Source organism: Aliinostoc maniaoense (genome assembly GCF_058172895.1).
The window spans coordinates 1,038,089-1,095,759 of sequence record NZ_CP187952.1; the positions used below are offsets into that span (position 1 = coordinate 1,038,089).

General features: G+C 40.2%; 50 protein-coding genes (2 of these 50 running past the window's edge). 29 read left to right on the plus strand and 21 right to left on the minus strand.

The annotated features are described in order from the left end of the window. Together ACPZ3T_RS04660 and ACPZ3T_RS04665 are read left to right on the plus strand one after the other, a co-directional pair. On the plus strand, positions 1 to 384 hold the 3' portion of the coding sequence (locus ACPZ3T_RS04660) for a DUF302 domain-containing protein (RefSeq protein ID WP_490273863.1). 129 nt of this gene lie to the left of the window's left edge; the window shows 384 of its 513 coding nt (coding positions 130-513); the start codon falls outside the window, past its left edge; its stop codon occupies positions 382 to 384. A 40-nt stretch (positions 385 to 424) separates the two neighbouring features. Next, positions 425 to 1,234, plus strand: coding sequence for a hypothetical protein (locus tag ACPZ3T_RS04665; protein ID WP_490273865.1), 810 nt, complete (start codon positions 425 to 427; stop codon positions 1,232 to 1,234). A gap of 216 nt (positions 1,235 to 1,450) precedes the next feature. Here the strand turns inward: ACPZ3T_RS04665 and ACPZ3T_RS04670 are convergent, their stop codons facing one another. Continuing rightward, positions 1,451 to 1,579 carry a hypothetical protein gene (locus tag ACPZ3T_RS04670; RefSeq protein ID WP_490273867.1) on the minus strand — a complete coding sequence of 43 codons (129 nt, stop codon included), beginning with the start codon at positions 1,577 to 1,579 and terminating at the stop codon, positions 1,451 to 1,453. An 872-nt stretch (positions 1,580 to 2,451) separates the two neighbouring features. Further along, a complete protein-coding gene (gene psbA / locus ACPZ3T_RS04675) occupies positions 2,452 to 3,534 on the minus strand; it encodes a photosystem II q(b) protein (protein ID WP_490271632.1) in 1,083 nt (360 codons plus the stop codon). A 261-nt stretch (positions 3,535 to 3,795) separates the two neighbouring features. Between psbA and msrA the strand changes: the two genes are divergently transcribed. Beyond that, positions 3,796 to 4,254 carry a peptide-methionine (S)-S-oxide reductase MsrA gene (msrA, locus tag ACPZ3T_RS04680; RefSeq protein WP_490273869.1) on the plus strand — a complete coding sequence of 153 codons (459 nt, stop codon included), beginning with the start codon at positions 3,796 to 3,798 and terminating at the stop codon, positions 4,252 to 4,254. A gap of 312 nt (positions 4,255 to 4,566) precedes the next feature. Here msrA and ACPZ3T_RS04685 read toward each other — a convergent pair whose 3' ends face one another. Together ACPZ3T_RS04685 and nifB are read right to left on the minus strand one after the other, a co-directional pair. After that, positions 4,567 to 4,866, minus strand: coding sequence for a 4Fe-4S binding protein (locus tag ACPZ3T_RS04685; protein WP_490273871.1), 300 nt, complete (start codon positions 4,864 to 4,866; stop codon positions 4,567 to 4,569). Between the two features lie 101 nt (positions 4,867 to 4,967). Beyond that, positions 4,968 to 6,413, minus strand: a complete 1,446-nt coding sequence (gene nifB / locus ACPZ3T_RS04690) for a nitrogenase cofactor biosynthesis protein NifB (RefSeq protein WP_490273873.1) — start codon at positions 6,411 to 6,413, stop codon at positions 4,968 to 4,970. Between the two features lie 92 nt (positions 6,414 to 6,505). Here nifB and ACPZ3T_RS04695 point away from each other — a divergent pair, with 92 nt between their 5' ends. The 13 genes from ACPZ3T_RS04695 (at position 6,506) to ACPZ3T_RS04755 (ending at position 21,867) form a co-directional block, all read left to right on the plus strand. Beyond that, complete coding sequence (locus ACPZ3T_RS04695; RefSeq protein ID WP_490273875.1) at positions 6,506 to 6,721, plus strand: hypothetical protein; 216 nt, start codon at positions 6,506 to 6,508, stop codon at positions 6,719 to 6,721. A gap of 728 nt (positions 6,722 to 7,449) precedes the next feature. Continuing rightward, the gene (locus tag ACPZ3T_RS04700; RefSeq protein ID WP_490273877.1) at positions 7,450 to 8,271 is read left to right on the plus strand and encodes a radical SAM protein; all 822 of its coding nucleotides are present in this window, start codon (positions 7,450 to 7,452) and stop codon (positions 8,269 to 8,271) included. A gap of 27 nt (positions 8,272 to 8,298) precedes the next feature. Continuing rightward, positions 8,299 to 8,922: a 4Fe-4S single cluster domain-containing protein gene (locus ACPZ3T_RS04705; RefSeq protein WP_490273879.1), complete on the plus strand. Its 624-nt coding sequence runs from the start codon at positions 8,299 to 8,301 to the stop codon at positions 8,920 to 8,922. 155 nt (positions 8,923 to 9,077) lie between these two features. Continuing rightward, positions 9,078 to 9,524, plus strand: coding sequence for an urease accessory protein UreE (ureE, locus tag ACPZ3T_RS04710; RefSeq protein WP_490273881.1), 447 nt, complete (start codon positions 9,078 to 9,080; stop codon positions 9,522 to 9,524). Continuing rightward, the gene (locus ACPZ3T_RS04715; RefSeq protein WP_490273883.1) at positions 9,499 to 10,188 is read left to right on the plus strand and encodes an urease accessory protein UreF; all 690 of its coding nucleotides are present in this window, start codon (positions 9,499 to 9,501) and stop codon (positions 10,186 to 10,188) included. Before ureE ends, ACPZ3T_RS04715 begins: the two co-directional genes overlap by 26 nt. Before the next feature lie 63 nt (positions 10,189 to 10,251). Beyond that, entirely contained in the window at positions 10,252 to 10,464 is a 213-nt protein-coding gene (locus ACPZ3T_RS04720; protein ID WP_190706822.1) for a DUF6888 family protein, read from the plus strand. Further along, positions 10,451 to 10,645: a DUF6887 family protein gene (locus ACPZ3T_RS04725; RefSeq protein ID WP_490273885.1), complete on the plus strand. Its 195-nt coding sequence runs from the start codon at positions 10,451 to 10,453 to the stop codon at positions 10,643 to 10,645. The genes ACPZ3T_RS04720 and ACPZ3T_RS04725 overlap by 14 nt, the downstream gene beginning before the upstream one ends. Before the next feature lie 173 nt (positions 10,646 to 10,818). Further along, complete coding sequence (gene ureG / locus ACPZ3T_RS04730; RefSeq protein WP_490273887.1) at positions 10,819 to 11,412, plus strand: urease accessory protein UreG; 594 nt, start codon at positions 10,819 to 10,821, stop codon at positions 11,410 to 11,412. A gap of 254 nt (positions 11,413 to 11,666) precedes the next feature. Further along, positions 11,667 to 13,187, plus strand: a complete 1,521-nt coding sequence (locus ACPZ3T_RS04735) for a restriction endonuclease-related protein (RefSeq protein WP_490273889.1) — start codon at positions 11,667 to 11,669, stop codon at positions 13,185 to 13,187. After that, entirely contained in the window at positions 13,171 to 16,596 is a 3,426-nt protein-coding gene (locus ACPZ3T_RS04740) for a pPIWI_RE_Z domain-containing protein (protein ID WP_490273891.1), read from the plus strand. Before ACPZ3T_RS04735 ends, ACPZ3T_RS04740 begins: the two co-directional genes overlap by 17 nt. Before the next feature lie 2 nt (positions 16,597 to 16,598). Then, positions 16,599 to 19,802 (plus strand): RNaseH domain-containing protein, encoded by a 3,204-nt coding sequence (locus tag ACPZ3T_RS04745; protein WP_490273893.1) that lies wholly within the window; start codon positions 16,599 to 16,601, stop codon positions 19,800 to 19,802. 169 nt (positions 19,803 to 19,971) lie between these two features. Then, positions 19,972 to 21,318: a GTP-binding protein gene (locus ACPZ3T_RS04750; protein WP_490273895.1), complete on the plus strand. Its 1,347-nt coding sequence runs from the start codon at positions 19,972 to 19,974 to the stop codon at positions 21,316 to 21,318. Between the two features lie 270 nt (positions 21,319 to 21,588). Next, a complete protein-coding gene (locus ACPZ3T_RS04755) occupies positions 21,589 to 21,867 on the plus strand; it encodes a Calvin cycle protein CP12 (protein WP_490273897.1) in 279 nt (92 codons plus the stop codon). Between the two features lie 32 nt (positions 21,868 to 21,899). On the opposite strand, the gene ACPZ3T_RS04760 is transcribed toward ACPZ3T_RS04755, so the two are convergent. Next, positions 21,900 to 22,712 carry a TlyA family RNA methyltransferase gene (locus ACPZ3T_RS04760; RefSeq protein WP_490273899.1) on the minus strand — a complete coding sequence of 271 codons (813 nt, stop codon included), beginning with the start codon at positions 22,710 to 22,712 and terminating at the stop codon, positions 21,900 to 21,902. Positions 22,713 to 22,873: 161 nt separating this feature from the next. After that, positions 22,874 to 23,596, minus strand: coding sequence for a class I SAM-dependent methyltransferase (locus ACPZ3T_RS04765; RefSeq protein ID WP_490273901.1), 723 nt, complete (start codon positions 23,594 to 23,596; stop codon positions 22,874 to 22,876). A gap of 341 nt (positions 23,597 to 23,937) precedes the next feature. Between ACPZ3T_RS04765 and ACPZ3T_RS04770 the strand changes: the two genes are divergently transcribed. Then, on the plus strand, positions 23,938 to 24,795 hold the full coding sequence (locus ACPZ3T_RS04770; protein WP_490273903.1) for a polysaccharide pyruvyl transferase family protein: 858 nt from the start codon (positions 23,938 to 23,940) through the stop codon (positions 24,793 to 24,795). Between the two features lie 200 nt (positions 24,796 to 24,995). Here the strand turns inward: ACPZ3T_RS04770 and ACPZ3T_RS04775 are convergent, their stop codons facing one another. From ACPZ3T_RS04775 to ACPZ3T_RS04825, 11 genes are all read right to left on the minus strand, one after another. Then, the gene (locus ACPZ3T_RS04775) at positions 24,996 to 25,802 is read right to left on the minus strand and encodes a hypothetical protein (RefSeq protein ID WP_490273905.1); all 807 of its coding nucleotides are present in this window, start codon (positions 25,800 to 25,802) and stop codon (positions 24,996 to 24,998) included. A gap of 54 nt (positions 25,803 to 25,856) precedes the next feature. Beyond that, positions 25,857 to 26,627 carry a hypothetical protein gene (locus ACPZ3T_RS04780; protein WP_490273907.1) on the minus strand — a complete coding sequence of 257 codons (771 nt, stop codon included), beginning with the start codon at positions 26,625 to 26,627 and terminating at the stop codon, positions 25,857 to 25,859. 730 nt (positions 26,628 to 27,357) lie between these two features. Then, the gene (locus tag ACPZ3T_RS04785; protein WP_490273909.1) at positions 27,358 to 28,284 is read right to left on the minus strand and encodes an Npun_R2821/Npun_R2822 family protein; all 927 of its coding nucleotides are present in this window, start codon (positions 28,282 to 28,284) and stop codon (positions 27,358 to 27,360) included. Between the two features lie 10 nt (positions 28,285 to 28,294). Beyond that, entirely contained in the window at positions 28,295 to 29,290 is a 996-nt protein-coding gene (locus ACPZ3T_RS04790) for an Npun_R2821/Npun_R2822 family protein (protein ID WP_490273911.1), read from the minus strand. 15 nt (positions 29,291 to 29,305) lie between these two features. Next, positions 29,306 to 30,268 (minus strand): glycosyltransferase family 10 domain-containing protein, encoded by a 963-nt coding sequence (locus ACPZ3T_RS04795; protein ID WP_490273913.1) that lies wholly within the window; start codon positions 30,266 to 30,268, stop codon positions 29,306 to 29,308. Between the two features lie 28 nt (positions 30,269 to 30,296). Further along, positions 30,297 to 32,543, minus strand: a complete 2,247-nt coding sequence (locus tag ACPZ3T_RS04800) for an ABC transporter ATP-binding protein (RefSeq protein ID WP_490273915.1) — start codon at positions 32,541 to 32,543, stop codon at positions 30,297 to 30,299. Between the two features lie 264 nt (positions 32,544 to 32,807). Beyond that, a complete protein-coding gene (locus tag ACPZ3T_RS04805; RefSeq protein WP_490273917.1) occupies positions 32,808 to 33,959 on the minus strand; it encodes a glycosyltransferase family 4 protein in 1,152 nt (383 codons plus the stop codon). A 142-nt stretch (positions 33,960 to 34,101) separates the two neighbouring features. Continuing rightward, positions 34,102 to 34,929, minus strand: coding sequence for a polysaccharide pyruvyl transferase family protein (locus tag ACPZ3T_RS04810; protein WP_490273919.1), 828 nt, complete (start codon positions 34,927 to 34,929; stop codon positions 34,102 to 34,104). 23 nt (positions 34,930 to 34,952) lie between these two features. Next, complete coding sequence (locus tag ACPZ3T_RS04815; RefSeq protein ID WP_490273921.1) at positions 34,953 to 35,897, minus strand: glycosyltransferase family 4 protein; 945 nt, start codon at positions 35,895 to 35,897, stop codon at positions 34,953 to 34,955. 164 nt (positions 35,898 to 36,061) lie between these two features. Then, positions 36,062 to 37,093 (minus strand): glycosyltransferase family 2 protein, encoded by a 1,032-nt coding sequence (locus ACPZ3T_RS04820; RefSeq protein WP_490273923.1) that lies wholly within the window; start codon positions 37,091 to 37,093, stop codon positions 36,062 to 36,064. Positions 37,094 to 37,314: 221 nt separating this feature from the next. Then, positions 37,315 to 37,545: a hypothetical protein gene (locus ACPZ3T_RS04825; RefSeq protein WP_490273925.1), complete on the minus strand. Its 231-nt coding sequence runs from the start codon at positions 37,543 to 37,545 to the stop codon at positions 37,315 to 37,317. Between the two features lie 444 nt (positions 37,546 to 37,989). Here ACPZ3T_RS04825 and gloB point away from each other — a divergent pair, with 444 nt between their 5' ends. Further along, the gene (gloB, locus tag ACPZ3T_RS04830) at positions 37,990 to 38,763 is read left to right on the plus strand and encodes a hydroxyacylglutathione hydrolase (RefSeq protein ID WP_490273927.1); all 774 of its coding nucleotides are present in this window, start codon (positions 37,990 to 37,992) and stop codon (positions 38,761 to 38,763) included. 4 nt (positions 38,764 to 38,767) lie between these two features. Here the strand turns inward: gloB and ACPZ3T_RS04835 are convergent, their stop codons facing one another. After that, complete coding sequence (locus ACPZ3T_RS04835; RefSeq protein ID WP_490273929.1) at positions 38,768 to 39,520, minus strand: SIMPL domain-containing protein; 753 nt, start codon at positions 39,518 to 39,520, stop codon at positions 38,768 to 38,770. Positions 39,521 to 39,821: 301 nt separating this feature from the next. Here ACPZ3T_RS04835 and ACPZ3T_RS04840 point away from each other — a divergent pair, with 301 nt between their 5' ends. The 6 genes from ACPZ3T_RS04840 (at position 39,822) to sds (ending at position 49,813) form a co-directional block, all read left to right on the plus strand. After that, complete coding sequence (locus ACPZ3T_RS04840) at positions 39,822 to 40,241, plus strand: EVE domain-containing protein (RefSeq protein WP_490273931.1); 420 nt, start codon at positions 39,822 to 39,824, stop codon at positions 40,239 to 40,241. Positions 40,242 to 40,292: 51 nt separating this feature from the next. Then, complete coding sequence (locus ACPZ3T_RS04845; RefSeq protein WP_490273933.1) at positions 40,293 to 41,672, plus strand: cation:proton antiporter; 1,380 nt, start codon at positions 40,293 to 40,295, stop codon at positions 41,670 to 41,672. A gap of 854 nt (positions 41,673 to 42,526) precedes the next feature. After that, positions 42,527 to 44,374, plus strand: a complete 1,848-nt coding sequence (locus ACPZ3T_RS04850) for an N-acetylmuramoyl-L-alanine amidase (protein WP_490273935.1) — start codon at positions 42,527 to 42,529, stop codon at positions 44,372 to 44,374. Positions 44,375 to 44,650: 276 nt separating this feature from the next. Continuing rightward, positions 44,651 to 46,504: an N-acetylmuramoyl-L-alanine amidase gene (locus ACPZ3T_RS04855; protein ID WP_490273937.1), complete on the plus strand. Its 1,854-nt coding sequence runs from the start codon at positions 44,651 to 44,653 to the stop codon at positions 46,502 to 46,504. Positions 46,505 to 46,606: 102 nt separating this feature from the next. Next, positions 46,607 to 47,464: a glutamate racemase gene (gene murI / locus ACPZ3T_RS04860; RefSeq protein ID WP_490273939.1), complete on the plus strand. Its 858-nt coding sequence runs from the start codon at positions 46,607 to 46,609 to the stop codon at positions 47,462 to 47,464. Positions 47,465 to 48,841: 1,377 nt separating this feature from the next. Next, positions 48,842 to 49,813, plus strand: a complete 972-nt coding sequence (gene sds / locus ACPZ3T_RS04865) for a solanesyl diphosphate synthase (protein ID WP_490273941.1) — start codon at positions 48,842 to 48,844, stop codon at positions 49,811 to 49,813. 195 nt (positions 49,814 to 50,008) lie between these two features. Here the strand turns inward: sds and ACPZ3T_RS04870 are convergent, their stop codons facing one another. Then, positions 50,009 to 50,482 carry a hypothetical protein gene (locus tag ACPZ3T_RS04870; RefSeq protein ID WP_490277119.1) on the minus strand — a complete coding sequence of 158 codons (474 nt, stop codon included), beginning with the start codon at positions 50,480 to 50,482 and terminating at the stop codon, positions 50,009 to 50,011. A gap of 208 nt (positions 50,483 to 50,690) precedes the next feature. Here ACPZ3T_RS04870 and hetZ point away from each other — a divergent pair, with 208 nt between their 5' ends. From hetZ to gmk, 5 genes are all read left to right on the plus strand, one after another. Further along, entirely contained in the window at positions 50,691 to 51,896 is a 1,206-nt protein-coding gene (hetZ, locus tag ACPZ3T_RS04875; protein ID WP_490273943.1) for a heterocyst differentiation protein HetZ, read from the plus strand. Then, positions 51,889 to 52,866 carry a PatU gene (locus ACPZ3T_RS04880; RefSeq protein ID WP_490273945.1) on the plus strand — a complete coding sequence of 326 codons (978 nt, stop codon included), beginning with the start codon at positions 51,889 to 51,891 and terminating at the stop codon, positions 52,864 to 52,866. The genes hetZ and ACPZ3T_RS04880 overlap by 8 nt, the downstream gene beginning before the upstream one ends. Positions 52,867 to 53,124: 258 nt before the next feature. Then, positions 53,125 to 55,449, plus strand: a complete 2,325-nt coding sequence (locus ACPZ3T_RS04885; RefSeq protein ID WP_490273947.1) for a transglutaminase TgpA family protein — start codon at positions 53,125 to 53,127, stop codon at positions 55,447 to 55,449. 306 nt (positions 55,450 to 55,755) lie between these two features. Then, positions 55,756 to 56,022, plus strand: a complete 267-nt coding sequence (gene remA / locus ACPZ3T_RS04890) for an extracellular matrix/biofilm regulator RemA (RefSeq protein ID WP_015137727.1) — start codon at positions 55,756 to 55,758, stop codon at positions 56,020 to 56,022. A 287-nt stretch (positions 56,023 to 56,309) separates the two neighbouring features. Next, positions 56,310 to 56,912 (plus strand): guanylate kinase, encoded by a 603-nt coding sequence (gmk, locus tag ACPZ3T_RS04895; RefSeq protein WP_490273949.1) that lies wholly within the window; start codon positions 56,310 to 56,312, stop codon positions 56,910 to 56,912. Between the two features lie 92 nt (positions 56,913 to 57,004). Here gmk and ACPZ3T_RS04900 read toward each other — a convergent pair whose 3' ends face one another. Both ACPZ3T_RS04900 and psaJ read right to left on the minus strand, forming a co-directional pair. After that, positions 57,005 to 57,517, minus strand: a complete 513-nt coding sequence (locus ACPZ3T_RS04900) for a photosystem I reaction center protein subunit XI (protein WP_490273951.1) — start codon at positions 57,515 to 57,517, stop codon at positions 57,005 to 57,007. A gap of 124 nt (positions 57,518 to 57,641) precedes the next feature. Next, positions 57,642 to 57,671: the end of a photosystem I reaction center subunit IX gene (psaJ, locus tag ACPZ3T_RS04905; RefSeq protein WP_490273952.1), read on the minus strand. 117 nt of this gene lie beyond the right edge of the window; the window shows 30 of its 147 coding nt (coding positions 118-147); its start codon lies off the right edge, out of view; the stop codon is at positions 57,642 to 57,644.

A 57,671-nucleotide genomic window follows, 5' to 3' on the forward strand; every position in this document is an offset into this window, starting at 1 on the left:
ATAGTCTTAGCTAGCCATTCGTGGGAGGAGTTCCAAGCAGCACTAGAGTCAAAAATTGGTACTAGGGGTTTAATGACCTTTACCATGATTGATCATGGTAGTCTCATGTCTTTGGCGTTTGCGGGTACAAAAGCCAAGCTCTATGTCATTGGCAACCCTCTAATTGCTAGACAAATGTTAGAAGAAAATTTAGAGGTAGGACTTTACGTTCCTCTGAGAGTGTTGGTGTACGAAGATCAAGCCGGAAAGACTCAAATCACTTACACTCAGCCTTCATGTGTGTTGGGACAATTTCAAAACCCCAAAATTTTAGCGATCGCCCAAATGTTAGATCGCAAACTTGCAGAAATAATCAGCATTGCTGAGACTTTTTCCCATAAATAAATATTAAATTATGTTGACAAAAAACTGCCAATTTTTTCTTTTGACAGCTGCCACCGTTATGTTAACTGTGGGCATTACAGAACAGTCAGCGCAATCTGCGGTGTTAGCTCTCAGTGATGATAATTCTGTTGCTGCTTTTGAGACTTCTTCCCCAGATGATCCCGCCAATAGTGGGTTAATATTTTGGACTGTTGACGATACAAATCATTTATTTCAAAATCAATTTTGGTATCGTATTGGTTCTACAGGTAAAGAAAATCCTATTAGCAATCTTAATTTGGTAGGAATTGAGCAAAATCAGCCTGATAGTAACCAACTTACAGCTATCTACGCAGGTACAGGCTTTGAAGTATCACTCAATTTAGAGTTAAATGGTGGTCAAGTAGGTAGTAAAACATCTCGCTTGTTAGAGAATCTCAAAATTACTAACACTGATGTTGCTGAGTTAGACTTTCATTTATTTAAATACACTGATTTTGATCTGAATGATAACGGACAACAAGATACAACTAATATCAGTACAAATAGAGCTACACAATTTGATCAGTTCACTTTAGCAACAAAAGTCATTACACCGTCAGCTAACTACTATCAAGTTTCTACTTTCCCTGAAATATTAAATGCTTTAACAGATGATGTTCCCACTACTTTGAATAACATTCCTGGGAAACTAACTGGTGAGAATGCTTATGCTTTTCAGTGGAATTTTACTCTTGAACCAGAAACATCTTTTTCTGTAAGTAGTTACACATCTATCACTCCAGTTCCAGAACCCACAATGACACTAGGCTGTTTGATAGGTTTTGCTGTTCTAGGATTGCGTCGGCGTTCAGGGACTCCCAAACAATAAAACATACAAACTATAACAATCATTACGAGCAGGAAGAGAAATGTTGATGTTAGCAGCCTCTTCCTTTTCTCATTTTTAGAAAAGAATTATACAAAATTTTGCTAACAAAATTTACTAAGAATGATTGCATAACTAATATAAGAAATTAATACCCAATGGCTGCATTAAAAAAATATGTGTAGATGACAACCGTGTAACAGCCATTGAGTATCATTACTAGGCGGTTTTGTTTTTGGATTTGGTTTTTTGTTCTGGAATAGCGGAGGTAGATTTTAGTTCTGCTTTACGTTTTTCCCATTCAAGAACTGTGCGAATTACAACTTGTGACCAAGATTCGTAAATCATAAGTATCATTGTTAGTTAATTTGAGAATAGCGAAAGTTAAAATCTTTTTTGTTCATTGCAAGCTATTCGTGTGAAATAATAATTATTTGAGAGCTAAGTCCTGAACTAAAGTACAATAATTAGCTTGTCAGGGTGTCAAGAATGTGAGATAGGAACAAGTAACGATGTTCCACCTAAAAGAAAGCGATCGCCTATGGTTTGGTTTTTTCTCTAAAAATTTTCTGGGGGTGCGTCATTGAGATTGAAAAAATTGTGTGACAAAGTTGAGATATCCTTGTCGTCCACCTCTATTGGCTTGTGAACTTAGTACAGATATAGGATTCCTACTTGATTTTTGAACAGAGACGCAGATACGTAGGGAAGGTAAATTGCAGTGTGGATTTTCCTCCTGCAATATTGCCGTTGTGTTAACAGCGAGAGTACAACACCTAGTACCAAGGCTATCGGTGCGTTACGGCTTACGCCTAACACACCCTACATATACTTAAATTTTTTCAGAAATCAAATCTGATTCCTATAGTTCAAGGCTACTTAAAAGCCTACGCTCACCGCAAGCGGGAGCGTAGGTAGTTTACAAGTTATATATAGTTATTCTGTACTACTCATCACATATATAAACTTAGTACTTTTCCCAATTTAGATGCGTTCGCCCAGATAAAAACACTGCTATCGACTACGTACTGATGTGGGAATGTAGGTACTTTCATTCAGCAAAGTTTCTGCTAAAAGAGAATTTCTAACTGAAAAAGAACCCGGTGCTGTAGGCAACTGGTTTTGGGGTTCTGTGGAGTAAAATTAGCTCAAAATTGACTGTAAATACCAAAAAACACCCCCCGAAAGGAGAGTGCTTTTGATTTTATGACTGTTACTTATTAACCGTTGATAGCAGGTGCGCTGATAGCAACAGGAGCAACTTCACCAGCAGCTAAGTCTAAGGGGAAGTTGTGAGCGTTACGCTCGTGCATTACTTCCATACCCAAGTTAGCGCGGTTGATGACATCAGCCCAAGTACCGATAACGCGACCTTGAGAATCAATGATGGATTGGTTGAAGTTGAAACCGTTCAAGTTGAACGCCATTGTGCTGACACCCAAAGCGGTGAACCAAATACCGATTACAGGCCATGCAGCGAGGAAGAAGTGCAAGGAACGGCTGTTGTTGAAGGAAGCGTATTGGAAGATTAAGCGACCGAAGTAACCGTGTGCTGCAACAATGTTGTAGGTTTCTTCTTCTTGTCCGAACTTGTAACCGTAGTTTTGAGATTCGTTTTCGGTGGTTTCACGCACCAAGGAAGAAGTTACCAATGAACCGTGCATTGCGGAGAACAAGCTACCACCGAATACACCAGCTACACCTAACATATGGAAGGGGTGCATCAGGATGTTGTGTTCTGCTTGGAACACGATCATGAAGTTGAATGTACCGGAGATACCCAAGGGCATACCATCAGAGAATGAACCTTGTCCGATGGGGTATACCAAGAATACTGCGGTTGCTGCTGCTACAGGTGCAGAGAATGCTAGACAAATCCAAGGACGCATTCCTAAGCGGTAGGACAATTCCCACTCACGACCGAGGTAGCAGAATACGCCGATGAGGAAGTGGAAAATTACCAATTGGTAAGGGCCACCGTTATACAACCACTCATCTAAGGAAGCTGCTTCCCAGATGGGGTAGAAGTGTAAACCGATCGCGTTAGAGGAAGGAACAACTGCACCGGAGATGATGTTGTTGCCGTAGATTAATGAACCTGCAACGGGTTCGCGGATACCATCGATGTCTACTGGAGGTGCTGCGATGAAGGCGATGATGAAGCAGGTGGTTGCAGCTAGCAGGGTGGGGATCATCAATACACCGAACCAACCTACATATAGGCGGTTGTTGGTGCTGGTAATCCAGTTGCAGAACTGCTCCCATACGTTCGCGCTTTGACGCTGTTGTAAGGTTGTAGTCATGTTTCTATGATTGCGGTTGATTTTATGTATGTATCAGGCGTTTTTGTTTTTGCCTGTGAATATAATTTACAATGCTTTACAAAAATTAATCAAGGGCTAATAATTTTTGAAAACCAATATCAATTATTAGTTTTACTTATGAGAGTTTGTGAGGATTAGTTTTAGGAGTAGGAGGCGATCGCACTCCTAGAAAGGATTGCCCTTTGTTACGTTAGTATTTTTGGATAACTTGATAATTAAAGCTGGGAGTGCAGAACACCGATGGAGAAAGCAACATTTGGGGCTGGCTGCTTTTGGGGTGTGGAAGCAGCATTTCGCAAGGTAAAAGGAGTAGTATCAACCTCAGTTGGGTACATGGGAGGGCATTTTCCTAACCCTTGTTACCTTGATGTGTTATCAAGAATAACAGGCCATGCTGAGGTAGTACAGATAGAGTATGACCCATCTGTTGTGAGTTATGAGGAATTGTTAGCAGTGTTTTGGGATATTCATGACCCAACCACGCTCAACCGTCAGGGGCCAGATAAAGGAGAACAGTACAGGTCTGTAATATTTTTTCACAATGCCCAGCAAGCAGAAGCTGCGAAGAAATCAAAGGCAAAGCTTCAGATGTCGGGTAAGTTTGAACGCGATATTGTTACCGAGATTCAGCACAAGAGTGAATATTACTTAGCAACAGCAGAACATCAACAGTATTTTGAGAAAAAAGGAAGACCCTAGAGACTGTTTGGTTTATTCAAGCGATCGCCTCGTTAATTATCATACAAAATGCGATCGCCACCAAGGTCAATGATTTTAAGGTACAGGCTATCGGATATATGAAGTGCGATCGGGGTTTTTTGCTGCCATCAGTAATATCATTTCTCTAAATCCCGGCTACAGATCATTCTTCCCTTGCCCCCTGCCCCCTGCCCCCTGCCATCTATGTGTAGGTTTATTTTGGAGAATTGGTATAATGTCTGCGCCCGTTGACGCAGATATTGATTAAACCTTGGGTAATCAGCATTTTTGATTATTTGATAGCAAATACTTCTATGAATAGCAATTAAACCAACGTTCCCAATAGTCTTGTTTTTTTGTCAATTTCGCTATAACTTGGTTATATTTAGCAAACCAACCTTCCCAATAATCGCTAGGCACTTTAACGCAGCCATTGCAGGTGGGACAACCGGCTTTACATTGTGGGACGGTGTGGATGCTACCAATGCAATTTGTACATAATTCAGGATCAATCCACCGCTTACCGTCTTCACCAACTTTGATTGCATTAGTGGGACATACAGACAGACAAAGCTTGCAGGAAATACATTGGCCAGTAATTGTGTAAGCCATGACTATTCTCCTTGATGGGGATTGGGGCATTGGGGATTGGGGATTGATTGGGGGGATTGGGTACTGGGAAAACATCTTACCCAGTCCCTAGTCCCTAGTTCCTAGTCCCTATTCCCTTCCTTGACGTATTGTTCGTGAAACTCTAAAGCAACTTTCTCAATCACGTCGTAAGCTTCTACGGTCTGTATGCCAGCTTGGAGCAGTTTTTCTTTGGGTGATTCGCCAATTTTGGCAACTAAAACTGCTTTGCAATCTGCGATTGTTTTCACAATATTGTCAAATGTGGCGGCTTCGCCGTATCCACCTTGACAATAATGGTCTACCTTACGGTGACTGATGAACCGAACTTCATTACCATCCACTTCGTAAACTTGAAATTCCTTAGCATGACCAAAGTGTTGGTTAACTAAGCCGCCGCCTTTGGTGGCAACTGCAACTAGGATTTTGGGGCTGTTAGCAGCTTGCTGTTTACCAGCTAATACTTTTTCTTTGGCTACTTTCAGTTCTTCTCTAAATTTCTCGATACCTTCGTGGACTTCTTGGCGTTTGTCGAAGTCGTATTCTGGGGACATTTCCAAGAATTTATCTTTGGTAAATTCTTGGCTGCGGTCTTCTCCTAATAAGCCTACAGCATCAGCACGGCACTGACGGCAATGGCGCATCATTTTCATGTTGCCGGCACATTGGTCTTGAACTGCTTTGAGTTCTTTTTGTGTGGGGCCGCGTTGACCTGTTAAGCCGAAGTATGTACCGTGTTCTGGTGCAGAAATCAGAGGCATGATGTTGTGCAGAAATGCACCGTTTTCCCGAATGACTTTGTTGACTTCCACTAGGTGTTGGTCGTTAATGCCGGGAATCATTACCGAGTTGACTTTGCAAAGGATATCGGCTTCTTTGAGGGCTTGTAAGCCTTCTAGTTGCTTTTCTAGAAGAAGTTTCGCGCCTTCTACGCCTCTGTAACGTTTCCGTTTGTAGTGAACCCAGGAATAAATCTGCGCGCCGATTTCTGGGTCAATGGTGTTGAAAGTAATTGTAACGTGATCTATATTTAGTTGTTTAATACGGTCAATATGCTCTGAAAGCATCAAACCGTTGGTTGAGAGACACAGCTTAATATCTGGGGCTTTGTCTGCAATCAACTCAAAGGTGCGGAATGTCTTTTCTGGGTTCGCTAAAGGATCTCCAGGGCCTGCAATTCCTAAAACGGTCATTTGGGGAATTTTGCCGGCGATGACTAGAACTTTGTGGGCGGCTTCTTCTGGTGTAAGTAGTTCGCTAACTACTCCGGGACGACTTTCATTAGCGCAGTCATATTTACGATTACAGTAGTTGCACTGAATGTTACAGGCGGGGGCTACTGCAACGTGCATCCTGGCGTAATGATGGTGAGCTTCTTCGCTATAGCAAGGATGTTTGGCAATACGCTCTTTGAGCTTTTCATCCATTTCCACGGTGGCGCTGCTGTTGCTGTTGCATCCGCAACCACCTGATTTTGCTGTGGTAGGTGTCGATTCAGTAACGGAAGAGCCTGTAACTGGTGGTGTCATTGAATTTCGCAAAGGTCGGTGGACTAGCTGCCACTGTGGGAGATGGTGTTGCTACTGTTGTTGCCTGAACAATAGAAGTCGCGTCTGTTACAATGCCTGTAGCGGATTCGCTAAGTAGGGCAGGTTATCAAGTCCTGGGGTTTCGGCTGGTGTGTGTCAACTTTGAGTTGTTGGTAGAATGTGTTTCAGCCGCGACTTCTATTCATGAAGGCATAGTGCTGTCTCATCCCTCCACTCACTTTTCGCTCTGCTTTTGTGTAGAAGCGTTAAGTGATTGGCGATATAAGATTTATAGCAGTCGTCTTTGACAGTCACGATGCGACACTCTGGAATAGAATTTATTGGATTTATTAGGGTTATACTCAAAATCTAAAACTGTGATTTTGAGGGATTTACAAGAATTTAAAAAAATATTTTTGGGTAGGGGTTCTAGTATTTTTTAATTGGGGTACGAGTATTTATGGCAAGGGGTTCAGGATTTAGTTGTACTCATCTGTAACCCAATCCCAGCAAAGATTTAAAGGCTGTTTGGGCTGATTTATGACTATACAATTTTGTACTCAGACCCTCCTAAATTTTTGCTGAAAGTCCCAATTTGCAAGGAATTTAGGGGGGAAAAACTGGAGTAGATTACGTTGTACTACTCCAGATACGTGCGAAATTCAATTCTGTATCCAACATATCATTTTTTTTTAGATAAAAATGCAATTTATATTTTTTTAATTATTAATTAAAAATGATATGCAATAGTAGCTATAAGTCTTATATTTCAAGCTTTATGGGCTTTGATAAAGGGCATTCTTAATGCAGATTATTTGCAATAATTTTAACTTTTTTTCAGTTTTAATTATAGGTTTAAATACTTTTATAGGCATTTATTTTGTGATGGGAATAGGGAATAAAGCTTGGCGATCGCTAATTAACTTGTGAAAACATCAGCCATCAGGGGTACTTGGCCTCACAAGTTCCTCATTTTCTGATTGTAGATTTTAGATGGTAACACCTAGACGATCGCCACGGCAGCGAGAGGATAAGTATGAACCCCATACCATCTACACAAAATTCCCGCCATTCCTTGGTCTACGGGCCGGTCAAATCTTGGCGATTTGGGCGATCGCTTGGTATTGATCCGATTGGAGAAATTTCTAGTTGCTCATTTAATTGCGTCTATTGTCAATTAGGGCAAATTCAAGTACATACTACTGAACGTCAGATTTTTGTACCAACAGCCCACATAATTGCAGATTTACAGCGATCGCTATTACCTGATGCCAAAATAGATGTAGTTACCCTTAGTGGTAGTGGTGAGCCGACTTTAGCCTTAAATTTAGATGAAATTTTAGCGATCGCCAAACAGTTGACAAAATTACCCACAGTAGTCTTAACTAACAGCACACTCCTAGGCGATCGCATGGTACGCGACGCTTTACAACTAGCAGATATCGTAGCTGTCAAATTAGATGCCATTTCGTCACATCAATGGCAGCGCATCAATCACCCAGTAGGCACAATAAATCTACCGGATATTTTGGCAGGTATTGCCCAATTTCGCCGGGAATATACAGGACATCTAGCTGTCCAAACAATGGTTTTATCCACCTGGACAACAGAAATGCTAGAAGATTACATCCAACTGCTACAGCGTCTGAGTCCTGATGAAATTCAACTCAACGTTCCGTCTCGACCCCGCGCTTTAGTACGTCAGCTGGATACTAGGGGAAATAATGCGGTTGAATCCGATTGTAGTGATTTTTGCCAACTCAAGTGTATCAGCGTTAATGTCCTCAATACTTTAGCTGATGCCATTTACTTTACCACCAAAATTCCAGTACGTTGCGCCCCTATAGCTTTGTCATAGTTCACTATTTCAAGGAATAAATCATAGATGGAAACTAAACCCGCCAACCCATCACTTATCCGCCCAGAAATTCCCTCTGGTTATCTCAATATCATGGGTTACATTGATGAATCAGAAGTGAATGGCCCTGGTTGTCGTGCTGTTATCTGGGTGCAAGGATGTCCCCGTGAATGTCCAGGCTGTTTTAATCCCGATTCCTGGACATTTGAGATTAACCAACTAGTGACTGTTGATAGTTTAGTTGAGCAAATTTTAAGCAAACCCCAAAATACAGGCGTAACCTTCTCTGGTGGAGAACCATTTTGGCAAGCACCCGCCTTAGCTGACTTAGCCCGGAAAGTGAAAGCTGCCGGTTTAAATGTCATGTCCTTTAGCGGTTTTACCCTCAAGCAACTGCAATCAGAATCCGCACCTCCAGGTTCTCAAGAATTATTAGCCGAATTAGATATTTTGATTGATGGGCCATTTGTAGAATCTTTAGCCATTAATTCTCCAGATTCCCCAGTTTCCTCTCGAAATCAAAAAGTTAACGTCTTTAACCCAGCCTTTGCAGACAAAATTTCTTGGGCTAGCGATCAGATAGAAGTTCACATCCTCAAAGACGGCAATCGTATCGTCACCGGTTATCAAGGCTGGCTGGAGTGGACTTAACAATTCAAAATTCAAAATTCAAAATTCAATTTCTGGATGGTATACCTTTAGGGAGTAGAAACCGATAATTTTTACTCCCTATTTTCTTGTATGTTAATTACGAATTACAAATTACAAATTACAAATTACGAATTACGAATTACGAATTAAAAATTATGCTCACTTTTACCCAAAGGCAGCCCCCAAATTCTGAGATAGTAGTTACTTTAACTTTGGCACTGACAGCAGAAGAGCGCACTCGCAGCCGTCACCGCTTTGAAACAGAAGACGGTAAAGTAGTGTTTTTGCGTTTACCTAGGGGAACAGTGTTGTGGGATGGCGATATTCTCCAAGATGAAAGCAATCGTAGTTTAATTAGAATTACGGCTAAACCAGAACCAGTTTTCACGGTTGTCGCGGCTACACCACTGTTATTAATGCGGGCTGTATACCATTTGGGTAATCGTCATGTGCCTGTGGAAATTAGCCAAAATTATTTACGCTTATCTCCAGATCCAGTTTTACGCACCATGTTAGAACAAATGGGGCTAGAAATTACAGAAGAAATTACACCATTTCAGCCGGAGGTAGGTGCTTATGGACACCATCACTCTCACGGATAATCATGTTTTGCAACTCTTACAATTAGCAAGTTCCGCCTTGCCTGTAGGAGCATACAGCTATTCGGAAGGAATAGAAACATTAGTAGAAAATGGCACAATTACCAACAAAGAAACTCTCAAACATTGGTTAGAGTGCGAACTGCATTATGGGGCAATTCGGTTAGAAACGGCGGTAATAGTCAGAGTGCATGAGGCTGTGACTACAGGGGATTTGGAAAAATTACGCTATTGGAATGTGTGGTTATCTGCTGCCAGGGAAACCCAAGAATTACGTAATTCTAGCTGGCAAATGGGGCGATCGCTCATGCAATTACTTGCTAAAATACAACCGCAAGTATTAGATTTAGTCAATGCTGTGGGTAATCCTGGCAATTATGCGATCGCGTTTGGTGTTGCTGCTGCCCATTGGCAAATCCATCCTCAAGCTGCTTTACTAGCATATCTGCATAGCTGGGCAACTAATTTAATCACGGCTGGAGTAAAACTCATCCCCCTCGGACAAACAGCCGGACAAGAAATATTACTAAATTTACAACCATTAATTAGTTCTGCCACACTAGAAATTATGCAAGTAGAAGATGATGATCTTAGCTGCTGTAGTTGGGGCTTATCTTTAGCAAGTATGCAGCATGAAACACAATATACTAGATTGTTTAGAAGTTGAGATTTAGGAGGCATAAAATAGGAAATCAAATTCGTGTTCTAGTAATTAAGATAGAAAATATAAATGTATTTTAAAAATACTAAACCAACCTTTGAGCAAGCTTTAGCTTCTGTTTGTGTCTGTCAATCACTCTCAGATATGTTACAGCCCATACACTTATTTAGATATGATGCGTTATATAAACATATATTTATACTGGCTGGCATGAATGAAGGTATAGAAATTATTGTTTTTGAAAATGGAACTTGGGAGTTTTACGAAGATGAAAAAGCCTGATTTTAGCCAAATGACTCGTCAAGAATTAAAAGCTTACATCCGACAACACCCTACTGATGATGAAGCAATTAGAGAATTATTTGTCAATCGTCGTAGTTCTCAAGCTAAAACTTATCCTTTTCCGTATAAAATGACACAAGAAGAATTAACAGATATTTTCCGCCGCCAAAATCCTGAATAATTGTGACTTGAGAATTGATTTGTATTAATTTATGACCAAATAAAAAAAGATAGAAGCCCCTAAATTTATTTATGGAGAAGAAAAAAAGTGAAACAGCATTAATTCAAGCCCTCCTGATTTATCGGTGGGGTATTTAATTTTGAATTTTGAATTTTGAATTGGAGCGAAGCGACTTGACCACATTTCGTATAGGTGTAGCAGGCCCCGTTGGTTCAGGGAAGACAGCTTTAGTAGATGCTTTATGTAAAGCATTGCGCGATCGCTATCAGATTGCCGTAGTGACCAATGACATTTATACTCAAGAAGACGCTCAGTTTTTGGTACGTTCTCAAGCCTTAACTAGCGATCGCATTTTGGGAGTAGAAACTGGCGGATGTCCCCATACCGCCATCAGAGAAGACGCTTCCATGAATTTGGCAGCCATTGAACAACTAGAACAGCGTTTTACTCAACTAGATTTAGTATTTTTAGAAAGTGGTGGCGATAATTTAGCCGCTACCTTTAGTCCTGAATTGGTAGACTTAACCATTTACGTCATTGATGTCGCAGCCGGCGATAAAATCCCCCGCAAAGGCGGCCCCGGTATTACTAAATCTGATTTACTGGTAATTAATAAAACTGACCTTGCCCCCTATGTAGGCGCAGATTTAAGTGTCATGGAACGAGATGCCAAAAAAATGCGCGGTGATAAACCTTTTATTTTTACTAATTTGAAAACTCAACAAGGACTGGCTGATGTGATTGAATTTGTTTGTATTCATGTCTAAGTGATATATTATACTAAAGCTTGAATAACTTCGCTAAATATTCCTCTTTCAAGAAACAGGGGTGTAAGGGTGTAGGGGTATAGGGGAATAAAAAGTGTTTCTTTCATTCATAGCGGGTGGTGTGCCGCCAGTGCGCCTGCTCATAAGAAACCGTATTTACCTTGGTACTAGGTGAGAAAAAAATTACTTTCTTTAATCTTGACATTACACTTTACATCATTTAGTGTAAACACATATTGATGTAAATCAAATATATGAAATTTGAAAACGCACGTCAATGGCAGGGAACTGCGGAGGGACTGACAAAAGAACTTCAACGCCAGATTAAAAACCTTAAACTGTCAGTAGAGCCACCAGCCTTGCGAACAGTGCGGTCGTGGAGAGCAAAGCAACTTTTATCACAACCGAAAGGACAAGAATTTGGATTTCGTCAAATTTTGGAGGGATTGGCAACAACTTTACTACTAAAGAAGGGTTGGACGCTGGCGGCGATCGCGCAAGTATTACCTTCTTTCTCGGAAGATACTTTGGAGTTGCAAATTCTGGCGGAAGCTCAAGGTCAAGACCCTATATGGCTACCGACAATCACTGCAACTTCTTTACCTTTACCGACCGGACACAGACCAGCTATGGATGTGGCTGAAGATGCTGTAGTTTTGTTAGCACAAGGAATTATCCGCCAATATGACCGAGTGCTACCGGGGCAACAAATTGTCCGTCAAGAGGATAGTACATTGCCGCCAGAACTGTATCAAGCAATGTGCAAATTAGGTCGTCTATATATTGAAGAAGGACAATGCGATCACGCGGCTTGTGTACATACTGTTTTGGATAACGCACGCTACCCGCTTGGTTCTGAACATTGGGGGTTAGGAATTTTTAACCAATCAGACTTTCGCTTTTCTAACGCAACCATAATTGATCCAGATTTGCGAGTTCCTACCTCAGATTGTGCGGAGATTGCCAACCTCAGTGGCGGGTTTGGGGAAAATAATGTCATTGAACATCGCCTTTATACAGAGTTATGCGATGCAACTCAAAGGTTGGGCGGCCGTCGTCAACATAAAGCTTACACTGCATTACGAGAATTGCTTGGTAGGTATTCCCTAATAGGACAACGCCAACTATTTGATTATTTAGTTGACAATGACTTAACTCCCCTACAGGGAATGATCATTGATAGATTTTTCGACTTAGTACCGGATATTTGGCTAATTGATGGTTTAGCACACCGTTGCGCTCACTGTGGCACACTTATGCGACCTCACCCTAACAATAGACTTTTTCCACAAGGGCGTTGTCCTATTCGCCAGTGTATTGGTCATGAATTGCCAAAAGTATCTGAGACACTAGATCCCGACAAAGATATTTTACGAATTGCCAAGCCGCAAATTCTTACTTACTGGACAGGGCCAGCAATTGATGAATTAAAGATATTTGATACAGCTAGACAAAACGGATTAGATGCTGAACTTTATCCAGAGTCGGATTTATGCGATATAGCAATTAATGAACGAGCAATTGGCATTGATGCTAAATCCTACACAAGTCCGGTGACTTTAGCTTTGCGTCTCAATCGTAGTATTGGCGGGTTGATTTATTATCGCCGTCGGATTTTAGCTGTGAGCGATCGCTTAATTGAGGATAACCCAAGCTACATTTCCACCCTCAAATCAACACTTGATAAAAAAGGTGATGCGGCCAGTTTAGAAATTATGTCAGTTTCCTCGGTCATTGAATTTTTAAAGAAGATACCCTATGCGAACCAAACCTGATTTTTGGAAAGGTGCAGAGCGAATTTGTTGGCTTTGTGTCTTCATGGAAGAATTTATCGGCACTAATTCACTGGAGTATGCGCCAGTAGTCATGTCAGGTATGGCGAGCATTTTAAATGCACCTACCTTTGCACAAGCCCGTCAAGCTATTTTCAATATGCGTCAGATGTCACTGGCTTATGTAACGCACCAGTCAGTTAAACACGCGATCGCTCTCTATAACAATTATCATTACTCCAACAATACTCAAGGGACGTATGAAATTGATATTGAAACACTTCAGTTTCAAAGAACTGACGCTTTAGAAGATTCATTAATTACAAAGGCGCGGCAAATTCTCAGTACATCTTTGCCATACGAAACCTATGGTTTTACAATTGCCGATCCTCGTCAGCCAATGGCTGTGGCGTTAGGTGAAGACTCAACCTCCGTGAAGTTAGACATTCCGCGTATCTCTGCTCCGATTGCTGCACGTCGTACACATTCCCTCAACCGCCAACCAAGAGGAAAGATTTGCATTCCCCTAAAAGAATTGCGTGATTTGGCTCGTGAAATGGACAAGCGTGAACAGCAAGATCCTGAACGACGAGTAGGTAATTGGGCCGATCGCTTTGAACGCTTTGACCTGATGGTGTCGGAGGCTGGAAAAGGGCTGCGGAAAGAAGATGATGTCTTGGAATTGGAGGATATCAAACACTTAATTGGTTTACCAGGGTCAGGTAAAACAACATTGCTGGTGTTGATAGCTGTCTGGTTGGGGCTACATGACTACAAAGCCATGTTTGTTTTTCCTTCCATTGAAGTTGCTAGACAGTACATGGCTGATTTGGCATTTCATCAAGTTAAGGTGGGAATGCTTGTTGGTCAAGGTGATGAAACTCGTCGTCGCCACGCAGATAATATTGCAGAAGCGATCGCGTCCATCGGAAATAATGGTGGTTTTGCTTACACCTTAGAACAGGCAGAAGTTTTTGGACTTAACTGCGTTCTGCCAGCCTTTTCAACTGCTGATATATCTTTTTGGGGCTTTGGTTACGCACCTTGCAACAAGATATTGCAAGGAGGGGGGAAACAGGGAAAGATGAAAAAATGCCTGTGTCCCCTCTGGACAATGTGTGGTCGTAATAAAGCACAGCGAGATTTATTAGATGCCAATATTTGGGTTGGTCATGTGCGATCGCTAGATACTCAAATATCACCTCATGCAACTTATGAACAATTACGATATTTTGAATTAATTGCCCGTACCTTTGACCTAGTTGTTTTCGATGAAGGCGACATGGTGCAGAAAGTCTTAGATGATTATGGGGCGGCAACTTTAAGTATTTCTGGCTCAGAACACTCAATTCATAAAGTAATTCTCGAACAAATTCATAATCGCTTTGCTCGTGGTGAAAACTATCGACTATTTGATCGGGATATAGAACTTTACAGCCGTGACTTAGCAGAATTTGGCAATCATAATACCTCTTTGATTACCACCATCCATAATATGTCAGGGTCGCGGGTCAAAGAACGCTACGAAAATCAATTGCTGACTGTATTACGGATTGTTAGCGAACTCTTGAATAGTGTGAAAAAATCTACTGAGCAAGATGAAATTGATGAACAAGATGCCAAAACAGAAATTACCAGAAGTCGAGCATTAGCTGAATTTTGGGAAAAAGCAGCATATAACGCCTTTTACGATCGCACAGGTGTTAATAACCCTCAAGATTTTAAAGCAGATTTTTGGCCTCATTACATAGGCATAAATAAAGAAACCTTAGAACAGCAATGGAAAAATCTTATTTATCATTTCCGTCGTTACTTAGCTGAAAATCTGATTAAACAACGTGATGCGATTGTCCAAGAAATTATTGAATTATTTTTCAAACTCTGTTTTCCCAAGCATCAATTAAATATCGAAGCTGAGGATTTAATTAAATTACTTATAACTGTGACATTCGTAATTTTGGGTTATCAGCGAATTGTACCAGGGACAAGAACAATGGTTGCAGAAGGTTTCATTCGTGAACCCATTGTAGAATCCACTGCATCACCAGAACTCAGAAAATTTATTCCAGAAAGTATTTTAGGTTCATTTTCTGGTGTGCGATACAGTTTTTTCAAAGCACTAACAACGCGCACTGCGGCTAGAAATATGGAGTTATCTTACATTACATTTGTAGGTGCGCCTCGGATGTTAATGCACCGCTTTCATCGGTTGTTAGAGGCAGATAATGGACAAACCAGTCCAACTATTTTAATTACCTCAGCTACATCATTTTTACAAGCCAGCCCTGCCTATCATATTAACGCCGGGCCACATTATTTACTCAAAGCACGTCAGCCAAAAAATCAGACATCAGCCAAAAGCACTTATTATTTCAAATGGTTTTCAGATAGTCAACGGGGCGATCAACCTCTACTATACAGTGGCGCAGGCGATCGCCACCTGCAAACACGCAATCTTGAGCTTATGGTAGATGCTCTTGTCAAAAAAGGAACGACTAAATCTGAAATTTATAAAGCTATGAATAAATTTGATATCAAGTCTGGTATTCGCCGTAAAGCAGCTTTAGTTGTTAATGGTTATGATCAAGCACGCCATATCAAAAAATATATTAATACCTATTATCCTGATGTTGGTAGGCATACAAAAGCAGTTGTTAAGTCTCTAAGAGAAGGAGAACAACCAAAAGATTTTGTCACTTCTGCTCAATGTGAAGCATTAGGAGATGATGAAAACTGTCACATTTTAATTTTTCCTATGCTGGCAATTGGTAGAGGTGTCAATATTGTTTTTACCAAAGGGGAAAGAAAACTAGATGCAGCAATTGGCTCGATTTACTTCCTCACTCGTCCTCACCCTACTAAAGATGATATGCAGATTTTGTATAGCTTGACAGGACGAGCAACACAAGAATTTGATAGTCGAGTTTTTAGTGAAACAGAAGATTTGAATGCCATAGCAACAGCTTGGCGACAATCAAGAAAAGACCTGTGGTTAACTGCCAATAGATTGTTACGTGAACCCTTAATGGCAAGCCGTTTAGGGACTGAACTATTCAAATCATTTACGGCTAATCAAATGGTAGCTATTCTGCAAACAATTGGTCGAGGAATGCGGAATGGATGCCCAGTATCAGTTTACTTTGTTGATGCAGCTTGGGCTAAAAAATCAACAGAAGGTAAACCCGACTCTGGACGAGATAGTATGCTGGTTCAGATGCGAATCATTTTAGAAGAATGTGTGAACCATGAAGACCCCGTAATTCGAGAAATTTATGAGGAACTGTATGGCGCATTTCTAGAACCTTTACAACGCATTCAAGGAGTAATTTATCCAGATGAATTACATTACTTAGAAGAATCTGCGGATGAAGAAGCAGGTTTTGACGAATTTTCAACAATACTGGAGATGTAAAAATGATGAATAACTTTGATAATGAAATTGAATTTGAAGAAGATTTATCTTTAGAAGAGGAAGACGAAGAAACTGAAGGTGATTTCATCTCAGATACATTGTATATTCAGCCAGGACAAATCAAACTAATTGAAAGATTTCCTCTAGGTTTCACCGTACCAGATAAACTACCCGCAATTATAGTAGAGGGTTATACTCTTACTTGGATAAAAGCAGCTTTACAATGTTTTGGCGAGATTCAACAAGCAGCTAATGTCAAAAATCTTCCTTATGGCTCATTGCGAAATTTTCTACAAGTAGTATTAAAAGATGCTACGCGAATTGAACCAAAGATAGGTCTTAGCAAGAGTGCATTTTATCATGCTAATAAGGGAGATGAGCCAGAACCTTTTGTTTACATTACTGGTGGCAATGAGGAAGAAATAAATAGAATGCTTCGCCCAATTATTAATGATTGGTTGACAAACTATCTCAAACCATTTATTAAGAAGGAAGATATATCGGTAAAGATTATTGAACGCTTAGAGGATTTGCAACAAAAAGGAGAGTTAATCAAAGTTTCTCCCTTCAAATCTCAAGTATTACCTTGGGCTTGGAATAAAGAGACGGATACAACTCAAGCTAAAGATAAATATGCGTATCGAATGCTTGCAGATTATGTGGCTCGTCAAATTGCTGGACAGGTAATTTTTCCAGAGTTAGGGCCATTGAAACGTGTTATTTTCAGCAATGGCACATTTACTTCTGGTATTGCAGAACTGATTACAGATCCGATCACCTTAGATAACAAAAAGGGAAAATTCAGTTTTGTAGTGAGATTGGAAGTTATTACTTATCCATCTTTACATCAACCTTTATTACAAGTTGAGATTTCTAAACGTCGCTGGTTAACTCAGTTAAAAGCTCCTGAATATGACCGTAGAAATATTAGCGGCTTCATATTTTCTCAAGAGCATAATGATCGCGCCTTTAGCTATCAAGTCAAAGCCGAACGAGACAAAAACAGCAAGAATGCTAAAACTAACAAAGAAGAGAAGGTAAAATGGGTTTGGAGAACAGATAAGGATTTTGAAATCCTGCGGAGAAAATTAAATCTGGGGTCATCGAGTGATGGACAAGAAATCGCTAGAGGTTTAGCATCTACTGATAGCTGTCAGGTACTTCTAACTTACCGTAATGGACTTCAATATAATTCAGAAGATGACGAAGAAACTTCAGAAAGATACGGTATTGAAACAGGTGTACCAGAGATTGATAAATTAGATGCGTTTGAGGCGATCGCTCAAATTATTCAACCATTAGGAATCGAAATATTTCAGGATTACACAGAAGTAAAATCTAAGCATAAACCAGATGATATAGCATCACGCATGATTAATCTTCCTACATTGCTTGGCGGTGTTTTGGAAGCTATTGAAACAAATACCAACTGGGAATTTACTCCAAAATATCTCGATCAACTAAATGATAAACGAATTGATGATTTGCTAAGTAAACACTTTGGCATTCGTTTAGAAGGTATTCATTGGGGAATAAAAGCTCTTCAATTCAAAGGACGCACAAAGAATCAGACTGATGATCTTCAAGCCATTATTCAGGCAAACCAAGCAGCAATGCAGAAATTATATCCCAATGAGCAACCCTTATTATTTATATTTTATGAAGCTCATTTACAAACAGAAGCGAAACTGTTAGAGAAAATTACTCAACTTTTGTGGGGCGACACACTGGAAATAAAAATTAATCGCTTGCCTGAAAATACTCATGGGCCAAAAGAGATTTTACCAGGAAAAGAGTTGAACGCTAAAGACAGATCAAGTAAGAGAATTAAAGCATGGGAAGCTACTGCACAACAAATTAAAAAGCTCAATCAGCCAACTTTCTGCTTAATCATGGCGCGGAAGTTTTACCCAGATCCTACTGGTCAAAAAACTGCTAAACTGGATGATAAAGTTAATAAACACTCAACTCGCAAAGCATTAGCGATGGCTGATGCTGGTGTGCAGTTTCTATTACCCATTGAAAAGACGCGCAAAGCAAATCATCTCAAACTTGCAGACTTTTTCCATCGGATGCAATCAGCATTAAAAGATTTAATCTTTGCTCATTCTGGTCGCATTGATAATATCAACGAAAAAGTTGATAAGTACCTGCAAAATATTCCCCCAGAAGCTAGACCAAAAGAAATTATTGCAATTACAATTGAGCGTAAACAACAGGGTCGCGCTCGTGGCAAAATCGAAGATACATTTTTACCAATAGCAATCCGCCTCAATGCAGATACAGGTAAATGTGAATTTCGCTGTGCTTATAAGAAAGGTAACTTAGTAATTAGCCCGTGGATTAGTTTTTCTGATGCACGAGCTTTTGTTGCTGAACTTACTCCCATCAAACTGGCTGATAAACTTGATAACGATGAGGCGCGCAAGACCCGATTCATGGAATTTGTGAAACAGATTATTTCTGAGTCTGTGGAAGCAGGTAAGCAACCACTGGTTATGATTGATTCTACCAACAGCGTTCAACTGTGGCCTTGGTTAGCTGATATCAGAATTAATGCTAACGAAATTAACCTTGGTTCGTATCAAGATATGCAAGTTGACTGGCAAGGCGCACGTATAATTCGTATTCGCCAAGAACTTGCTCCTGGTATTATTGAGAAAAAAGTCAGACATATAATAGAGACTTCTCTAGAAGATACCAGAACTAAAGAAGAACTAAAAAAACTGCCACCTGACATAGAAATTCCTTCAGCATCTAGCGCAACTGGCTTATTTCGACTCAGCGCGACTAACAAAACTGGATGCGTAGCTTATCTATCTGTGGCGCGTGAATTACCACAAAGAAAAGCTCGTGGGCAAAGTTGCTATCGTCCAACCGACACTCTAGTTAAAAAAGTAGATGATTCTAAAGAGCCAATTTGTAACAAAGCTGAGTTAGAGGTAAGTCAACTCACTCAACAAGCTCCTTTCGCGGGTCGCTGGCCGACTCCCAACCCCCTTGAGATTGTCGTTACCCTACGTCAACCAGAAGATAACCCTGATGACTTAGCGGCTCTTGTTGAGTCACTGCGCTACGGCTTTGGTCACTACAGTGATTGGACAGCCTTACCTGCTCCCTTATTTTTTGAGCGCGTTGTGCGTGACTACATCAGCGATTTTACTATTGAAGATGATGAAAGCGAGGGTGATGAGTCAGATTCATAAACTGCATATCATAGAATACAGGTGAGTTGTATATTGTGCTTTTGGAATGTCTAGTGTGATGTTTTCATATTTACACACTTACCTATATTTCAAACATCAAATCTGATTGCAATAGATCAAAATAGAAATATAGCCTGTTGTTTGTCCAACTTTGAATTAAACTAACTCTGTGCGTAATTTGCAAGAAACTCACCTCAACCGCGCCCGTGCTAGTCTCAGACAAGCAATGTCTTGGTATGGATATCTTCGGAAACCAGGGCATTTATCATCTAACCCGGAATTGGCGGCTTTAGTAAAACCAGAATTAGAAGCTTTAACTGCTACACTCAGTAAACTAGATGGTAATGTGATTAGAATTGCCGCCTTTGGTTTGGTGAGTCGTGGTAAGTCGGCAATTTTAAATGCTTTGTTGGGCAGTAAGATTTTACAAACTGGCCCCCTCAATGGTGTCACTCAGTGGCCGCGTTCTGTACGCTGGCAACCAGGGGGTAAGGTGATAGTAGAGTTAATTGATACCCCAGGATTAGATGAAATTCAAGGTGAGTCACGCGCACAAATGGCTAAGGATGTGGCGCGTCAGGCTGATTTAATTTTGTTTGTGGTATCTGGAGATATTACCCGCACTGAATATCAGGCACTTTTAGAATTAAGAAAAGCACAAAAACCCCTGATTTTGGTTTTCAATAAAATTGACTTATACCCCGATACAGATAGGACAACTATTTACAAAAATTTACAGCAATTAGGTGCAGCTAATCCCCATGCCGAGCCTCTGTTACCTGATGAAATTGTGATGGTGGCGGCAGAACCTGCACCAATGGAAATCAGGGTGGAATGGCCTGATGGCAATGTGAGTTATGAATGGGAAACTCCGCCGCCACAGGTAGACGAACTCAAGCACACTATTTTAAATATTCTCAACCGGGAAGGCCGATCGCTGTTAGCATTAAATGCACTGATTCAAGCACGGGAAGCTGAAGCTGCGATCGCACAAAAAACTCTTGATATCCGTGAACAAGAAGCGGAAGATATTATTTGGAAGTTTACTAAATATAAAGCCTTAGCCGTCGGGTTAAATCCTATCGCTTTTCTAGATGTTATCGCTGGTAGTGTGACTGATTTAGCTCTAATTCGCGCCTTAGCTAGATTGTATGGTTTACCGATGACGAGCTATGAAGCTGGAAGGATATTAAAAACAATTTTATTCAGTTCTGGTAGTTTATTATTAGGTGAATTAGGTAGCAGTTTTCTATTAGGATTAGGTAAGAGTACGGCAGCGTTAACTAGTGGTGATAACCCGATTAATATGACTGCCTTTGCTGGTAGTGCGATCGCTCAAGCCGGAATTGCTGGTTATGGTGCATATTCTGTAGGTAAAGCGGCTCAAGTCTATTTAGAAAAAGGCTGTACTTGGGGACAATTAGGGGCTGATACTGTTATTCAAGAAATTCTCTCTCAAGTTGACAAAAATACAATTCTGTATCGTCTGCAACAAGAATTAAATATCAAATCTTGAAATTAAATGAAAAATATTGGCTGAATTGTTGCTGTGATTGATAGTTAGTCAATTAATATCAAATTCCTCTGATAATTGCCCAAAAATCCAATTTTGAGTGCAACATAAAAGAAATAGCAATTATTAGCTAATCACTAGACAGGATGACTAATAAAAGGTGTTGAAAACTCGAACGGTGTTCACCACTACACTCTTTGGTCAGTCTATCTAAACTAAGAGTATTAGCTCTGAACCACATCTTGATATCAGTCAATAGAGGCGATAAAGATAATGACAGCAACTTTCAATGTCGGACTCAATAGTGTTAACTCAGACCAAAATGGAGCTACAAACTTAGAGAAAGCTATTTTAGCAGCGATCATCGAAGCCCGCGCCACCTGTGAGCAAAATGGTGATAATTCTCCTAATTGTGCCGTAGCTTGGGATATTGTGGAAGAATTACAAGCAGAAAAATCTCACCAAGAACAAGCCCTCAAATATAAAACCGCTTTAGATAACTACTGTGAACTACATCCAGAAGCTTTAGAGTGTCTCATCTATGATGTTTAGAGGGTTAACTGTTAATTCTTAACTACACTCTTTCAGTGCAAATTAGCTGCGGCTGATTGGGTGATTTGTTGGATACTAGTTAAATCTGGCGGTGGTGTTTCACTTTCTGTTGCTAACCACAATAGGTATTCAATATTTCCCGCCGGGCCAGTAATTGGCGACCAAGTTAAGCCTTTGTATTTCCAACCTAGTTCCTGAGCTACTCGCAACACCTGGAAAATAGCATCAGCTTGGTCATTGGAGTCACGTACCACACCTTTTTTACCCACACGAGATTTACCCACTTCAAACTGAGGCTTAACCAACAACACCGCTTCACGAGGGGGTTGAGTTAGTCGCCAGACAGCAGGCAAAATCTTAGTTAAGGAAATAAACGAGACATCCACCACCGCCAAATCAGGAATAGGGTCATCTTCATCATATAAATCCCCAGGTTCAAGTTGTCGTAAATTGGTACGTTCCCGCAACTTCACCTGGGGATGATTGCGTAAACCCCAGTCGGTTTGTCCATAACCAACATCAATGCCGTAAACTAATTTAGCCCCGGCTTGCAGCAAACAATCAGTAAAACCGCCTGTAGAAATTCCCCCATCTAAGCAAACACGCCCTGTTATGGGAATTGCAAATAATTCTAAAGCCTTAGCGAGTTTATCACCACCACGAGACACAAACCGCGATCGCTCTTTAATTTTAATTTCAGCAGCAATATCAACCTCTGTCCCCGGTTTATCAATCACCTGTTGATTAACCATCACTTCCCCCGCCTGAATTAGCCTCTGTGCTAAAGCGCGAGAACTACATAAATCCAACTCTACTAATAAAGTATCCAGTCTCTGCTTAACCAATATCACCCACCAAAAGCATTCTCAAAAGTCTACTACTCATATTTCTCCCTTGTCTCCCTTGTCTCCCTTGTCTCCCTTATCTCCCTTGTCTCCCCTTGCCCCTTGCCCCCTGCCCCCTGCCCCCTGCCCCCTGCCTACACAGTGATAAAATACTATCTAAATTACAACCCCCTAACCCCCCCAAACACCGCTAACCCGTAATACTTCCAAGGCACTGCTACAGTCTTAAACCCAGCCTGAGTTAGCATTTGCAAATGAGTATCTAAAGTTGCTAGTTGGTCTTGACTAGAATATCCTTGTTGGGTGCTGCTGCCAAGTTTAGCCCGAATCTCCGTTAAAGTAGTACCCTGTTGATTTGCCCATTCCTCCCGCGCCCCTTGATAAATTTCTGCTAGGGCTGGTGATTCTGGTAAGATAGGGTCTGCATTCCAAAAACAACCATCTTGCTGGAGACTGGCGGCAATACGCTCGAATACTTTTAGCTTCATTTCATCCTGAAGATGGTGAATTGCTAAGGATGAAACACAAGCATCAAATTCACGAGGAATATTGAATTTATCTGGATTCATCGCCCATGCACCAAAATCTGCTTCTATACCAGTCCATCTGTGTTGGTATCCAGCTACAGTGATTTTATTCTGGGCAAATTCCAACATTCTGGGTGAGTAATCTAGGGCAATAATTTGCGCTTGTGGACAACGTTCGAGTACCTTAAGACTAACCTCACCTGTACCACAGCCTAATTCTAAAATGTAACGACTACTAGAAGGCAGACAACGGGTGATAACATCTAGTATTTCGTCATATCTTGGTAATAAAGTCCGAATCCCGTGATCAAAATCAGCAGTATTGGCAAATACTTCTCCAGGAAATAGCTGTGACATGGTTATGCTAATTAGGTACTCCGAACATCAATTTTAAAACATTCAGTAAAACATTCAGGACTTTGAGACTGCCCCCTTGAGTAGCCTATGGGATTATACTTAATTCTCTGGTATTAATTTTCAGGCGATCGCTCTTAAAACACAAATTTTTTCTCATCCTTTGATTGAAATTTTTGATGTAATCACGAATTAACTCTGAAACCGTGTATATTAACAGGTTAGTTAATTGCTTTTAATAAAATCTGTGAAATTTCCTGTTCCTGATAGAACAGTTGAGGTTACGAGGGTAACGAAGAAAAAAATCAAATCGGATTGCTATACTTACGCATACAATAATATCCATGAAAATTTTTTACTACAACGAAAACAATTTCGGTGATCAACTCAATACCTGGCTATGGGATCAGTTGATACCGGGTGTATTAGATGATGATGAAAGTGCAGCTTTTGTTGGTATAGGTACTCTAATTAATGACAGATTACCACTCAGAACAAAAAATGCTCGCTTGCGAGTAATATTTGGTACAGGAGTAGGTTATGGCAAAGGCGTACCTCAAATAGATGACTCTTACAAAATTTATTGTTTGCGCGGGCCACTATCAGCACAAGCACTCGGACTGGAAAATAAATTCGCACTCACTGACGGAGCTATTCTCATTAGAAAAGTTTATAATTTTAACAGCGAAAAGCGGTACAAATTTTCTTATATGCCCCATCACAACACAGATGGTAAGGGTTGGCCTTTAGTCTGTGAAAGACTGGGATTTGGATATATTAATCCTCGTTGGTCAATAGAAAAAGTTTTATCATGTATTAGCCAAAGTGAGGTGATATTGGCAGAGGCTATGCACGGTGCAATTATTGCTGATTGTTTTCGTATACCTTGGATTCCAGTAATTTCTCACTCTACTATTTTGCCTTTTAAGTGGCAAGACTGGTGTCAGTCTATGAATGTAGAATACAAGCCAGCATATATCAACCGATTACATCATCCCAAAGAAAAACTAGATATATTATCTCCAGTACGTTTAGTTCGTGATTGGTTAAGACAAAAAGAATCTGCTTCACAATTGCTCAATGTTGCCAAAACTGTACAGCCTACTTTAAGTAGTGATAGCACCGTAGAAAATCTCACTCAAGAAATGTATGAAAGGCTTCAACAATTTAAACATGATTGTGAAACAGGCCTTTTCTCTTAGCAACTTCCAGAACAAAATTCTCTAAAATTGACTAGTTCGTAGTAAGGACTTTAGTCCTTGTAATTTTAAGGACTGAAGTCCTTACTACGAACCTCATAAAATCTCTAAAATGTAGGGTGGGTCAGTAGAATTAATTCCAATTACATTAAAATAATATTTATACTGACGCACCGAAATAACAAATTCCCTGAAGTCAAAATTTATCGATAATAAAAGTCAAAATTAGTTAATGTTTGCAATCTTGCTAAATTTAATCGATAGTAATAAGCAAGTTGACTTTTGATTTTATGACTAACAGCTTTGGGATCTTTCAACTTATCCCAAAAAGTTTTAGAGTCGGGTTGGCGAGAAGCATATGTATGTTTTACAGCTTGTTTCAAAGGCTCTAAGTTATAGCTTTGAACTGTCCATCCTACTTTACTAGCAGCCAAACCAATGCAATTACCTTCCCCAGTATGTATATGATTCAATTCAAAATAACTGGCGATTATTCCCCACTGTTTAATAAATTCTTGCTCTTTTCCCCCGTCTCTAGTGATGATGAATAAATCTTCATGCACATAGTGAGTATTTTCTAGAGAAATACCTAATTTCACTCCTAACTTTCTGATTATTTCTAATCTTTTTGAGACTCTTTTATTTCTACTATGCTCAAAAATATGTATGAAATTACCAGATGTAATTCCCGGCAACCATTCAATATCTTCAGGAATACTTGCTACAATTTTTGTATCTGCATCTACTAAGATAGCCGAATCATATCTAGATAAGGCTTCGCCAATGACAAATCGCTTGTCATTGTAGCAGTAGCGAATACCTTTCTGATCATGTTTAAATGCCAGAATATTATCCTGTTCGCGGAAATCCTGGGGGTCATCTGTGTAAACTAACAGTGTAGTATTAGGAAAGTATGTTTTTAATCCACTAGCCAATTCTTTAGCAAGAGAACGGTATTTATTACCAAGGGCTAAAGTACAAAAACAAAAATCTTTTTTTTGGGAAATCATGGGAACTTAATTCGATAAACTGCAATTTTTCTGACTCTAGTTGACTGCAAAACTTTATCTATAGAAGAAGTTGAAATCTGTCAAAGCTAACAATCTAGCTTTATTCAAGCGGTAGTGATAGCCAAGTTTCCTTTTCCATAAATCCCAATTAGTCTGTTTATTAGTGTAAGAAGCATCTAAATGTTTAGTGATATTTCTCACTTCAAACCAGCCATCTTTAACCACATTCCATCCCACCTTGGCGGCGGCTAATCCCATTGCATTACCTGAACCGGCATGAATACCGCGCAATTCTAAATATCTACCAATCTTTGCCCAATATTTGAGATACTCTATTTCTTTACCTTCATCCCTGGCAATAATAAATAAAGACTCTCCAATATAAGGTGAGTCTTCCAAATTAATATTTAAATGGGAAGCTACTTTTTGGATATGTTTTAATCTGTCAGGAGTATATCTAGTAACGTGAGCAACTAAATTCTCGCAATGTCCTGCTGTAATACCTGGTTTCCAAGTTAAATTATCCGGTAAGGGAGATAATACTGTTGTGTCTGCATCAATATATATTGCTGCATCAAACCTTGATAAAGCTAATTCCATCACCAAGCTTTTATCATGGTAACAATGAAGAATACCGCGCTGTTTGTGTTTAAAAGCTAAAACATTGGCATAATTTTTGAAATCTGTTGGCTCATCTGTTAAAACAACAAAGGATTTTCCTGGAGCATATTTTGCCAAATCATTAGCCAATTGTTGGGTAAGCAACCGATATTTCTTTCTTAAAGCTAATGTGCAGAAGCAGTAATTCTGTTGTTGGTAATTCATAAAGTTTACTTATGTATTTTTACTGATTTTCCCAAGGGGAGATAGGAGCAATAGTATTTCTACGGTTTTTACCGTTAGTCTTTATGATTACATTACAATATATCTGTGCTTCTTACGCACACAAGAGGCTTAGTTTACTGTATTTTTACTGATACCACTATGAATCTTAATAATTGATGGGAATCCAATTTGATTTAGAGAAAAAATCTAAGCATATGTAGTAACCCACCAAAGGTGTTGGTGGTGGGTGCGTTACGCTGTCGCTAACACACCCTACACATCTGTATTTTTACTGATAGAACCATTAATCTTCAGAAAAATTGTAAAAATTTAGATATTGAAATTTAAAATATAAATATAAATCACCTCTGAAATTTCACTTTTTGTGAAACTCCACAGGCTAGAGTTAATATCAAAAATAGATGATTTATAAAGTCAACCTGAAATTTGTAGGGTGCGTTACGCTTTGCTTTAACGCACCGGATGATAGTAGTGCGTTATGGCTAGATTTAATTTGCTCACAAGCCCCGCTAAATCTGTGTTTAATAGTCTCGGAGATTTGCTGTAATACAGCCTACTGAGTATTTACTTGATTTTTCTCAGATAATATATAGCCTTTCCCAGTCAAATGAAGTACACACCAATTTATTCACTGTTCCCTGTTCCCCCAACCCTGTTCCCTAAAACAAAAAAACTTTGTACCTCACTAGCATGAGAACGGCTATAAATATTAAATCTTGAGTTGCCGCAATTGTTGTTTGATATTATTTAATGTCTTTTGCCACTGATTTGGTTTGGTAGGTGCAGCTATATCTGCCGGAGGTAGTGCAGAGTTAAGATTACGGTAGTATTGCCAAATATCCCAGTAGGGACAACCAGGTTGAATGCGAATACCTGCCCAATGGAGATATTGCAGGGGTTGATTGACGCTAGGATCAAATAAGATGTTACCTTCGGCTTGGAATTGCTTTGAACCTGCCCAATTACCTGGAGCTTTTCCTTCTCTACGAACAATATTAAATCGCTGAGGAATCCGCTTCAGCAACATATAATTGATAATTGGTTGGTCAGAAGTTTTTTCAGAGAAATCAAAATATTCAGGATGAGCCGCACATTCGGCAAAGGTGGTAAATAAATCATTTTCAGAAATTAAGTTTTTCTTTGAACCCCAAAAACCACCGTTGAAAATATCTTTAACTTCAGTTTCATTGAATATATTATCTGCAAATACTTGGGGAGTGAAAACATTTTTTATTCCTCCCAAATGTTGATAATCACAACAAATAAAATCAGTGTCAGCTAGATAATTGAGATTATCAATGATTTTTTCAAAAACAACAATATCAGTATCAATATATAAAAATTCATCAAATGGGCCAAACCAACAAGCTTGTTTACGGAATTGGTTAGGACGAGCAAAAAATTCACTGCCGAAAATTTCATGTAATTTCTGAGCTAGGTACTTAATAAAATCTAGGTCTTCATAAAGTTGTACGCCATAATGTTTATTGAGTAATGCTGCTATCTGATGATAATTATCATCATAGGGAATCATGACAATGGGGGTATCTTGGTCATGTAATCGAATACTATTAAGTAGAGCGATCGCATGATCGATTACTTTGTCATTAGCAATAATATAAATGCCTCGGCTCATTGTTACTACCTCAAAGAGTTAAACCTAGTTTGCGTAAAATTTTTGTCCCCAAATTTGCAGAGCTATTCTTAGCCTTTGGCTTAGTTGCTAATATTGGCCGCTTGTCTGGTTCATGGAGATAGCGATAATGTAGAAAAATATCACGGTAGGCAAAATCAATCTTTTCCCCTGCGGAAACTTCTTTAAATAACCGAGATTTTAGACCAATATAATGAATATAAGTGAGTCGCTGACCACGGTCATAGAGGATATTATCTTCTGTGGTAAAATGATTTGAGGTGACACAACAGCCTGTTCTTTCCTCTTTTGGTAGTTGCAGAGCTAAGTTACAGTAAGAAATTCCTAACCGCATCACCATATAGTTAAGAACTGTTTGATCAGGGGCCATTGAATATAATATTTCGGCTTCTCCTTGGCGGAGTTTGGCTAAAATAGTTTCTTGCTTTTCGACTGTAAATAATCCTTGTTTAGCAGCATAAAATCCCGAACAAAATATTTGCGTTTGCAGTTGTTCGGGAGTGAATAATTGTTTTAACTTGGGGGAATATTCATCATAAACATGAGATAAATCTTTATACTGAAAGTCATAGACTACAAAGTCATGCTCATCTAGCTGTGCAAAAATTTTATCTAGGGGACTCATTAATAATGTGTCTGCATCCATGTAGACAAATCGCTCAAAAGGTGCATCAAAAGCACAGTAACGGCGATGAGTGCCGACGCGATGATATTCTTCATTACTAACTTTTAGCCAATGAGCTTTTGCTGTGGGGTGAGTATCCCAAACATGACGCACAAATTCATCCCAGTGTTGCATGGAATTTTGATCATTGTATAGTTGCACCTGGGGACGGTGGGCTATTTCGGCGGCAATTTGCTCTGTATGTTGATCATAAGGATAGATACAAACGGGCATGGTTTGGCCATAAATTGCTTCGATACTATTGAGTAAAGCAATCAGTTGGTCGTAAACTTTATCATTAGCTAGGGTACAAATGCCATCCATAGAATAATTCCTGATTTATGAGAACTTAGTCACAAATTCTGACAACCAATTGAGTAAATTGAGTTTGTGTAAGATAATTTGTCTAGCTTCTGCGATCGCATCTTTAGCTGCATACCAAGCATCAGGAGTAGCAGTCACTTCTCGGATGTAGGCAATGCCTTTTTCATCTAAACTCGGCAATCGTAAAAAACTCCCTGGTGGTAATAATTTATCAGCAGCGGGGCCTCCATAGTAAATTGGTAAACACCAAGCCAGCAAAGCATCCCATAGTTTTTCACTCACATACCAACTGTTGTCAGCGTAGTTTTCAATGGCTAAATTGTAATAGTACGGGGACATTCCATGCCATTTACCACCTAATTCCCCTGATGATTTTGACCATGCAGGTAAATTACGTCCATATAAATCAAACTTAATTTCACTATTTTGTAGTGATTCTAAAAATTGTAATCGTTGACGATGATTCTCTGTGCGATCAATACCAGAAGTAATCCAACTACAAGGGGCAATTTTTTCGGGTATAGGCATTTCATTTAATTCCCGAAAGGAGTTGCCAATATACCAAATTGCAGGCATATAATCAGGTACAGGGGCAAAATCATCAGGGCCAGAAACATAACCGCAGTAATTTTGTGCTACTTGATAATAGTGTTTATTTTTTTCCACCACTTCATCTAAGGGTGGTTCGCGCAAAAGATAAATTACCCGTTCTTTCGGCACACCTCTCAGGCGTGAAGTCACACTAGTTACTGGTTTTTGTGGTTTGCCTCTGAGTTTATCTAGCCAAGAATATTTAGGCTGTTTTCTTTTGGGGAAATCAAATTGATACAACAGCATAAAATCTGGATTGGGGGCTGATGCTTGCATTTGTATATTGCCCCACATCCCAAAGCGATGTGGTGTTTGTTGCCATAGCCAATCAACTCTTTTATCAATATTGCTATAGCTGCTAATCATGCCGACAGTTTTGATATTCATTGGTTGCTGATATTAATTGATTTAATTGCTAATTGTTATGTATGTTATCTTCAAATTTTTCTAGAAAATTAAGTAAATTCATCCCTACATCTAGAGCTTGTTTAAGGGTTTGATATCGATTTGGCAGTAATTCTAAATTATCTTCAGCAAGTGAACCGAGAGAACTTAATAGGGAATTTAATTTAAGATTAAATTCGTGGAGTTGACGCAAATATTCAATTTGAGTATTACTATTTTGGCCGTTATCTGGTGATGCTGTTGATAAATACTGGCTTTGCTGCTGCACAATATCTTCAAAAATATCTAGAGTGTTGAGGATTCTAAAGGTTGATTTGTATAAATCTTCAATTAATACTTGATGTTCTTGAGTGTTGTCTGTCATCTCATCAAGTAATAGGTGCAACACACCAATCATAGAGTTTAACCTTGTCCGCATTTCATAAGAAATTCGCAGTAAGCTTTGATTACTATGATTGTGAGTTTTGGGAATGTCGCTAAACTGCATGGAATATAGACGTGCATAATAACCACCTTTTTGTAGCAGTTGTTCATGCCTTCCTACTTCCATGACTCGTCCTTGGTCGAGTACGGCTATTTGGTCGGCTTTTTGAACTGTAGAGAGGCGGTGAGCAATGACTAAAGTGGTGCGATCGCGGCTAAGATTATCGAGAGCAGCTTGTACTAAACGCTCGGAAACTGTGTCTAAAGCACTGGTGGCTTCATCTAAAATTAAAATTTCTGGATCTTGCAACAGAGCGCGCGCAATAGCTAATCTTTGTCTTTGTCCGCCAGATAACATTACACCGCGATCGCCAATTAATGTATCAAATTCCTGTGGTAATTTACTAATAAATTCATAGGCGTTGGCTCGTTTGGCGGCTGTAATAATTTCCTCATCAGTGGCTTCTGGTTTGCCATAGGCGATGTTCTGGCGTACCGAATCATTAAACAAAAAGGTATCTTGACTAACAATTCCCATCCTCTGGCGCAAAGATTTTACATCAAAATCACGCAAATCTCTGCCGTCAATTTCAATACTGCCTGATGTTGGGTCATAAAATCTTGGTAGTAAATCTGCTAAGGTAGATTTACCAGCCCCAGAACTACCTACTAAAGCTAAGGTTGTACCACGGGGTAAAAATAAATTGACATCTTTTAGCACTAGTTTGTCATGTCCCGGATAGCCAAAAGATAACGATTTAAAACTTATACCCTTTTCTAATTTGTTGTAGATAATATTCCCTCTCCCCATAAAAGGTTTATTATCCCGCCGCAAAAAATCATCGACTATTTCCACACTCGGCGCACTATTAGCAAAACTATTGCGGATACTATTCAATTGAGAAACTAATGGTAAAACTCGCAGTAATACTAATAAATAAGTCAGTAAAACAGCAGATAAAGCAGAAACTTGACTGGCAAATAAAATTCTGCTTAAAAATACAATCACTAGCAAGGATGTGATTCCCATAACTTCACTTACTGGTGCAATCAATTGGGAATTTACCTGGGAATCAAAATCTGCTTTTTCACGGTCACGAATTAGTTTTCTAATTTTGTGATATTCTTTGTCTTCATTCCCTGTTGATTTAACTAATCGAATCCCGTTTAATGTCTCCAACACAGTGATTGAATATAGTTTAGACATTTCACTGAGTTGTTTACCAAAGTCTTTAGAACGGGAAATTGTGTACTGGTTAATTAATGTCACCAAAGACAACAACACAGTAGCCGCAATCGTTAATTGCCAAGAAATAGATATGAGCAATACCAGAAATACACATAGGGTAATAACATTAATAATTAATTTAATGACATTACTAATAGAACCTGCTGACCGGGCAATTTCTCCTCCTAGACTATTTAATAAATCACCAACTCTCATTTTACTGTAGTAGTCTAGGTCAACTTCTAGCAATAATCTTAAGCCTTCCTCCCGGATATCTGAAGTTAATTTTCTCGTAAAAGAGCTTGATGTTAAAGAACTAGCATAAGCGGCTAAATTTTTTAAACAAATTGTTAATATAATTGCCAAGGACATGACTAATATGCGATAGTTCTCTGGCACACTATCAAACGGAGTCATGATTGACTTAAGCAGGGGAGGGGCATTAGTTAAGTCTATTTCTTGTCCGACTATCTTTAAAACTATCGGCACAATTAAAGTAGTGCTGACACCATTAAATAAAGCTCCAGAAAATCCCAATAATATCGTGAGCAAAATCCAGCCGGGATAGGGTTTAGCAAATTTTAGTAGTAGTTTTCTGGTAGACATCTGTTTTTCTAATCACACCTCAGTTATTTTTATCATTATTCTGTCGTTTCTACATATTTCACCTTTTTCGATGCACAGTCATCGCAAATTATGTTTTAAGTAACCGTGTTTTTACTGTTATACAAGCTAAGATACATACAATTTTATGTTATCCACCATTTACCACTAACAGTCAATTTTTATCAGAGCTAGGGGGAAGCGGGGACTGGAGAAACCGAACTTCGTCCAAGCTGCCTTTTATAGATAGCTTTTCTCTCCTGTTGTTTATAACTGAGCAATTAATGATTCGAGTGTAGAAGCCATTGCTTGTAAACTATATTTTTCTACACATCTGGCTCTAGCTTTTTCTCCACGTTCATTCGCCAAGTCTAAATTTGCAAATATCAATTGAATCTTTTCCGCAATTTGTGGTGGCGATGCTGGGTCAACTAAGTAACCAGTATCCGCTAAAATTTCTGTAATATCTCCTACATGAGTTGATAATACAGGTTTAGCCATAGCCATCCCATCTGTCAACTTTAAAGGAAATTGAGCGCGAGAAGTTAAGGTATCTCGTTGCGGCACAACCACAACATGAGCCGCCGCCACAATTTCTGGCATAATTTCTACAGGACACTTTGGTAATTTAATGATCCAACGTCCCCATTTTTGCATTAATTGCTCATCGTAGTCGTCGTAAGGACTCCCACCGACAATTACTAATCTAAAATCAGGCTCATTTAACAAATCTAACGCCATTAAGACATCTTCCACTCCCTTATGGGGACGTGGTGCGCCAGGAAACATCAAAATCCGATATTCAGATAGTCCATAACGCTCTCTACTGATTTTTGGGTCATACTTACTAGGATCAAACATAGTAGTATCTTTCCCATTCGGTACATAAACACCGCCAAAACGTGCTTGTAAAAACTGAGTATCTACTGTCACTGCATCGGCTTTGGAAACTAACTTTTCTATCCATTGAAGATACAGTGGATGGTCGGGAAACCTCAATGCACCATTAGGCTTAAAAATATCTCTGTAAAATTGCTTCAAGCTAGGACGATATCGCCATTTATCGCCGCCATGCCAACTTAGTTCCCAGTCATCCATATCTAAAATTACAGGCTGACGGCTACTCAATTTCTTCCATAGGGAAACACCAAAACTAGTTGGTTTAGGTTTGACTGCATAAATAATATCGCCGTCTACTTTTTGTAAGAGTTTTTGAGCAGAACTAAAAAAATCGGGATAGTTAGTACCAGCAATAGGAATAACTGTAATTTCATCAGGAGGAATTGCATACAATTCTGTGCCATACAGAAATCCTACAATTTCTACTTGATGTCCTAAAAACTTCAAAATCTGAGCTAGTAAAAAAGCTCGGACGCTACCACCACCTGATAAATCGCTAACTACTAATGAAACCTTCATGATCTCTAAATCAACCGTTCAATAAAAGGAAACAAATCCACACTGGCAGCCAAAGGATTAATAATAATATATAATTTTTTCGTCTCTACTCGTATTTTTACTGATAAACGATGTGAATAATGCTTTCATTCATTTTCACCTTTTAACTGAGAATTTCTAATACCTTTTGATAATACAACCGATTAGCATCTCTGCATTCTCCTAAAGCTTCTGGGTAAGCATATACCTGTGGCAATTTATCCCGCCAACTATTGGGTTCGCAAAAGGGAACTTTATATTTTAAGGTATAAAATTTAGTTGAAAAAGGAAAAGCTAATACTTTTTTATTTAATAAAATTCCCCAATACATTCCATGATAAGTATTAGTTAAGATAGTGTCTGCTTCACCTAAGAATTTAATTATTTTACTAAAACTTAACTGAAAATCATCCATTCTTGTGAAGAATTTAGAGATTTTATGACCTAATCCTTGTTGATGATTAACTTTATGATTAATCATCACCGGGAAATTGGAGGGATTTGCCGGAACTTCCCATTTGGGATTTGCGTGTTGATAAATGACAAATTCGTGTTTGATTTCATATTTTTTATCAAACAACTCACTCATACAACTGACACATGGTACATAGTTAAAGCCTTGCTCATAATCTCTGATACCATGTAAATCAAACTTAGTCATGTAATTGGGATAGTTTAAATTCCCTCCTAAATTCTCATAGCTATTATGACCTACACCCCAAGATATTAATTTTCTTTTTTTGTTGTCAGCAATGTAATTCATCTTTTCTGAGAAAAAATCTCTAGCTACTAAACCACCTCCACCAACTATAATGTCATTATTTAATATTTCTGGATTATCCAGATTCATAATATCAATGGTTTTGGTTTCCTGGGGAAACTTAAAATAGAGTAAGGGAGAAGACATAATATCGCCGACATTATCATCTCTTCTATGGATATTGACTAACATTTATGAATATTCCTCATGAGAAATTAGTTTAATTGTTTTTGTATGGCTTGAGAAAAATTTTCCCAAGTTAAATGTTCAACGGTTTTTCTGACATTTGTTTTAATTTGAAATGCTTGTTCAATCAGATGACAGATTTCCTCAACAGAACTATCAACATCAAAAATAAATCCGTTCTCTCCATGCACGATTAAATCAGGAGCAAATCCTGTGTTACTAGCAACTGGAACTACATTGCACATCATGGCTTCAACTAAGGGAATTGGCCCTCCTTCTAGCTTGGCTGTGGAAACAAAAACATCCATTGCGGCATAATATTGGGGATAATCTGCATAGGGAGCTTCAATGTAAGAAAAGTTGGGTAAGGATGCCATTTCTGCAAATCTGTCGTAATTTTGCCAACCTTTACCTAGTAAAATAAAATGACGCGATCGCATCATTTTGATAATGTTCAAAATCCGCTCTGGTTCTTTGCGATAATAAAAAGCTGTACAAAAACCTATAGCACCATTTTCACGCTCATGGGGTTGAAACAAATTTGCATCAGCCGCACCTAATATATGGGTAACTTTTTGGGAGTTCAACCCCTGTGAAATCAGCAGTCTAGCAAATTGGGAGCAAGCACATATAACTTTGGTGGCTTTATTGAGTACATAAATCAGTTCGTCGTTACTGATACCCAAATCATTGCGAGGATGAGTATGCCAAACTAATATTTTACTACCCCAAATTGATGGGTTAAGCTTGAGACAGATTGGTAAAAAAGAGTAATGAGCAAAAAAGTAAGCTTGGGATGGAGGTAAGGCAGACTCTGAATAATGGAAGCAATATTTACCTGGAAAGTAAGTGGCAATTTCTCTACATATAGCTTCTAATATCCAACCTTTCGCCAAATCTAACACTACAAACACTAAATCATACTCTTCCTGTTGATTTTCTTGAGCTTTATGAGTTGGTAATTGACTCAGCAAAAACTTCCAATGCGATAGATTATAGGAAATAATATATCTTGGTTTGTCAGCTAGTTTTTTGGTTTGATTATTAAACTTTTTTAGTCTATTTTTTATGCGTTCATAGTACATAATTTCACATAAATATAGTTTTATTTTTATTCAGAATATAATTAGCGATATTTTCAGGATAAATTCAGAGTATTTTTGACTAAACTAATTTTTTCTGACACAAAAGAGATAATTTTTTTAGAACGTGGGCCGCGATACTTTTCATACAATAAAAAGCTAGGGGTAATTCTTCTAAGTTTATTTACCATTTTTATGGTAATTTTATTATTGATTTTTATCTTTTTGTCAAATAATCTGACTGGTGTAGGCACTATATTAATTAATCGCTCAAATGTAGGTTGATCTTGTTCTCTAATCGCTTCTTCCAAAAGATACTCTAAACCAGTTGTGCAGAGACTATTTAAATCTGGATGCTTTTGGACTACATTTTCATAAAATAAAATGTAGTAGTTTCGCATATAAGGCCAGTTATTGGTGCGATTAGTTTGATGCTTAGTATAATAAGCCCCAATCATGGGAGTATAAACAAAATTCGCCCCTGCCCGCAGAACGTCTACACCAAAATATCTATCTCCTAATGCTTTGAGATATTCAGGGAATTTAATTTTACTGAATATACTTTTGTGCATCAGCATCGCTTGCTGAAGACAAGGATGGGGAGAATCTGCCAAAAAATCGGGGATAAGTAAGCGTTGAATTAATTGTTCTGTAGTTAACGAACCGATAATATTTTCCTGACGGTTAACAATATTTTCTTCGGCATCTATGAATACTCGTTCATAATCTGAGTAAAATATCACATTTTCAGGATTGTTAATTTGTGCAAGATGCTCTAACTGAAATCTAATTTTATCTTCATGAATCCAATCATCTGCATCTAAACATTTAATCCATTCTCCCTGAGCTTTTTCAACACCAAAATTGCGAGAAGCTGGTAGTCCACTATTTTCTTTAAAGAAATATTGCACTCGCTGATCAATACCCATTAATTGCTCGGATACTTGACGAGTGCTATCAGTAGAACCATCATCTACAATTAAACACTCAATGTCAGTGTAGGTTTGTGACAATACACTTCTGACGGAACGCTCAAGGTAGTGTCCTTGATTAAAGCAATTAATAATAATTGATACCAGTGGAGGCATTGCTCAGGTTTTCCTCATAGTCATATTGATCAATTAATACTCACTATCATAGAAATAGTAGAAGTATTGACTTAGCCTGGGAGACTTTTGGTTCTTAAGATAGCATAGATTTTTGGTGTAATTTCTGATGATGGGTTTGACTTGAGAGTCACAGTTACTTATCAGGCCTGGATCATAGCAATGCTGTAGTCAAACTAGGCTAAGTAAACTATGACCATCACTTACCAATTAATTAGTTTTACCTGTCCTGTTTGGATATGGTTAAAAACACGGTTAACCTGACGACGTTCCTCTTCTGGAAAATCTCCTTGACTCAAAACAGTCTCAATCAGCAAACTATGGTCTTGAGGACTCATCTTACCAAAGCGTAAGATTCTGTCTACAATTTGCTTAGTTGACATTGTTGATTGGTTGTCAAGATGATTCTGTATGTAACCTTGGCTATTAGGCATAAATATCCTACAGATGCAGGTGTGTAATGATACTAGAAGTCAGTCTTGTTGGCTATAAAGTAAATCTCAATAGTACTACTTAGAGTCATGTGTACAGATTGTTAAGTAATTTGATAGCAAAAAAGAACACAATTAATCTAACCGTGCTTTAACGCTTCTTCCTAGAGAAGTTTCACTGATAAAGTCAGATATTCTTTATGTTTTTTTGTATAATTTAAGTGTAAGTACAAGTTTATACTGCTATAAGCCATCAAAATAGGTGAGCCAAGCATTTAAGTTCCAGTATGAGACATCCAAAAATCAAAGTTTTTGGTGGGTGACTTAAATCTGTAATACACGTAATCTCTATTACAGATTCCAAGACTGGTTCACAAATCAAATCAGATTGCTATCTTAGTGCTTAATTCATATACAAAAAACTAATCTTATAAGGAAATAAAGCCAATGCAAGTTATTCGTCTGGAGGCACTCTCAGACAACTATATATTTCTACTGTATGACGATAAACAAAAGATTGCGGCTGTGGTAGATCCGGCAGACTCTCAACCAGTTCTTCAGCAACTTATACAGTTGAATGCGGAATTAGTAGCAATTTTGAATACACACCATCATCATGATCATGTAGGTGGTAATAGTGATTTAATTAAAAAATTTCCCCAAGTTGTAGTTTATGGTGGTGCAGCAGATCAAGGAAGAATCCCAGGACAAGAGGTATTTTTGCAAGAAGGCGATCGCGTTAAATTTGCTGATAGAGTAGCAGAAGTGATCTTTGTCCCTGGACACACCCGCGCTCACATTGCTTACTACTTCCCTCCTGCAACAGCCAATGAGCCAGGGGAATTATTCTGCGGTGATACTTTATTCGCTGGTGGTTGTGGTCGTCTATTTGAAGGCACACCCGCGCAAATGGTAGAATCTCTTAGTAAACTTAGGTCTTTACCAGATGATACCCGTGTTTGGTGCGCCCACGAATACACGTTAAAAAATTTACAATTTGCTCTGACATTAGACGGTAATAATACTGAACTACAAAAACGTAGCTATCAAGTCAAAGCACAACGCAGTCGCCAAGAACCCACAATACCCTCAATGTTAGGCATAGAAAAGCTGACAAATCCCTTTTTACGTTGGGAGCAACCAGCACTACAATTAGCAACTAATAGCACAGACCCCATACAAACATTTGCGCGGATTCGGGGAATGAAGGATATGTTTTAATGTGCTAATAACTAATTTGCAAAGTCACAGAGGCTTGGACTTCTTGCTCTCCGCCAATTACAGGGGTGGAAGCATCCGCACTAGCTAATTTAGAAGCTTCAGCACGATATAACATTGGTGGTGGTGGCGCACTTGCACCGTTAATTTGAATACTAACGACTTCCTTAGACTGGAGGCCGAGGGCATTAAAAACCGCTTCAGCTTGTTTTTGAGCTTCCTGGGTTGCCTCCTTTAAGGCTTCTTGCCTAGCAGCTGCGATCGCTTCATCAGTAGCCACAAATCTAATACTATTAATTTGTGTCGCCCCAGCTTTCACCGCTTCATCTAATAATATTCCTGCTTTCTCCGTAGCAATACGAAAGCTCACCGTATTACTAGCAGCATAGCCAGTAATTCGTTGTACATTATTGGTGTAACTATAAACTGGATTCAGCCGGATTCCCGTAGTCTGTAACTTTTCCACATTGCGACTTTTGAGAAAAGCCACTACCGCCGATGATCTTTTAGCTGCCTCTTGTTGGACTTCCTGAGCAGTTTTACCCTGAATTTCTACCCCCAAGCTGACTTCGGAAATAGTTGTAGGAATTGATTCTTCTCCTCTGCCAGTCACAGTGAGAGTACGCAATAACTTTTGTTGTTCCTGCGCTATCCCTGGCTGTCCCAAAGTCACAAATACCAGCAAAACTAAGGGTAGAGTGCGCCAAAACTTGCCACCACGCCACACAGAAGCCAAGAAACTACCTCTAGCTGTAGACATCACGTTTACACTCCTCTTTCAATTTGTAGACCTACACAGTTTGTATGTTTCTACTGTGACATTGCGATCGTTAAACTTGAAACCGGTTACATTTTTTGAAACTAAAAATTACACCCAAAATTTTTTCATCAACAATACTGAAGTACAGATACCATATAAAATCACCAACCCCTACACCCCTAAACCCCTAAACCCCTACACCCCTACACCCCCACACCCCTAAACCCCTACACCCCCACACCCTCACACCCCCACACCCTCACACCCCCACACCCCCACACCCCAAATTAGGAATCCTCTCATGGCATATTGGCTACTCAAAACTGAACCAGACAATTACTCATACTTTGATTTAGAACGCGATGGTAGTACAGTTTGGGATGGTGTGAACAATCCCCTAGCACTTAAACATCTGCGAACAATGCAGCCTGGGGATTTGGCATTGATTTATCACACTGGTAAAGAACGGCAAATTATCGGTATAGCTGAAATCCATAGTCCACCTTATCCAGATCCAGCATTTAATGATGCTAAACGGGTAGTTGTAGATTTGCGACCATTGCAAAGAGTGCCTCACTCTGTTAATCTATCCCAGATTAAACAAACAGCGAAGTTTACAGAGTTTGATTTACTGCGACTTCCCAGACTATCTGTAGTCCCAGTATCTGATACTCACTGGCAATATCTCATGGAATTAACAGGTGTTACCCATCTTGTCTGATGAACAAGTAACAATGGAAAAAAAGGACGTTCACCTAACAACGCCGAGCAAATGCAGTTTTTAAGTGCAATCAACCTCTATTTTCCTCTGTTGGCAACTACAAATACAGCCGCAGACAGTTCAATGGTAGTAGCTGCCGTGCTACTGAGTTTAGTAGTCATTTTCCTCGCTAGTAAAGTGGGTGGAGAGTTATCTAACCGAGTAGGTTTACCACCTGTTTTGGGGGAATTGGTAGGTGGTGTATTTGTCGGGGTGTCTGTTTTACATCTGTTAGTGTTTCCAGAAACTGGTGCAGATAGCTCCCATTCGGTGATTATGAGTTTTCTGCAAACTACAGCTAATTTGAGTCCTGAAGCGACACCAGCAGTATTTGCGGCTCAGTCAGAAGTAGTTTCTGTATTGGCTGAATTGGGTGTGATTATCCTCCTATTTGAAATTGGCTTGGAGTCAAACTTAAAAGAGTTGATGGCTGTCGGTATGCAAGCCATAGTCGTAGCTTTTGTAGGAGTCACAGTACCTTTTGCCGCAGGTACATTAGGCTTAATGACTTTGTTTGGTATTGACGCTGTACCCGCCATCTTTGCAGGCGCAGCTTTAACTGCTACCAGTATTGGCATCACTTCCAAAGTGCTGGCAGAATTAGGACGGCTTAATTCCAAAGAAGGACAAATTATTCTCGGTGCGGCGGTAATTGATGACGTACTAGGAATTATTGTTTTAGCGGTAGTAGCTAGTCTCGCCAAAGACGGAGCAGTAGATGTTGGTAATGTAATTTATTTAATTATCAGTGCTAGTGGATTTTTGTTGGGTGCAATCCTGCTGGGGAATATATTCAACAAAACATTTGTGGCGATCGCTGATACCCTCAAGACAAGAGGTAGTTTGGTCATACCAGCATTTATCTTCGCCTTTGTGATGGCATACTTTGCCGCCGTGATTCAATTGGAAGCCATCCTAGGCGCATTTGCCGCCGGTTTAGTCTTAGAAGAAACAGATAAGCGCAAAGAACTACAAAAGCAAGTCTCCCCGATTGCTGATATGCTAGTGCCTATCTTCTTCGTAACTGTAGGTGCAAAAACCGACCTAGGAGTATTAAATCCAGCTATTCCCAGCAACCGAGAAGGTTTAATTATGGCTATTTTCCTGATTGTGATAGCAATTGTCGGTAAAGTGATCACAGGCTTTAGCGTCTTTGGTCAATCCCAAATTAACCGCCTAGCTATTGGTGTGGGTATGATTCCTAGAGGTGAAGTCGGATTGGTTTTTGCTGGTGTCGGTGCTGCCAGTGGCGTTCTCTCCCCATCATTAGGGGCAGCAATTATCATGATGGTTATCCTCACAACCTTTTTAGCTCCTCCTCTATTAAGGTTCGTGTTTCCTGAATCAAATAAACCAGTGCAAGATTCAGAGCAGCTGATCTTAGAAGAATAGGGACTGGGGACTGGGGACTGGGGGCAGGGGGGCAGGGGAGCAGGGAGACAAGGGAGACAAGGGAGACAAGGGAGACAAGGGAGACAAGGGAGACAAGGGAGACAAGGGAGACAAGGGAGACAAGGGAGACAAGGGAGACAAGGAGAGAAGTCTGTAGCTTGCTTCCCGTAGGGTGCGGAGGTTTCCTCCGATCAGAACTTCCCTGCGGGACGCTACGCGAACGGGGAGACAAGGGAGGTTTGACTCTAATGCCTTATGCTCTGTTTGACTAATCTTTGGGAAACTTCTACTCTAGATTATCCGTCCGGTGACATTGTGAATTTGGTAATTCGATTCATGAGCAACGAATATTGGCAATGCTATTTATTACCAGTTTTATTTTCTTGTCAGTCTTAATTTATGATGATTGTTCAGTAATTAGATCAGTAAACCCTCAACTGTCAACTATCAAATGTCAATTGCTATAAATCTTACAGCATTATTTAACATTAGTTGGAGTTTTTACTTACAAATTTGATACCACCAATCCAAAAAGCAATTATAAATATGTGGTCAAATCATTGTTGGGATATAGTGCTTGATGACAAGAAATGATATTTCCTGATAGTTAAGTAAAAATTACGGGCATACTGAAATTCTAAACCATTAATTTCTATTTTTATCTCAATTTTCAAATCCCAGAAAGGTACTATAACTAAAGATTTAAGTGGTGAAGGTGTGATGACTGGCCAAGATATTGAGATATGGCATCAGTAAACAGTGAAAATTGATCAAGGTTGCTTTCCTCAGACTGATAATTGATAACTGAATCTCTGTAGAAAGCTCTGAATAAATGCGAATCAGGAGAAAGGATTGTGAAACTAGACTGGCTATTAACCGGAACTGTGGGAACGGTGTTGTTACTTGCATCGCCAACTTGGGCAACAACTTTGAGTTCTTGGCGATTTGATGCCAATCGCAACCGTTTGGAGATCAACACCACAAAAGCCGTACAACCTAAAGCACAACTGATTTTTGGGCCAACACGCTTAGTAATTGATTTACCAGGAATCACCTTTGGCAAACCCCAGTCTACGCAAACAGTGGGCGGAGCTATTCGCGCTGTGCGTGTCGGACAGTTTGACCCCCAAACCACCCGCATAGTTGTGGAACTCTCCCCTGGCTATACCCTCGACCCCCAGCAAATTAAATTTGTGGGTATTAGTGCTAATCGTTGGAGTGTGCAATTACCTACGCCAACGGCAGAAAGTACACAGTCCAGCCCAGGTAGTGTTTACAATGTAGTCACTTTAGACTCTGACTCTAATGCAAAACCAGAGTTTTCTAATAATGTAGTTACAGCCGCAGCCGGAACAACTCAAGTAGAAAATGTACAAGTCACAGGGGATGGCTTTTTTGTCCGCACCAGTGGCGGTAATCCTCAAGTTAAAGTCAATCGTAGCCGCGATCGCGCTACGATTTTTATGGATATCGCCGGTGCAAGTTTGTCCCCACGTCTTACCCAGCGCAATATTTCTGTGAACAGGCATGGTGTCAGTCGCCTAGAACTCAACCAACTGCAAACCCGCACTCCATCTGTCCGTATCACCTTACGGGTAGACAAAAATAGCCCCGACTGGCGTGTCACCTCAAGTAGTGCTGGTGGTTTGGTGGTTCTTCCTAGTCGCGTTGTCAGACTCCCAGGAAATAGTAATTCTGATGATTCAGGCAATATTACTATACCTAGTAGACAACCAGTCACTAATACTAATAATGACGTAGCTACAATTCAATCTATCGATTTAGCTGATAACCAATTACTGATTCGAGCCGATCAAAATGTATCTGCTACCAGTGGTTGGGATAGAAATACTGGTCTGTTCCGCATCACCATTACTAACGCTAAGTTAGCTCCCAATGTGAAAGGGCCGGTCTTTAACGCTAATAGTCCCATCCTGCGAGTCCGATTACAAACCCAAAACCCTAATACTGTTATTGTCTTAGTGCAACCAGCCGCCGGAGTACAAGTAGGATCTCTCAACCAAGTTGGTAGTCAGCTTTTAGCTCTGGAATTACAAGGCTCTCGTCGCAACATCACCACACCACCTTTACCTCCCATCCAAGGACAGCTACCAGACCCCAGAAATCCTCAACCTGTTACCCAACCAACACGTCCTATCCCTAGAGGTAAAGTAGTAGTTTTAATTGACCCTGGACATGGTGGTAAAGACCCAGGAGCAATTGGGATTGGGAAAGTCCGTGAGAAGGATATTATCTTACCCATCAGCCAGCGCATTGCTCAAGTATTACAACAAAATGGTGTACAAGTAGTCATGACCCGCAACTCTGACTACTTTGTCAGTCTCCCAGGCAGAGTCCAAATGGCAGAAAGAGTTGGGGCTGATGTGTTTGTCAGCATCCACGCTAACGCCATTGGTGGGGGACGCACAGATGTTAATGGTTTGGAAACCTATTATTACGATAGTGGTTTGGGTTTAGCTCGCGCAGTGCATAGAAGTATTCTCCAAAGTGTGAATGTCAGGGATAGAGGAGTACGGCGAGCGAGATTTTACGTTCTCAGAAAGAGTTCTATGCCTTCTATTCTGGTGGAAACCGGTTATTTAACTGGTCGAGAAGATGTATCTAAGTTGCAAAACGCAGCTTATCGTAATCAAATGGCAGATGCGATCGCTCGTGGTATTCTCCAGTATCTCCGACGCTAATTACTTTTGCTCCATAATTTTTTGGACAAATGACATGGCAAAATCAAAACTCCGTGCTACACTACGCCATTAGCTTGATTTTGATACCGAGACAAAATTTGATGGCCACAAAGCCAAAGTTTGGACGGTGACAGTGTGAGGATTTGCGAATATGTTGAGATGGCATCAGTGAACAGTGAACAGTTATCAAGCTTACTTTCCTGTCCCTGATAACCGATAACTGAATTACTGATAACTGTCAAAAGCTCTCATCAATGCGAATCAGGAGAAAAGATTGTGAAACTAGAGTGGCTAGTAACCGGAACAGTGGGAACGGTATTGCTACTGTCATCGCCAGCTTGGGCAACAAGGTTGGATTCTTGGCGATTTGATGCCAATCAAAACCGATTGGAGATCAGTACCACAGGAGCAGTACAACCTCAAGCACAACTGATTTTTAACCCCACACGCCTAGTGATTGATTTGCCAGGCATCACCTTTGGTAGACCCCAGTACACCCAACAGGTAGGGGGGGCAATTCGGGCTGTGCGTGTCGGGCAGTTTGACCCCCAAACCACTCGCATAGTTGTAGAACTATCCCCTGGTTATACCCTCGACCCCCAACAAATCAAATTTGTGGGTATTACTGCCAATCGTTGGACTGTCCAATTACCCACACCAGTAGCTGAAAGTGACATAGAAAACCCAGAAATTGCCCAGCAACCACCCTCTAACCAATCTTCTAGAAATATTTATACGGTAACACCCACCAATCGTGAACCAGAAGTCAATACTGTTGCCTCTGTGACTCAAATTGAGAATGTCCAAGTCACAGGGGATGGCTTTTTTGTCCGCACCCGTGGTGGTAATCCTCGCATTGAAGTTAATCGCCCAAAAAATCAACAGCTACTCAACATTGATATTGCTGGCGCATCTTTATCACCAAATCTCCAACAGCAGGAGTTTACTGTCAATCGTTATGGTGTCAGCCGTATTCAACTGAGTCAATTACAAAATCGACCCCAAACTGTACGCATGACCATGCTCTTGGAGCAAAACAGCCCGGAATGGCGAGTCAGCACCAGCAGCGTCGGTGGTTTTGTCATTTTACCTAGTAGAAATGCCATCAGATCAACCAGAGTCAACAACCCAGATACTATTTCTTCTACTACTAATTCCCCAGCTACTATCCAAGCGGTAGAACTAGCCGCAAATGGTACACAACTTTTGATTCGTTCTGACCAGTCGATATTTGCTCAAGGCGGTTGGGATAGAACATCTGGATTGTACCGGATCACAATTAATAATGCTCAATTAGCCGCTAACGTCAGAGGCCCGGCTTTTACCCCTAATAGTCCAATTCTCAGAGTCCGGTTACAACCCCAAGCCCCCAACACTGTAGTTGTTTTGATACAACCCGCCGCAGGAGTGCAAATCGGGGAACTCAATCAAGTCAGTAACCAGCTTTTGTCCTTAGATTTACAACCCTCCCGCCGATTAACACCCCCAATTGCTTTACCATTACCATCAGCTAACCAACCTCAACCATCAAATATAAATATCGATAATCCCAGAACTATCCCCCGTCCCACCACAAATTCCCCAGTTCCTAGAGGGAAAGTTGTGGTAGTCATTGACCCCGGACATGGTGGCAAAGATTCAGGCGCGCCTGGTTTGGGTGGACTTTTAGAAAAAGATGTAGTGCTGCCTATTGGTCGCAGGATAGCCCAAATTTTAGAACAGAATGGTGTGCAAGCTGTACTGACGCGGGATGCTGATTTCTTTGTAGAGCTACAAGGTAGAGTCGATATTGCTGAACGAGTTAACGCTACAGTATTTGTCAGCGTCCACGCCAATTCAGTTGATAATCGCCCTGATGTCAATGGTTTAGAAGTTTATTATTATGATAGTGGCTACGCTTTAGCAGAAAGTGTTCGTAAAAATATATTGCAAAGTATTGGTACTATCAAAGATCGAGGCACACGTAAAGCTAGATTCTACGTCCTTAGAAAGAGTTCTATGCCTTCGATTTTAGTAGAAACAGGTTATATGAGTGGTCGGGAAGATAATCCTCGTTTGGGTTCACCAGAATATCAAAACCGGATGGCAGAGGCGATCGCTCGTGGTATTCTGCAATATTTAAAGAGATGATTCAATTCACAATATATGTACCTACAGAATTTAATAGTCATTTTGCCAATTGTCTGCTAAATTCTGTATTTTAAATCCCCAAATTTTTATCAGTATCTGCCTGTGTATTCATCCTCCGGCTTTGAAGGTAATCTTTACGAGTGCTTAGACCAAGAGCCTCAACGCGCTCCCATTGGTGTTTTTGATAGTGGTGTGGGTGGACTAACGGTATTGCGCCAACTTTATCGGCAGTTACCTCATGAATCAATTGTTTACTTTGGAGATACCGCTAGGTTGCCTTACGGTATTCGTTCCCAAGCCGAAATTGTCCAGTTTGTGCGCGAAATTCTCGACTGGATGCAGCAGCAACGGGTAAAAATGGTAATCATGGCTTGCAATACCAGTTCTGCACTCGCATTAGAAATAGTCCGCGCCGAATATGACATCCCGATTCTGGGTGTGATTCTTCCTGGTGCAAAAGCCGCCGTACAACAAGGTAAGCGTATTGGTGTCATCGCCACACCTGCCACCGCTAAAAGTGATGCCTATAAACACGCCATTTTAGAAATCAACCCTGATGTAGAGGTGTGGCAAGTTGGTTGTCCAGAGTTCGTCCCACTGATTGAACAGAATCGCATCCACGACCCTTACACAACTGAAGTAGCTAAGTCTTATCTTGAACCTTTACTGCAACAAGACATTGATACTTTAGTCTATGGCTGTACCCATTATCCCTTGCTTGCTCCAGTCGTGCGATCGCTCCTGCCAACTCACGTAAAAATTATTGACCCAGCTGTTCATGTTGTCACTGCTTGCAGTCAAGAATTAGAGCTACTAGGCTTAACTAACACTCACCCCCCCCTACCAACTCGCTTCGCTGTTAGTGGTTCTCCCCAACAGTTTGCTCAGTCTGGAGTTAATTGGCTGGGTCATACCCCTATTGTTGAATCAGTCGATTTTGCTAATATCCCTAGTCATTAAGTCAACACTCAACAGTCAACAGTAGACTATTGACTATTGGCTATTGACCCTCCGAATTTTAGATTTTAAATTGTGGATTTTGGATTGCCTGATTGAATCTAAAATCTAAAATCCGTCTTGAAAAGTTTCCTACGGCGGGAAACCCGCCTACAGAACTTTCCGCAAAATCTAAAATTGATTGACTATTGACTAGGCTTTTTGCCAGTACGTTTTGCTAAACCCAATAAGAGATAAACAGTTAACAAATATCCCGCCGCTAAAATAAAAATCATCATAGGCACATTCCCATAAACCATAATTCCACCAACACCCTTTCTCAGAAATAATTAAATTGCATACAATTAGCAGAAACTGAACCATCCAAATTACATCTTGGTGGCTGGATTAATGTACGCCAAATCCACCGATAGAGCGATTAAATCCCTACGGTTCAACTTTTTGCTATTTAATTAATTGCAGACCATACATCCGACAACAGGCTTTGCATTGCCTAAAAGCAATACAACTCTGCACTCCTCAGCAGCTTACCTAGTCTGCTTTATTTTTAGTGACATCTTTAAACTAGGAGTCATGCTGACCATCAACGCCAGCTTCAAAAACCTGACATCAATTCTCAACAGAATTGTCTAGCTCCTAGTTAAGAGTCTTTCCCCATCAACACTAATCAAGAAAGTATTTTCTTGGTTTATGAGATAGTGAAGTTCTATTTGTAACTCACAACACTGAAAAAGCAATTCCACTAAAAAGTGAATTACTGTTGTGGCGTGAATAACTCAAAAATTTAAAATCCCTAGATTATAGCGTAACATAACAAAGCTAACTTTGAAGCGAAATTTCCAATTTTCTAGATAGTTCTAGACCAGTACAAATAATTAAATTTATACATAAAAATAGCTAATATGTAATGAATATTACGTATTTTAGGTAAATCTATTTTCGTGTATGTATCATAAATTAATATAAATATTTCTGATTAGAGCTTAGGGCTTGCATATAAAAGATTTTTATGAAAAATACTGAGTGTTTCTATTGACAGCTAAAATTTAAGAGTAACAATACTGAAATCAACTGAGTTCTCAAAAACGGACATTAATACACAGCACATATTTATTTTTATAATGAATGAGCCACGATTGAATCATACACATCTCTATATAACAAATTAGGTCATTAAGCGTATTAGCGTAAATTGAAATGTTAAAAAGCAAAAAACATTAAATCTTGCTTAAACTCAGCAATACTCTGAGTTGCGTCAGAAGTACAAATGAACAAAAATCAGTATTATTATGAGCAAAACTTTGCGCTGGCACAGGCTTATCTTAGAATAAACATTAGGATATGTAAACTTTCGTAACTAAAGTCAGAGTCCGCCCACCCATGACCCCAGCCACCTCCCTGTTTGCCCCTGTGGAAGCAGACCTGCAAATACTAGCAGATAACCTCAAACAGCTAGTTGGAAATCGCCACCCCATTCTGTTTGCCGCCGCCGAACATCTATTCGGGGCTGGGGGAAAGCGTATCAGACCAGCAATCGTGCTGTTGATATCGCGGGCGACCATGTTAGACCAAGATATTACGCCCCGTCACCGTCGATTAGCAGAAATCACCGAAATGATTCATACTGCTAGCTTGGTACATGACGATGTAGTAGATGAATCAGATGTGCGGCGGGGCGTTCCTACCGTTCACAGTTTATTTGGTAATCGAATTGCGATCCTCGCCGGAGATTTTCTCTTTGCTCAATCTTCTTGGTATTTAGCCAACTTAGACAACTTGGAAGTAGTCAAACTCCTTTCAGAAGTGATTATGGATTTAGCTACCGGGGAGATTCAGCAAGGATTAAATCGCTTTGACACTAATATCTCAATTGATACCTATCTCCAAAAAAGCTATTACAAAACCGCTTCCTTGGTTGCTAATAGTGGTAAAGCGGCGGGAATACTCAGTGAAGTTTCCTCAGAAGTTGCCGAACATTTGTATGCCTATGGTCGTCATCTGGGTATAGCCTTTCAAATTGTCGATGACATTTTAGACTTTACGAGTACTGCTGACACTTTAGGTAAACCCGTAGGTTCGGATCTTAAAAGTGGTAATCTCACAGCACCCGTGTTGTTCGCTCTACCGGAGAAACCTTATTTGGAAGTATTGATAGAGCGAGAATTTGCCCAACAGGGAGATTTAGAACAAGCACTAGACTTGATTCAAGATAGTCAAGGCATACAAAAGGCTAGAGATTTAGCTGCCCACCATACAAAGTTAGCAATTGACCATCTAGCTGTGCTTCCGCCTTCAGAATCTCACCAGACGTTAATCAACATCGCTGAATATGGATTAAGCAGATTATATTAGCTGGGGATTGGGGACTGGGGACTGGGAAATTACTATTAACCAATACCTACTCCTTACTCCTTACTCCCTACTCCCTACTCCTGAGTGATGATGTTGAAAAAATTTTTGGGTTTTTAGAAAAAATTTTTGAGATTTTTCAGATAAAAATTTGGGGATGTTGGTATGTATTCAAAGCAGCCAACATCCCATTTTTTTTTAAGCAATACCAGGAGGTATATTTGTACTATTCGACTGTTGTTTTAACTGTTTTTGTATGAGTTTTTGGAATTGAGAACGCTTAACCTCATACGAATGAGTGGTTTTACCCGGCGTTTCCAAAAAAACGATACTATCTACGGGTTCTAATGCCACCAATTGGAACAAAATGTGCGTTGCGGGAACAATTTTTGTGGCAATTTGAGGGTCTAGCCCAGCAGGGGAAATTAGGGAAACATCCTGTATGGTAGGGAAAGCGTAAACCACACGCTTTTCGATTCCTGGGTTGACACGATTCCTCAAGGTAGTTAAAACCCAGCTACCCTCCCCATCTTGGAGAATATGGTACTGGGAATGACGTAACTTTTGAGCGATCGCTACCAGCACAGGGGCAATTGCTGCAACAAGATGTGGTGTTACACCATCTTTGGGTGCATTGTTAATCAGCAATTGAATTTGTGTTTCTAAATCCATCATCACTTGTTCACGTCTGTTGGGTAAAGGCAATAACATTTATCGCCATGTGATTAATCCCATTAGAGTTGGGAATAATAAAATCAACCACATCCTTAACCAAGGATGGGTATGTGTTTAGCTTATAGGCAAAACCATTAACCCAATACCCACCTTCGTCACAAGTTCTATTTAAGTTTATGTATAGGGTCTTTTGACAACCGACACTATGAATTCAGCCGCAACAGCAACTATTCCAACCGTTAATACTCTCCCAGAAAACACTATCGGTGAGGGGGTAATCTTCCAACTTGCCTACAAAGAGCTTCAGCAATTCACCAAAGCTTCAGAGAAGAATTGCCAGGATGTAGCCAATCGGATCACCACCGAAGTATACCGTATTTGCCAAGAAAGTAAACGTATTCAAGCTTCTGGTGCTGTCGAAAATTCAGCTATGACCCTAGCCAAACATAGGCTACAACAGTGTTTGAGATATTATCAATTGGGTTCTAACCGAGGCAGAGTTGAATTACATAGTACACTAAGTGCCATTATTTATCGTTACATTAATCCTCCCCAACGCCAATTAAGTTATCAAGGGCGGCTGACAATTATAGAAGATTTCCTCCAAAGTTTTTATTTAGAAGCCTTAAACGCCTTTCGTCGGGAAAATCAACTTGGCCCTACCTATCGTCCCCAAACTCTCTTAGAACTGGCAGAGTACATGGCATTTACCGAACGTTACGGTAAGCGGCGCATTCCCCTCCCAGGTCGTCAACAACAGTTAATTATTCTCCGCGCTCAGACTTTCTCTCAACAGCAACCCCCAGAAACTAGCGTTGATATTGAACAAGCCGCAGAAGGTAGCAGCAATGAAGGTGATGGTTCTTGGGAAGAACCAGCCGTACAGCAGTTGCGTTCCGCTATGGCTACCCAAGCTGCACCCGAACCAGAAGAAGATACACTCCGTTCCGTCGTGATTACGGAATTGATGAGTTATTTGGAGCAACGTGATCAATCTGATTGTGCTGATTACTTTTCTCTCCGCCTCCAAGATATGTCAGCTCAAGAAATTGAAAACGTTTTAGGTTTAACTCCCCGTCAGCGAGATTACTTACAACAACGCTTTAAGTATCATTTGATTAGGTTTGCTTTATTACACAAATGGGAGCTAGTACATGAGTGGTTAGAGGCATCTTTACATACCAACTTGGGTTTGACTCCCCAACAGTGGGAAGACTACAGATCCCAATTAGACGATAAACAGAGAGCTTTACTAGACTTAAAACAACAAGGACAACCCGATGACAAAATTGCTAAAGCCCTAGGGTTATCAATGGCACAACTACAAAAACGGTGGTTTAAAATTTTAGAACAAGCTTGGGAAATTCGTAATTCCTTAGTATCCGGATCTAGTGCATCTACTCATGAATAGTGACTCAGAATCCTTACGAAAGTACCTACTCGGTTTTCTGGCACGTATGATTAATCAACCAGAAAACCAACAGGGAAATTGTGAAGATACCAAGAAGGGAGATCACCTTCTCAACCAAAGTCCCACTCAAAATCGTGGTGAACTAAAGTTGGGAAGTATACCCCACACCTTTTTATTAGGAGAAATTCCTACTGTGCAAGAACGTTTTCAAGCCGTCATCAAGCGTCGGTTACAAATTCACACCGAAAACCACCCACCCTTGTTTCCCTGGGAAACACAAATAGTAGACTATCCAGAATCTCTGGATGAGCCATCACTAGTATTTACCCCTAACTGGGGGTGGATGGCACAGCAATCAAAGCTGAATTTACCTATCCCCCTACCAGAAAAAGTATTTCAAGAATTATTAGCAAGATGTCAACAGATGCTGACATCTTCCCTACCCATTGGGGCAAAATTAGTGCAAGTGGTGGAAGGTTTATTCCCTAACGAATCGCACACAATCAACAATCTTGCTGGTTTGGTGTTACGCACTAGCTATCGTTCGTCAGAAACTTTAGAGACAATGCCTCATATCGAGAGTGATTACTCCGATTTAGGTTCTCATCAGCAAATGGCGATTTCTCTGATGGCAGCCCAACAACTGTTAGATAACCTGACTCTACCAGTGTCACCAAGCAAGCCAGTTGTAGAAAGGCTGTGGTTAACTAGTGCAGGTGTTCTCAACCTCCGGGTAGAATACCACTCCCAAGGTCAGACAAAACTGTTACGTGTTTATGGTGATTTACCCACTCAAGGAATCTTGACACTGCGGGGCAATAACTCTATTGCTATGGCACAGTTATCAATTCCTGGATGCTTGAGTGTAGAAATCGCTTGTCAGGAAATTCACCCAACTTACACTTTAGAAGTTGAGTGTCCAGACATGGAGCAGTTGCCATTGTTATTTGTGATTAATCCCACAATTTAACTGAGATTACCACCGCTAGCACACCATTGTTGATCAACACCAATAGATAAGAGCATTATCGTGGTTTTGCATCGAAAATATATGTTTCTCAAAGGGCGGTCATTAGGGCTTCTACAATCACCCGCAACGAGAATGAAAATTTACAAGACATTTATACTCCCAAAGGCTGCTTTCGGGGAGTTCCTGTTTTCTTAACGGAACTTCCCGAAAATTAGTCTCTATCAGCATCTACAATCTATAGCTTTTCCGAAGTGGAAAATGTTTAATTTAACCAGGTTGAATCGATTTTGGCATCTGCCTGTAAGTTATGGACGACACAATGACCAGGGGTCGTCATTAGTGGAAGTGGAAGACTCCATTTCCTTGCGGGTACTAGTGCTAGCGTTGGTAATCACAGGTATTGTAGCCGTAGATATTGCTGCCAATACTACATTTAGTTTGTGGGCAATTCCATTCAGTCTTTTAGGTGCAGGTTGGAGTTATTACCGCCGTCGTCAAGCTAATGTCACCATCAAGTTTTGCATTGCCATTGGGATGTTAATGGCTTTGGGGGCTTTTTTTGGTCGGTTGTTTGGCGAATTGAATGATACGCGGTTAGTTTTGGCGGAGTTATTAGTTCAACTGCAAATATTACATAGCTTTGATGTACCTAGGCGCAAAAACCTGGGCTATTCGATAGTGATTGGCTTAATTTTGTTGGGTGTGGCGGCTACCCTGAGTCAAACTTTAGCCTTTGCACCGATATTATTATTATTTTTAGCGATCGCTCTGCCGACTTTAGTTGTCAACTATCGTTCACAACTGGGACTGAAAAAATCACCAGTCACCAGCCAAAAGTCAAAAACATTTAAATTATCTCAACAATTACCTAAATATTTTTTACTATTTACCGTAGTTTTGGGGTTGGGGTTGGTAGTGTTTGCATTTTTACCCCGCTTCCCCGGCTATCAACTGCGGACTTTTCCCGTGAGTTCCCCTATTGAGGTCAAAGGTAGCTTTACTGGTCGCAGTATTATTAATCCTGGTTATGTCCGTCAAGGTAACGCTGACAATCAAGGTAATGGTAATAGTAATGCACCAAATGACAATGGGCAACCAGGGCAGGTAGATAGCGGGTTTTATTACGGTTTTAATAGCAAGATTAACCAAAACCTCCGGGGAGAGATGAAACCCAAAGTAGTGATGCGGGTGCGATCGCAAGCCGAGGGGTTTTGGCGAGTGCTAGCCTTTGATCGGTACACAGGTAAAGGCTGGGAGGTTTCCCGTAATGAAGATGTGACAACGATTAAGCGATCGCCTTGGTCTTATCAGATTTTTTTACCACCGCCACCTCTATCTGGCAAAACTAGAGAAGTAGTACAAACATACACGATCGTCTCAGACTTACCTAACCTGATTCCAGCTTTGTCTTATCCCAGGGAAATTTACTTTCCTACACCGATGATTGCAGTGGATAAGGAAAATGGCTTGCGATCGCCTGTGGGATTATCAGAAGACCTCACCTATACAGTCATTTCTGATGTACCTTACCGCGATCGGACTTTATTAGGAACAGCCAAAACAGATTATCCCCGCAATATTGCCAAGTATTATCTACAAATACCCCCAGAAATTGCCACCAAAGTTAGACAACGTACTGAGGAAATATTAGCTAACTACAACCGTCAACGAGTAGGAAAATCCCAAAAAAGCTTAGATGCAACCTACGAAAAAGTTCTTTATTTAGCTCAGTACCTCAAGCAAAATTATTCCATCCCGCAAAATCCCTTAGAGTTCCCTTTTTTAGATGAAAAAGAAGACTTGGTAGAAGCGTTTTTATTTAAACATAAAGGCGGTTATCCCGACCATTTCTCAACAGTTCTCACAGTCATGCTCCGTTCCATTGGTATCCCAGCGCGCTTAGTCGCAGGATTTGCGCCAGGGGAATTTAATCCCTTTACGGGGATGTATGTGGTACGGAATACCGATGCTTACGCCATGACGGAAGTTTATTTTCCCGAATATGGTTGGTTTACCTTTGACCCTATTCCCAATCATCCCCTGATTCCCCCTTCCATTGAAGAAACTCAGACCTTTAGTGTATTGCGCCAATTTTGGCATTGGGTGGCTGGGTGGCTACCTTCTCCAGTCACAGGCTTTTTAAATCATGTATTTGGGGCAGTATTTAGCTGGTTTACTAAAGCGATCGCTTGGTTTTTTGCTTTATTTACTCAAGGTTGGGTAGGTATATTAACTGGCTTGATCTTAACAACTACAACCGCTTTCTTGGGTTGGCTGGGTTGGATGCAATGGCGAGAGTGGTTGTATCGCCGTCACTTAGGTAAACTACCACCTATGGAAAGTCTGTATCAACAAATGCTGCAATGGGTAGAACAAAAAGGCTTAGGTAAGCATCCAGCACAAACGCCTCTGGAGTATGCCCAAGTAGCATCTCAGTATCACAGTCCAGATCAGGCTCAGGTAATCAATGATATTTGCCAAGCTTATGTAAGTTGGCGTTATGGAGGTAGGACTGCCAACTTACATGAACTGCGACAAAAATGGCAAGAATTGAAAAAATCTCCCAGTCAACAGAGGCAATAATTTACTTAATAACTAGTGATCATTTTCTGCAAAATTATGTAGATTTTGCAGAAAAATATGATGTTGACAAATCACTTTTAGATACTATTAACAATTAAACTTGGCATTAGCTCTTATAGGTATACTTTTTCCTGTCTCTATGGGCATATTTTATGCAATTCAACGGAGGAACTCTTGAAAAAAGCAGACGTTATTAAAAAACTCAAGCTGTATAGAATGAATGCGTTGTAAGTCCCATTTTTTAGGGATAACATGGGAATAAATTCACTTCTAGCTTTGTACACCACATTTGGTGTCAGTTTTTTTATGGAGATACAGTTAATTAACATTGGTTTTGGTAACATTGTCTCGGCCAACCGAGTTGTTGCCATTGTGAGTCCAGAATCTGCCCCAATTAAGCGGATTATTACTGATGCTAGGGACAGAGGTCAGCTAATTGATGCTACCTATGGTCGTCGGACTAGGGCTGTGATTATCACTGATTCTAGTCATGTAATTTTGTCGGCGATTCAACCAGAAACGGTAGCTAATCGGTTCGTGATTTCTAGGGAGCATCATACAGTAGAAAATTGATGCGGATGAGGATTCATACTAATTTTGGATTTTAGATTTGGGATTTTGGATTGAAAGCCTAGATTGATAGGCTATTCCAAAAACTCAAAACAATACTACCTAGTCCAATTTGGTATAACATCCCATCTCTAGTTACATCACATCAGCAGTACCATGTGAGTTAGACAAGTTTTCTGTCACTAGTGCTACAAATTCGTTAGTTAAGGATTGCTTTGGAGACACATACCAGATTAAATTACTAATTTACTAACGAATCATGTCCCTTGATTAATTCACAGGTTTAACGGATGATGCAAGTTTTACCCATCCAGAGTTGTGCTACTACCGAAGAAAGTGCTTTGTCAGGCAAGCTAATTGTTTTAACCGGGCCTAGTGGGGTCGGGAAAGGGACGTTAATGCGATCGCTCTTACAGCGTCATCCAGAACTTTATTACTCTGTCTCCGCTACGACTCGCGCCCCCCGTCCAGGGGAAATTAATGGCAAAAATTATTATTTTATTAGCCGCAATAAGTTTGAACAGTTAGTTGCTCAAGGCGAATTTCTAGAGTCAGCAGAATTTGCTGGTAACTACTATGGCACTCCCCGGGAAGCTGTACTCAATCAAGTGCAGTCCGGTAGATTGGTAGTTTTGGAGATTGAACTAGAAGGTGCAAGACAAATTCGTGCTTCCTTCCCGGAAGCTTTGAGCATTTTTATTTTGCCCCCTTCCTTTGCTGAACTAGAGAAACGCATCCGTGGACGCGGACAGGATTCTGAAGAGGCAATTGTCCGCCGTCTACGACGCGCCCATGAAGAAATTCAAGCGGCTGAGGAATTTGATATTCAAATCGTCAATGATGATTTAGAAACTGCGCTTCATGCCATTGAGGCGGCTGTGTTTGGCAAATAAAGCGTTGTTTTAACAACTTGCTAATTGGTAATCGGACATAGGTAATAGCCAAAAAGCTATGACAATTACCCATGGCCGATTACCCAAGAATTTTAGCCTATCAGGCCTTGAATGATAGCCAAATTAGCGGTCAAGAAATAAGCTACTACTGCACCACCAATACCACCAATTAAGAAAGCACTGGCGAAATTATTCCAGCCTTCTTTGGAATTGAAAGCATCTGGGGGATTAGGTACAGTTACACTAGGTAGAGCTTTAGCGGGGTTAGTGTTGGAATACAAAGATAGACAGGCGGTCAGAATCACAACCAAGCCTATAGAAGCCAACAATCCTGCTAAATTAGCATTGTCCGCATTACGCAGTGGCCCTAGTTTAGCGAAGGGGCCAAACAGCAAGTAACCATGCGCCATACCGACTTCTAAACCACGTCTAAAGGGAGTCAACCCTGGACGGTAGGCAGGTAAGTTATTGATGAACCACTTGATAGCGGGAGAAGAGTTAACTGGGGTTTCCAGATTACCGATTTGTGGATCACCTGCGGGAGAAACAACTTCCCGATTTCTGGGATCGCTGGGAAGATTTTTGGATGCGTCTACTGCTTGCATATTTTAGGTTGCCTCTAAATTAGAAGGATCGCATTTTCATCAAGAAAACCAAGGTCTCAGGGGATGGCAGGAGCAAAGGAAATGATGATTCCCAATGCCCTGTTTGCCCTGTTGCCTTGACTTCTTATGGTAGGGGGTGGAAAAGTAAGTCAGG

Bases quoted from the DNA above. Each gene is read 5' to 3' on its own strand.
- ACPZ3T_RS04740 (WP_490273891.1), top strand. From the start codon at position 13,171: ATGCGAACCAAACCTGATTTTTGGAAAGGTGCAGAGCGAATTTGTTGG.
- ACPZ3T_RS04775 (WP_490273905.1), bottom strand. From the start codon at position 25,802: ATGATTTCCCAAAAAAAAGATTTTTGTTTTTGTACTTTAGCCCTTGGT.
- ACPZ3T_RS04800 (WP_490273915.1), bottom strand. From the start codon at position 32,543: ATGTCTACCAGAAAACTACTACTAAAATTTGCTAAACCCTATCCCGGC.
- ACPZ3T_RS04755 (WP_490273897.1), top strand. From the start codon at position 21,589: ATGACAGCAACTTTCAATGTCGGACTCAATAGTGTTAACTCAGACCAA.
- gloB (WP_490273927.1), top strand. From the start codon at position 37,990: ATGCAAGTTATTCGTCTGGAGGCACTCTCAGACAACTATATATTTCTA.
- ACPZ3T_RS04700 (WP_490273877.1), top strand. From the start codon at position 7,450: ATGAACCCCATACCATCTACACAAAATTCCCGCCATTCCTTGGTCTAC.
- ACPZ3T_RS04810 (WP_490273919.1), bottom strand. From the start codon at position 34,929: ATGTTAGTCAATATCCATAGAAGAGATGATAATGTCGGCGATATTATG.
- ACPZ3T_RS04670 (WP_490273867.1), bottom strand. From the start codon at position 1,579: ATGATTTACGAATCTTGGTCACAAGTTGTAATTCGCACAGTTCTTGAA.
- psbA (WP_490271632.1), bottom strand. From the start codon at position 3,534: ATGACTACAACCTTACAACAGCGTCAAAGCGCGAACGTATGGGAGCAG.
- ACPZ3T_RS04770 (WP_490273903.1), top strand. From the start codon at position 23,938: ATGAAAATTTTTTACTACAACGAAAACAATTTCGGTGATCAACTCAAT.
- nifB (WP_490273873.1), bottom strand. From the start codon at position 6,413: ATGACACCACCAGTTACAGGCTCTTCCGTTACTGAATCGACACCTACC.
- ACPZ3T_RS04900 (WP_490273951.1), bottom strand. From the start codon at position 57,517: ATGCAAGCAGTAGACGCATCCAAAAATCTTCCCAGCGATCCCAGAAAT.
- ACPZ3T_RS04825 (WP_490273925.1), bottom strand. From the start codon at position 37,545: ATGCCTAATAGCCAAGGTTACATACAGAATCATCTTGACAACCAATCA.
- ACPZ3T_RS04715 (WP_490273883.1), top strand. From the start codon at position 9,499: ATGGACACCATCACTCTCACGGATAATCATGTTTTGCAACTCTTACAA.
- remA (WP_015137727.1), top strand. From the start codon at position 55,756: ATGGAGATACAGTTAATTAACATTGGTTTTGGTAACATTGTCTCGGCC.
- ACPZ3T_RS04725 (WP_490273885.1), top strand. From the start codon at position 10,451: ATGAAAAAGCCTGATTTTAGCCAAATGACTCGTCAAGAATTAAAAGCT.
- ACPZ3T_RS04745 (WP_490273893.1), top strand. From the start codon at position 16,599: ATGATGAATAACTTTGATAATGAAATTGAATTTGAAGAAGATTTATCT.
- ACPZ3T_RS04765 (WP_490273901.1), bottom strand. From the start codon at position 23,596: ATGTCACAGCTATTTCCTGGAGAAGTATTTGCCAATACTGCTGATTTT.
- msrA (WP_490273869.1), top strand. From the start codon at position 3,796: ATGGAGAAAGCAACATTTGGGGCTGGCTGCTTTTGGGGTGTGGAAGCA.
- ACPZ3T_RS04840 (WP_490273931.1), top strand. From the start codon at position 39,822: ATGGCATATTGGCTACTCAAAACTGAACCAGACAATTACTCATACTTT.
- ACPZ3T_RS04805 (WP_490273917.1), bottom strand. From the start codon at position 33,959: ATGAAGGTTTCATTAGTAGTTAGCGATTTATCAGGTGGTGGTAGCGTC.
- hetZ (WP_490273943.1), top strand. From the start codon at position 50,691: ATGAATTCAGCCGCAACAGCAACTATTCCAACCGTTAATACTCTCCCA.
- ACPZ3T_RS04835 (WP_490273929.1), bottom strand. From the start codon at position 39,520: ATGTCTACAGCTAGAGGTAGTTTCTTGGCTTCTGTGTGGCGTGGTGGC.
- ACPZ3T_RS04695 (WP_490273875.1), top strand. From the start codon at position 6,506: ATGCCTGTAGCGGATTCGCTAAGTAGGGCAGGTTATCAAGTCCTGGGG.
- ACPZ3T_RS04785 (WP_490273909.1), bottom strand. From the start codon at position 28,284: ATGAGCCGAGGCATTTATATTATTGCTAATGACAAAGTAATCGATCAT.
- ACPZ3T_RS04880 (WP_490273945.1), top strand. From the start codon at position 51,889: ATGAATAGTGACTCAGAATCCTTACGAAAGTACCTACTCGGTTTTCTG.
- gmk (WP_490273949.1), top strand. From the start codon at position 56,310: ATGATGCAAGTTTTACCCATCCAGAGTTGTGCTACTACCGAAGAAAGT.
- ureE (WP_490273881.1), top strand. From the start codon at position 9,078: ATGCTCACTTTTACCCAAAGGCAGCCCCCAAATTCTGAGATAGTAGTT.
- ACPZ3T_RS04685 (WP_490273871.1), bottom strand. From the start codon at position 4,866: ATGGCTTACACAATTACTGGCCAATGTATTTCCTGCAAGCTTTGTCTG.
- sds (WP_490273941.1), top strand. From the start codon at position 48,842: ATGACCCCAGCCACCTCCCTGTTTGCCCCTGTGGAAGCAGACCTGCAA.
- ACPZ3T_RS04870 (WP_490277119.1), bottom strand. From the start codon at position 50,482: ATGGATTTAGAAACACAAATTCAATTGCTGATTAACAATGCACCCAAA.
- ACPZ3T_RS04735 (WP_490273889.1), top strand. From the start codon at position 11,667: ATGAAATTTGAAAACGCACGTCAATGGCAGGGAACTGCGGAGGGACTG.
- ACPZ3T_RS04845 (WP_490273933.1), top strand. From the start codon at position 40,293: ATGCAGTTTTTAAGTGCAATCAACCTCTATTTTCCTCTGTTGGCAACT.
- ACPZ3T_RS04720 (WP_190706822.1), top strand. From the start codon at position 10,252: ATGTATTTTAAAAATACTAAACCAACCTTTGAGCAAGCTTTAGCTTCT.
- ACPZ3T_RS04705 (WP_490273879.1), top strand. From the start codon at position 8,299: ATGGAAACTAAACCCGCCAACCCATCACTTATCCGCCCAGAAATTCCC.
- ACPZ3T_RS04885 (WP_490273947.1), top strand. From the start codon at position 53,125: ATGTTTAATTTAACCAGGTTGAATCGATTTTGGCATCTGCCTGTAAGT.
- ACPZ3T_RS04790 (WP_490273911.1), bottom strand. From the start codon at position 29,290: ATGGATGGCATTTGTACCCTAGCTAATGATAAAGTTTACGACCAACTG.
- ACPZ3T_RS04780 (WP_490273907.1), bottom strand. From the start codon at position 26,627: ATGAATTACCAACAACAGAATTACTGCTTCTGCACATTAGCTTTAAGA.
- ACPZ3T_RS04795 (WP_490273913.1), bottom strand. From the start codon at position 30,268: ATGAATATCAAAACTGTCGGCATGATTAGCAGCTATAGCAATATTGAT.
- ACPZ3T_RS04820 (WP_490273923.1), bottom strand. From the start codon at position 37,093: ATGCCTCCACTGGTATCAATTATTATTAATTGCTTTAATCAAGGACAC.